52 protein-coding genes (2 of these 52 running past the window's edge) are annotated in these 57671 nt (G+C 47.9%); 33 read left to right on the forward strand and 19 right to left on the reverse strand.

Going from position 1 to position 57671, the window contains the following annotated elements:
- The 3 genes in view from ACLHR0_RS17830 to ACLHR0_RS17840 are tightly spaced (at most 57 nt apart) and all read right to left on the reverse strand, a layout consistent with a single transcriptional unit that may run on beyond the window.
- Positions 1 to 712, reverse strand: the beginning of a protein-coding gene (locus tag ACLHR0_RS17830; RefSeq protein WP_436488350.1) for a TonB-dependent receptor plug domain-containing protein. 1283 nt of this gene lie to the left of the window's left edge; only the first 712 of its 1995 coding nucleotides appear in the window; the start codon lies at positions 710 to 712; its stop codon lies off the left edge, out of view.
- A gap of 57 nt (positions 713 to 769) precedes the next feature.
- A complete protein-coding gene (locus ACLHR0_RS17835; RefSeq protein ID WP_436488352.1) occupies positions 770 to 2032 on the reverse strand; it encodes a sensor histidine kinase in 1263 nt (420 codons plus the stop codon).
- A 22-nt stretch (positions 2033 to 2054) separates the two neighbouring features.
- The gene (locus ACLHR0_RS17840; protein WP_429046160.1) at positions 2055 to 2726 is read right to left on the reverse strand and encodes a response regulator transcription factor; all 672 of its coding nucleotides are present in this window, start codon (positions 2724 to 2726) and stop codon (positions 2055 to 2057) included.
- A 155-nt stretch (positions 2727 to 2881) separates the two neighbouring features.
- On the opposite strand from ACLHR0_RS17840, the gene ACLHR0_RS17845 reads away from it, so the two are divergent.
- Entirely contained in the window at positions 2882 to 3271 is a 390-nt protein-coding gene (locus ACLHR0_RS17845; protein WP_429046162.1) for a hypothetical protein, read from the forward strand.
- Positions 3272 to 3364: 93 nt separating this feature from the next.
- Here ACLHR0_RS17845 and ACLHR0_RS17850 read toward each other — a convergent pair whose 3' ends face one another.
- Positions 3365 to 4630, reverse strand: coding sequence for a glycoside hydrolase family 71/99-like protein (locus ACLHR0_RS17850; RefSeq protein ID WP_429046164.1), 1266 nt, complete (start codon positions 4628 to 4630; stop codon positions 3365 to 3367).
- A 325-nt stretch (positions 4631 to 4955) separates the two neighbouring features.
- On the opposite strand from ACLHR0_RS17850, the gene ACLHR0_RS17855 reads away from it, so the two are divergent.
- Positions 4956 to 5795, forward strand: coding sequence for a ThuA domain-containing protein (locus tag ACLHR0_RS17855; protein WP_436488355.1), 840 nt, complete (start codon positions 4956 to 4958; stop codon positions 5793 to 5795).
- Positions 5796 to 5882: 87 nt separating this feature from the next.
- The gene (locus ACLHR0_RS17860; RefSeq protein ID WP_436488357.1) at positions 5883 to 7001 is read left to right on the forward strand and encodes a redoxin family protein; all 1119 of its coding nucleotides are present in this window, start codon (positions 5883 to 5885) and stop codon (positions 6999 to 7001) included.
- Here ACLHR0_RS17860 and ACLHR0_RS17865 read toward each other — a convergent pair.
- From ACLHR0_RS17865 to ACLHR0_RS17900, 8 genes are all read right to left on the reverse strand, one after another.
- Positions 6960 to 8096, reverse strand: coding sequence for a serine hydrolase domain-containing protein (locus ACLHR0_RS17865; RefSeq protein ID WP_436488359.1), 1137 nt, complete (start codon positions 8094 to 8096; stop codon positions 6960 to 6962). The genes ACLHR0_RS17860 and ACLHR0_RS17865 overlap by 42 nt on opposite strands.
- Positions 8097 to 8100: 4 nt before the next feature.
- The gene (locus ACLHR0_RS17870) at positions 8101 to 8898 is read right to left on the reverse strand and encodes a PhzF family phenazine biosynthesis protein (protein ID WP_436488360.1); all 798 of its coding nucleotides are present in this window, start codon (positions 8896 to 8898) and stop codon (positions 8101 to 8103) included.
- Positions 8899 to 8903: 5 nt separating this feature from the next.
- Positions 8904 to 10112, reverse strand: coding sequence for an MFS transporter (locus tag ACLHR0_RS17875; RefSeq protein ID WP_436488362.1), 1209 nt, complete (start codon positions 10110 to 10112; stop codon positions 8904 to 8906).
- A gap of 70 nt (positions 10113 to 10182) precedes the next feature.
- Positions 10183 to 10767, reverse strand: a complete 585-nt coding sequence (locus ACLHR0_RS17880) for a TetR/AcrR family transcriptional regulator (protein ID WP_370911578.1) — start codon at positions 10765 to 10767, stop codon at positions 10183 to 10185.
- 115 nt (positions 10768 to 10882) lie between these two features.
- Complete coding sequence (locus ACLHR0_RS17885) at positions 10883 to 11095, reverse strand: hypothetical protein (protein WP_079468513.1); 213 nt, start codon at positions 11093 to 11095, stop codon at positions 10883 to 10885.
- Positions 11096 to 11140: 45 nt separating this feature from the next.
- On the reverse strand, positions 11141 to 12904 hold the full coding sequence (locus ACLHR0_RS17890) for an ABC transporter ATP-binding protein (protein ID WP_436488364.1): 1764 nt from the start codon (positions 12902 to 12904) through the stop codon (positions 11141 to 11143).
- Positions 12888 to 14630 (reverse strand): ABC transporter ATP-binding protein, encoded by a 1743-nt coding sequence (locus ACLHR0_RS17895; protein ID WP_436488366.1) that lies wholly within the window; start codon positions 14628 to 14630, stop codon positions 12888 to 12890. Before ACLHR0_RS17895 ends, ACLHR0_RS17890 begins: the two co-directional genes overlap by 17 nt.
- 218 nt (positions 14631 to 14848) lie before the next feature.
- The gene (locus ACLHR0_RS17900; RefSeq protein ID WP_429046177.1) at positions 14849 to 15415 is read right to left on the reverse strand and encodes an NADPH-dependent FMN reductase; all 567 of its coding nucleotides are present in this window, start codon (positions 15413 to 15415) and stop codon (positions 14849 to 14851) included.
- A gap of 278 nt (positions 15416 to 15693) precedes the next feature.
- On the opposite strand from ACLHR0_RS17900, the gene ACLHR0_RS17905 reads away from it, so the two are divergent.
- The 8 genes from ACLHR0_RS17905 (at position 15694) to ACLHR0_RS17940 (ending at position 28540) form a co-directional block, all read left to right on the forward strand.
- Positions 15694 to 16323: a helix-turn-helix transcriptional regulator gene (locus ACLHR0_RS17905; RefSeq protein WP_436488368.1), complete on the forward strand. Its 630-nt coding sequence runs from the start codon at positions 15694 to 15696 to the stop codon at positions 16321 to 16323.
- Positions 16324 to 16418: 95 nt separating this feature from the next.
- Positions 16419 to 17054 (forward strand): RNA polymerase sigma factor, encoded by a 636-nt coding sequence (locus ACLHR0_RS17910; protein ID WP_429046181.1) that lies wholly within the window; start codon positions 16419 to 16421, stop codon positions 17052 to 17054.
- Positions 17055 to 17133: 79 nt separating this feature from the next.
- Positions 17134 to 18321 carry a FecR family protein gene (locus ACLHR0_RS17915; protein WP_436488370.1) on the forward strand — a complete coding sequence of 396 codons (1188 nt, stop codon included), beginning with the start codon at positions 17134 to 17136 and terminating at the stop codon, positions 18319 to 18321.
- Positions 18322 to 18579: 258 nt separating this feature from the next.
- Positions 18580 to 21792, forward strand: a complete 3213-nt coding sequence (locus tag ACLHR0_RS17920; RefSeq protein WP_436488372.1) for a TonB-dependent receptor — start codon at positions 18580 to 18582, stop codon at positions 21790 to 21792.
- A gap of 38 nt (positions 21793 to 21830) precedes the next feature.
- Positions 21831 to 23234 carry a RagB/SusD family nutrient uptake outer membrane protein gene (locus tag ACLHR0_RS17925; protein WP_436488374.1) on the forward strand — a complete coding sequence of 468 codons (1404 nt, stop codon included), beginning with the start codon at positions 21831 to 21833 and terminating at the stop codon, positions 23232 to 23234.
- An 11-nt stretch (positions 23235 to 23245) separates the two neighbouring features.
- A complete protein-coding gene (locus ACLHR0_RS17930; protein WP_436488376.1) occupies positions 23246 to 25042 on the forward strand; it encodes a TlpA family protein disulfide reductase in 1797 nt (598 codons plus the stop codon).
- A gap of 94 nt (positions 25043 to 25136) precedes the next feature.
- Positions 25137 to 25901, forward strand: coding sequence for an SDR family NAD(P)-dependent oxidoreductase (locus ACLHR0_RS17935; RefSeq protein ID WP_436488378.1), 765 nt, complete (start codon positions 25137 to 25139; stop codon positions 25899 to 25901).
- 224 nt (positions 25902 to 26125) lie between these two features.
- Positions 26126 to 28540, forward strand: coding sequence for an ABC transporter permease (locus ACLHR0_RS17940; RefSeq protein ID WP_436488380.1), 2415 nt, complete (start codon positions 26126 to 26128; stop codon positions 28538 to 28540).
- On the opposite strand, the gene ACLHR0_RS17945 is transcribed toward ACLHR0_RS17940, so the two are convergent.
- Positions 28541 to 29851, reverse strand: a complete 1311-nt coding sequence (locus tag ACLHR0_RS17945) for a sensor histidine kinase (protein ID WP_436488382.1) — start codon at positions 29849 to 29851, stop codon at positions 28541 to 28543. It abuts the gene before it with no gap.
- Positions 29852 to 30210: 359 nt separating this feature from the next.
- Here ACLHR0_RS17945 and ACLHR0_RS17950 point away from each other — a divergent pair, with 359 nt between their 5' ends.
- From ACLHR0_RS17950 to ACLHR0_RS17980, 7 genes are all read left to right on the forward strand, one after another.
- Complete coding sequence (locus ACLHR0_RS17950; RefSeq protein ID WP_370911593.1) at positions 30211 to 30801, forward strand: RNA polymerase sigma factor; 591 nt, start codon at positions 30211 to 30213, stop codon at positions 30799 to 30801.
- A 309-nt stretch (positions 30802 to 31110) separates the two neighbouring features.
- Entirely contained in the window at positions 31111 to 32046 is a 936-nt protein-coding gene (locus ACLHR0_RS17955; RefSeq protein ID WP_436488384.1) for a FecR family protein, read from the forward strand.
- Between the two features lie 134 nt (positions 32047 to 32180).
- A complete protein-coding gene (locus ACLHR0_RS17960) occupies positions 32181 to 35513 on the forward strand; it encodes a SusC/RagA family TonB-linked outer membrane protein (protein WP_429046199.1) in 3333 nt (1110 codons plus the stop codon).
- Between the two features lie 18 nt (positions 35514 to 35531).
- Complete coding sequence (locus ACLHR0_RS17965; protein ID WP_436488386.1) at positions 35532 to 37328, forward strand: RagB/SusD family nutrient uptake outer membrane protein; 1797 nt, start codon at positions 35532 to 35534, stop codon at positions 37326 to 37328.
- Positions 37329 to 37391: 63 nt separating this feature from the next.
- Positions 37392 to 38507 (forward strand): glycoside hydrolase family 76 protein, encoded by a 1116-nt coding sequence (locus tag ACLHR0_RS17970; protein WP_436488388.1) that lies wholly within the window; start codon positions 37392 to 37394, stop codon positions 38505 to 38507.
- A 60-nt stretch (positions 38508 to 38567) separates the two neighbouring features.
- Complete coding sequence (locus ACLHR0_RS17975) at positions 38568 to 39446, forward strand: hypothetical protein (protein WP_436488390.1); 879 nt, start codon at positions 38568 to 38570, stop codon at positions 39444 to 39446.
- Between the two features lie 48 nt (positions 39447 to 39494).
- A complete protein-coding gene (locus ACLHR0_RS17980) occupies positions 39495 to 40304 on the forward strand; it encodes an alpha/beta hydrolase (protein WP_436488392.1) in 810 nt (269 codons plus the stop codon).
- A gap of 1 nt (position 40305) precedes the next feature.
- On the opposite strand, the gene ACLHR0_RS17985 is transcribed toward ACLHR0_RS17980, so the two are convergent.
- Positions 40306 to 41052, reverse strand: coding sequence for a DeoR/GlpR family DNA-binding transcription regulator (locus ACLHR0_RS17985; RefSeq protein ID WP_436488394.1), 747 nt, complete (start codon positions 41050 to 41052; stop codon positions 40306 to 40308).
- Positions 41053 to 41109: 57 nt separating this feature from the next.
- Between ACLHR0_RS17985 and ACLHR0_RS17990 the strand changes: the two genes are divergently transcribed.
- Complete coding sequence (locus ACLHR0_RS17990; RefSeq protein ID WP_436488396.1) at positions 41110 to 41430, forward strand: NUDIX domain-containing protein; 321 nt, start codon at positions 41110 to 41112, stop codon at positions 41428 to 41430.
- Between the two features lie 9 nt (positions 41431 to 41439).
- The gene (locus ACLHR0_RS17995; RefSeq protein WP_436488398.1) at positions 41440 to 41688 is read left to right on the forward strand and encodes a hypothetical protein; all 249 of its coding nucleotides are present in this window, start codon (positions 41440 to 41442) and stop codon (positions 41686 to 41688) included.
- A gap of 20 nt (positions 41689 to 41708) precedes the next feature.
- Here the strand turns inward: ACLHR0_RS17995 and ACLHR0_RS18000 are convergent, their stop codons facing one another.
- Entirely contained in the window at positions 41709 to 42077 is a 369-nt protein-coding gene (locus ACLHR0_RS18000) for a winged helix-turn-helix transcriptional regulator (protein WP_436488400.1), read from the reverse strand.
- Between the two features lie 167 nt (positions 42078 to 42244).
- Here ACLHR0_RS18000 and ACLHR0_RS18005 point away from each other — a divergent pair, with 167 nt between their 5' ends.
- The gene (locus ACLHR0_RS18005; RefSeq protein WP_436488402.1) at positions 42245 to 43117 is read left to right on the forward strand and encodes an NAD(P)-dependent oxidoreductase; all 873 of its coding nucleotides are present in this window, start codon (positions 42245 to 42247) and stop codon (positions 43115 to 43117) included.
- 76 nt (positions 43118 to 43193) lie between these two features.
- Positions 43194 to 43967 (forward strand): helix-turn-helix domain-containing protein, encoded by a 774-nt coding sequence (locus ACLHR0_RS18010; RefSeq protein ID WP_436488404.1) that lies wholly within the window; start codon positions 43194 to 43196, stop codon positions 43965 to 43967.
- 2 nt (positions 43968 to 43969) lie between these two features.
- Here ACLHR0_RS18010 and ACLHR0_RS18015 read toward each other — a convergent pair whose 3' ends face one another.
- A complete protein-coding gene (locus ACLHR0_RS18015; protein WP_436488405.1) occupies positions 43970 to 44299 on the reverse strand; it encodes a winged helix-turn-helix transcriptional regulator in 330 nt (109 codons plus the stop codon).
- Positions 44300 to 44493: 194 nt separating this feature from the next.
- Between ACLHR0_RS18015 and ACLHR0_RS18020 the strand changes: the two genes are divergently transcribed.
- The 5 genes from ACLHR0_RS18020 to ACLHR0_RS18040 all read left to right on the forward strand — a co-directional run bounded on the left by ACLHR0_RS18020 (position 44494) and on the right by ACLHR0_RS18040 (position 48638).
- Complete coding sequence (locus ACLHR0_RS18020; RefSeq protein WP_436488407.1) at positions 44494 to 45276, forward strand: SDR family oxidoreductase; 783 nt, start codon at positions 44494 to 44496, stop codon at positions 45274 to 45276.
- 103 nt (positions 45277 to 45379) lie between these two features.
- Positions 45380 to 45970, forward strand: a complete 591-nt coding sequence (locus ACLHR0_RS18025) for a TetR/AcrR family transcriptional regulator (protein ID WP_436488409.1) — start codon at positions 45380 to 45382, stop codon at positions 45968 to 45970.
- A gap of 55 nt (positions 45971 to 46025) precedes the next feature.
- Positions 46026 to 46244 (forward strand): hypothetical protein, encoded by a 219-nt coding sequence (locus tag ACLHR0_RS18030; protein WP_429046221.1) that lies wholly within the window; start codon positions 46026 to 46028, stop codon positions 46242 to 46244.
- Between the two features lie 27 nt (positions 46245 to 46271).
- A complete protein-coding gene (locus ACLHR0_RS18035; RefSeq protein ID WP_436488410.1) occupies positions 46272 to 47540 on the forward strand; it encodes an MFS transporter in 1269 nt (422 codons plus the stop codon).
- 114 nt (positions 47541 to 47654) lie between these two features.
- Positions 47655 to 48638: a GlxA family transcriptional regulator gene (locus tag ACLHR0_RS18040; protein ID WP_436488411.1), complete on the forward strand. Its 984-nt coding sequence runs from the start codon at positions 47655 to 47657 to the stop codon at positions 48636 to 48638.
- A 4-nt stretch (positions 48639 to 48642) separates the two neighbouring features.
- Here the strand turns inward: ACLHR0_RS18040 and ACLHR0_RS18045 are convergent, their stop codons facing one another.
- Positions 48643 to 49062 (reverse strand): response regulator, encoded by a 420-nt coding sequence (locus tag ACLHR0_RS18045; RefSeq protein WP_436488413.1) that lies wholly within the window; start codon positions 49060 to 49062, stop codon positions 48643 to 48645.
- Between the two features lie 186 nt (positions 49063 to 49248).
- Here ACLHR0_RS18045 and ACLHR0_RS18050 point away from each other — a divergent pair, with 186 nt between their 5' ends.
- On the forward strand, positions 49249 to 50517 hold the full coding sequence (locus ACLHR0_RS18050) for a PQQ-dependent sugar dehydrogenase (protein WP_436488414.1): 1269 nt from the start codon (positions 49249 to 49251) through the stop codon (positions 50515 to 50517).
- 22 nt (positions 50518 to 50539) lie between these two features.
- Positions 50540 to 50962: a secondary thiamine-phosphate synthase enzyme YjbQ gene (locus ACLHR0_RS18055; protein WP_370911612.1), complete on the forward strand. Its 423-nt coding sequence runs from the start codon at positions 50540 to 50542 to the stop codon at positions 50960 to 50962.
- A 3-nt stretch (positions 50963 to 50965) separates the two neighbouring features.
- On the opposite strand, the gene ACLHR0_RS18060 is transcribed toward ACLHR0_RS18055, so the two are convergent.
- Positions 50966 to 51679, reverse strand: coding sequence for a 2OG-Fe(II) oxygenase (locus ACLHR0_RS18060; RefSeq protein WP_429046230.1), 714 nt, complete (start codon positions 51677 to 51679; stop codon positions 50966 to 50968).
- A gap of 186 nt (positions 51680 to 51865) precedes the next feature.
- Here ACLHR0_RS18060 and ACLHR0_RS18065 point away from each other — a divergent pair, with 186 nt between their 5' ends.
- Both ACLHR0_RS18065 and ACLHR0_RS18070 read left to right on the forward strand, forming a co-directional pair.
- Entirely contained in the window at positions 51866 to 52597 is a 732-nt protein-coding gene (locus ACLHR0_RS18065; RefSeq protein WP_436488416.1) for a metallophosphoesterase family protein, read from the forward strand.
- Positions 52598 to 52626: 29 nt separating this feature from the next.
- Complete coding sequence (locus ACLHR0_RS18070) at positions 52627 to 53490, forward strand: class I SAM-dependent methyltransferase (protein WP_436488418.1); 864 nt, start codon at positions 52627 to 52629, stop codon at positions 53488 to 53490.
- On the opposite strand, the gene ACLHR0_RS18075 is transcribed toward ACLHR0_RS18070, so the two are convergent.
- Complete coding sequence (locus ACLHR0_RS18075; protein ID WP_436488420.1) at positions 53462 to 55210, reverse strand: ATP-binding response regulator; 1749 nt, start codon at positions 55208 to 55210, stop codon at positions 53462 to 53464. The two genes, ACLHR0_RS18070 and ACLHR0_RS18075, sit on opposite strands and share 29 nt — an antisense overlap.
- Before the next feature lie 210 nt (positions 55211 to 55420).
- Here ACLHR0_RS18075 and ACLHR0_RS18080 point away from each other — a divergent pair, with 210 nt between their 5' ends.
- The gene (locus ACLHR0_RS18080; RefSeq protein ID WP_436488422.1) at positions 55421 to 56773 is read left to right on the forward strand and encodes a TlpA family protein disulfide reductase; all 1353 of its coding nucleotides are present in this window, start codon (positions 55421 to 55423) and stop codon (positions 56771 to 56773) included.
- 318 nt (positions 56774 to 57091) lie between these two features.
- Positions 57092 to 57671: the start of a PepSY-associated TM helix domain-containing protein gene (locus ACLHR0_RS18085; RefSeq protein ID WP_436488424.1), read on the forward strand. 650 nt of this gene lie beyond the right edge of the window; the window shows 580 of its 1230 coding nt (coding positions 1-580); it begins with the start codon at positions 57092 to 57094; its stop codon lies off the right edge, out of view.

The raw sequence follows: 57671 nt of genomic DNA on the forward strand, positions 1-57671 counted from the left end.
ATTGACGCAGGCGCGGCACATCGCTGAAGCCGTCTTTATTTACGTCGCTGGCGTTTTGTGTGGTAACGCCGGCAAAGAGGGTGATACCGGTTTTGCCGTATTTTTCCGCATAGTAAGCGTTCACGTTGGTTTCTTTCAGCGTACTACGATTAACCAGTACCGTTAGTTCGGGTTTACTGCCGGGCGTTTTGGCAATGAAGTTGATGATCCCGGCAATAGCGCCGCCGCCATAGAGAGTGGAAACAGATCCTTTTATAATTTCTACCTGTTTAAGATCTAATGGCGGAATGGACAGTACACCGAAATTGCCGCTCAATCCTTCGTACACCGGCACACCGTCACGCAGCAGCTGGGTGTATTTACCGTCCAGTCCCTGCATGCGGATGGCATTGTTACCACTCACTGCAGAGGTATTCTGAATATGGATTACAGACAGGTCGCCGAGGATACTGGCCACGTTACCCGGTTTTATGCCGCTTTCTTCCATCATATCTTCTCTTCCCAGTACTTCTACTTTCATGGGCAGGTCTTCAATACGGCGGTTATCCCGGGTAGAAGAAATCACTACTTCTTCCAGGTCGGATACTTTGCTGATGGTGGTATCTTTCACCGGTTGCTGTGTGGTGTCTTTAACGGGAACGGGTACACGATTTTGTGCGGTTACAATGCCTGTTGCGCTCAATAAAATGATAGCCAGTATTACATGTTTCATATGCTCCTTTGTACTGCAAAGAAAAACATGGAATCTGGAGCAAATCTGAACGGTGGGTTATAGGCTTACACGGAAAGTATGCTGACCATTTGCATAATAATAGGTAAGATGGAAATGATAGGAGTCTGCCATTTTTTTAACAATGGCAAGTCCCAGTCCGTTGGAATTAGAGTAGCCGTTGTTGTGTTTTTTGAAGCGCTGGAACAACACGTTGGCGGGTATTTCAGGCAGATGGCTGGTGTTGGCAATAGTGAACGCCTCGGGTGTTAACTGAATAGTGATGCTGCCTTGCGGGTAATTATATTTGATGGCATTCCCGAGCAGGTTGCTGACCAGTATATCGGTGAGTGCGGGATGCAGCGGCCATGGTGCGGTAGCGGTTATTTCTTTATGAATGTGCAGATCTTTCTCTTTGATAAGTTCTTCAAAAAGCAGCAGGTATTTTTCAACAACGGTGCAAAGGTCCGGCTGTTCTGTGAGCGGGTATTGCTGGTTTTCTATTTTGGCCAGCAGCAACAGGTTGTGATTGAGGCGCGACAGGCGTTGCAGCTCATCATAGCTGGTGAGGATGCTGTTTAGTTGTATTTCAGAGAGGGTATCGTCCTGCAGCAATAATTCCAGTTTGCTTTGGGCGATAGCAAGGGGTGTTTGCATTTCATGGGCTGCATCTTCCGTTAACTCTTTTATACTGGTGTAATCGTTGTGAATACGGCTGGTCATGGCGCTGAGGGCGGTATTCAGCCGGTTAAATTCATGGGTGGCAGCTGGTTCAAAAACGGTGGCGTCCAGTTTGTTCAGTTGCAGCTTTTGTATTTTGTCGAGCGACCGGTAAAACGGTTTCCAGATGCTTCTACTGATAAGCCAGTTGGAGAGCAATGCAAACAGGAGTAAACCACCAAAAGCCGCCAGCATTACATGAATGATGTTTTTTACCAGGTCATCTTTTTCTATCAGTGATTTACGGAGTACCAGTTCATAATTTTTGTTATGCAAACTGATTACCTGCGATAGTTGCCGGAAGGGCGCGTAGGTATTTTCCGGTTCCTGGTAAATGTTTACGCCTTTCAGGTGATGTGTTGGCTGCGCTGCGTCGTTCGTAGGATGCAGGTTAAATTCCGGTGTTTTGATACTAAAAACCGGGTTGTTCACACTGGCGGTATCAAGATACCGCATCCACTGGAGTTTGTCATTCACCAGTTCCTCATCTGTTTCATATTTTATTTCCTGATTGAATTCTGTGTACAGGTAAAAAGCGCCTGCAGTAAACACCGGGAGCATGATCAGTAAAAAGTATAGGGTTGTTTTTGTCAGCAGTTTCATGTGCGCAATCTTTTAAGGGATGTTATCCGAAGCGGTAACCGGTTCCGTATACTGTTTTGATGTAATCTTCGCCGCCTGCTTCCAGCATTTTTTTCCGGAGATTTTTAATATGGGTATAAATAAAATCATAGGAGCCGGCCTGGTCATATTCATCGCCCCAAAGATGTCCTGCCAGGGCGGATTTGGTGACTACCCGGTGTTGATTGGCAATAAAATACAGCAGTAGCTGGTATTCTTTCCCGGTGAGGGTAAGGGATTTATGATGAACCAGCACTGTTTTGGAGGCGGGTTTTATGGTGATTTCCTGGAAGTTGACGGTGGTATTGCCGTCAAAGTTTTTCCGGCGTAAGATGGCATTTACCCGTGCATTGAGTTCTGAGAGATGAAATGGCTTGGTGAGATAGTCATCTGCACCGAGTTCAAGGCCGTTAAGTTTATCTTCCAAAGAGTCTTTGGCAGAAATGATAATGATGCCGGCTTTGGACTCCAGCAGTTTCAGTTCCTTTACCACGTCCAGGCCGCTGCCTTTTGGCAGGCCGATGTCTGCCACTATGCAGTCGTAGTCAAATTCATTGACCTTATCAATGGCCTGTGGAAAATCTGCTGCCAGTTCACAGATGTATCCCTGGTGTTCCAGGTATTCCTGTATACTGGCCCTGAGAGCCGGTTCATCTTCTATAATCAGCACTTTCATAGGCTAAAAGTAGGTATAATTCCTAAAGGAATTCTGTAGCAGCATTCTGCAATCCCATACGGGTTTTTCATCATTTTTTGGCAGGAATGAAAACTATGTACTCCTGTATTTCGTAAATACAATACCGATATCAAACCATTCATTCAGGCATTCTTATGAGTACTTATTTTAAAATGGTGGCAGATAGGCTATTACTGAAAAAGTTGCCGGAAGCAGCCATCACACAACGAAAGGTTTCAGATGATGACACGAGGGAGTTGTGTGCCCTGATGGACCATATTCCCAATGCGAAATCAGTGGCAGCAATGTACCGTCAGATGATGAGAACGGGCCGGCTCACAGAGCGTTATACCAGCGGGGATCCTGGCAGGAGGTGGCTCGAAGTGGAGCAAATTGTGCTGAACCGGAACGAGAGAAAGAAAGAAAACAAACGCCGGCTCATATGGATGATGGTGGTTTTCATCACGGTGGGTATTGCTTCCTATTTCGGAGGCGTTTATTTGCTCGCAAAAGGAAAGCACCTGGCTGTCCAGGTATGGGGATAAAATATATATTTTATACACTTATAATATGGCTGAATAAAAACGTCCCGGCAGTACATTACTGCCGGGACGTTTTTATTCAGCCCATTTCCGGTATTATTTTCTTTCAGGCATCTTTACACTCAATGGCTTTTCATTGCGCAACATGCTGGCGGCTTCGCCGGTTAGCCAGAGATAATGATCTGAAGGCTTCCCATCTAAGTTGATAAACGGCGTGGTGCTGCTTACGGGAGGCTGATCGCTTCCTTTAAATATGGCAGTGGCTTCATTTACTTCATCAAACATGGCCACATACAGCATGCTGGCGCCGGCAGTTAAGGCGGTAGAAATTTGTTGCCAGTAAAAACGTCCGCCCTGGCGGGGAATAGAGCCTACGGGTTTTATATCGTCCGGGAATTCATAACGACTGAGGTTGTGCCAGCTAAAGCCGGGATATACGCAGGGCACATATTCCAGGTGGTTGGCGCGGCACCAGGCCAGGTCGTCGATGAGGTTATCGCGGTAGCGGTCCATATCATTGTGAAGCAGCGGGGAATACCGTTGTACCGTCCAGGGCAGTACCAGGTCGGCTTGTTTGATGATGGTATGCAGGTAAGGATCAGGGAGGCAGTCGGCGTTCAAAGTGCGCCAGGCGGTGGGTACGCCCAGCATAATGGCACAGCCGCCATACACGGGGTCATTTTTCAGGAAATCGATGAGCCTTTCGAGGCCAATATTACGGAGATTATACGGGCGGTCAGGAAAGCCAATTCCCCAGATGGCTACTACCGGTTTGCCGTTTTGCTGCAAATAAGTTTTGGCGCCGGGCTGGTTGGTTACTTTCAGCTGATCCACCAGGTACTTCCAGTCTTCAATAATAGCGGAACAATCCTCCCCTGTGGCACTTAACCCGGAAAGGTCATACATCACGGCGATAGCCCTTTTATATTTCGAAGCTGCTGCGAAGGCATTTTTCAGGACAACGGAAGAGACGCTGTCGCGGCGTTTGGCATTATTAAAAAAGCGTTGCATGAAAACGCCGTCAACCCCATATTGCTGCATCCACTTGAAGTGAATGTCTACGGTGCTTTTGTCGTAAGAACTGAAGAAACGTGCGGGCTGGCCGTTGGCGAGCTTAAAAGGCGTGGCGTATGTTTTTTCATATTCGCTTACATCCGGCCACATGTCTATTCCGCTGCGGGTTTCATCGCCATAGGAAAAGCGCCGGGCGCCGGAGCCGTCACCTTCGGCCCGGAACCATCCCTGGTAGCCGGCCATCACCAATCCATGATAAGTTGGGTACTGTGATTCCCTGCTGTGTTTCAATTGTGCCTGAGCGGGTATGCTCAGCAGGAGGAGGAAAGCTAGTAAGATACGCTTCATATATATACTGTTTGTTATTAACGTGGAACCTGCTTTTAAAAAGAGGAGAACCCGGCTTGCCCGGATTCTCCAAAGGTTTTGCATTCACCTTAGTTGTGTATCCCGGTGATATTCCCCGGAATAAGATGCAAGTAAAGCGGGAAGGACTAACAGGAGCGTTAACAAAGCATTAATTGCGGGCATTAATGGCCTATTTACCGGATTAATTTCCGGAAACGGCAAATTGACGAAGGGGAATCGCGGTATTTAGCAGTATCTTTTATTTTTCGTACGAACAGCATGGCGGAATAATATTTATCTTTCTGTATACGCAACCCAATGTTTTATGCCCGTAAAAACAAACAGATTACTATTCCGCGCTGTTACTGTATGGCTGTTGATGATTTTTGCAAATGATGCAAGCAATGCCCGGGATATTTGCGGTGGAATGGCCACGCGCGAATGCCGCAGCACTTCAGATACCAACCGCAGCAAGCCTGCCTTTGCAGCGTTGGTGCTGTATGAAGGCGGCGGCCACCATGTGGCGTTTTCAAAAGCGGCCAGGGTATGGCTGGACAGCCTCGCAGCGAAGAAACAATTTACCCTTACCTATATCAACAACACTGATGCGATTAATGATGACTATTTAAAGCAGTTCCGGCTTTTTATCCAGCTAGACTATCCGCCTTATGGATGGAAGCCTGCAGCTGCAGCGGCATTTGAGCGATATATTCAAGAGGGCCGCGGCGGCTGGATCGGGTTACATCACGCCACCCTGCTAGGTGAATTCGACGGCTTTCCTATGTGGGATTGGTTTTCGGCATTTATGGGCGGCATCCGGTTCACGAACTATATTCCTGAGTTTGCCAACGGGAAGGTAATCGTGGAAGATAAAAAGCACCCGGTGATGAAGGGCATTACATCTCCCTTTATTATTAATAAAGAAGAATGGTATACCTACAATAAAAGCCCCCGCCCGCAGGTGCATGTGCTGGCCAGTGTGGATGAAAGCTCCTATGTACCTGCTTCTGACAGGAAGATGGGCGATCATCCGGTGGTATGGACCAATGAACATTATAAAGCCAGGAATATCTATATTTTCATGGGGCATGGCCCCGGGTTGCTGGATAACCCGGCATACCTGCAATTGTTACAGAACGCTATTTTCTGGGCAGCCGGTAAATAACAGGATGTGGAAGTTTTAGTAACTTTAGCTGCTGCGTAGGAAGAGCCTTTCTTTGGGTGAGTTATAAGAAAAAATAAACCATATAAAATGGAGAAAAAATTTCTTATCAGCGGTATGCTGTATTGTTTGCTCCTGCTGCCGTTGCTTTTAAACGCACAGCCACTTCCCATCGGTGCGGCTGCACCGGATTTTACGCTGCCGGCCACAGACGGGAAAAACTATTCATTGTCTTCTTTTTCCAGGGCGAAGGTACTGGCAGTGGTTTTTACCTGTAATCATTGTCCTACTGCGCAGGCGTATGAAGACAGGATAAAACAACTCACCTCCGACTATGCCGGCAAAGGTGTGGAGCTGGTGGCGATTATGCCTAACAACGCGGAGGGGTTGCGGTATGATGAGCTGGGATACACGGATCTTGGGGATTCTTTCGATGATATGAAACAGCGCGCAAAAGACAAGCAGTTCAACTTTCCTTATTTGTATGATGGTGACAGCGAAATAGTTTCACGGGCCTATGGTCCTATTGCTACGCCGCACATTTTCATTTTTGATAAAGACAGGAAGCTGCGTTACCAGGGAAGGATTGATGATATGGAGAATCCTGCAAAGAAGCCAGGGTCGATGGATGCACGGAATGCTATTGATGCCTTGTTGCAGCAGCGGGAGGTGCCGGTAGCGGTCACCAAAGTATTTGGTTGTTCTGTGAAGTGGAAAGATAAAAGTGGCAGCGTGGAAAAAGCAACGCAGGCCTGGGCGAAAGAACCGGTGAACCTGGATACGGTGTCGGTGGACGGTATTAAGGAGCTGCTGAAAAATACTTCTTCCAATCTGCGGCTTATTAATATCTGGGCTACGTGGTGTGTGCCTTGCGTGGCGGAGTTCCCGGAGTTTATTATCCTGGCCAAAACGTTTAGTGAGCGTGATTTTGAGTTTGTAAGTGTTAGTGCAGATGAACCGGAGAAGAAAGATAAGGTATTACAGTTTTTACAGAAGAAGCATTCTTCCGGGAAAAATTATCTTTTCAGCGGGAAAAGTAAATATGAATTGATTGAAGCTGTTGACCCCAAATGGCAGGGCGCATTGCCGTATACTATTTTAGTGGAGCCCGGTGGAAAGATCGTATATGCGCAACAGGGAGAAATTGATCCTGTGGCGCTTCGAAAGTTAATTTTTCATAACCGCATGATCGGCCCCATGTTTAAATAGATCGGTGTCCGGCCATTTTGTGGCGGGATCGTTCACTGCCTTCCACAGCAATCCATCCAGGTCGTTAAAGAAGCTGCTGTCGGTACGCGTGTTGCAAAGCATCACCCAGTTGAATCCTTTTTGTGCGCGTATTACTTCGCTGGCAGTGCCGGGCAGGGAGCCGGAGTGCCACCAGTTGTGATAAGGATTTACAGCCCATCCCAGGGCGTAACCGGGGTTGGCTTCCGAGCCGGTAGTCATAGCAGTGACAGACTTTGCAGTGAGTATGTCCGGAGGTAATGCGAAGCCATCTACATGAACGAGCAGGCGTGCAAGGTCGGCAGCGCTGGCTATCCATCCTCCGTGCGCATCCATGCGGGTAATGTTATAGATGTATGGTTGTTCGCCATGCTGGCCGTAGTATACTACCTCATTTGGTTTCCGCTCTGCCAGGGTATTGCCGCCTGTTTGCATGGCTGTGATGCCACAGGGTAGCAGCACTGCTTTTTTTACATACGCTTCATACGGCATACCGGATACTTTTTCAATTATACGGCCGAGGATACAGTACCCGAAATTGGAATAGGCGTATACTGTTCCGGGAATATTGTCCAGTGGCTGATGATCAATAGTCCACGAAATCAGCTGGGCGGCGCTCATGTCCGGATGGCTGAACATGGGATCGGTACCGTTGTTGGTCCAGCCGCCGGAGGTATGTTCAAGCAACTGCCGTACCGTGATCTTTTTCAGGTCTTCCCGGTAGGGCGGTGTGCCGTAAGCCGTGCCCAATAAAGCATTGGGGCCAAATACATGGTCGTTCAGCGACAGCTTTTTTGCTTCTGCCAATTTTAATATAGCCGTGGCCGTTATACATTTTGATACGCTGGCAATGCGGAACAGGTGTTGGGAATTTACGGGGATATGTTGTGTGGTATCTGCATAACCGTAGTTGCCGGTATATACCAGTTTGCCTTTGTAAGTTACTGCAACCGCCATTCCCGGCACGTGGTAGCGCTCCATGAAAGCATGTACGGTGCTGTCTATCTGCGGGAGGGGTTGTGCGGCAGCGGTATTCACTGCCAGCAGGCATAACAGCAGTATACGGGTATATCTCATAAAATTAAGGTACAAAAATATTTCCTTCCAGGTAAGTCTTGCAGGTACCGCCTATCAATACGCGTTCGCCGGCATCCACGCAGTAGAGCTTTCCTGTTCTGGGGGATACCTGCAGGGCGATCATTTCTTTCTTATCCAGCTGCCGGCTCCAGAAGGGGATGAGCGAGCAATGTGCAGAGCCGGTAACGGGGTCTTCAAAGATACTGGCCTGTGGCGTGAAGAAGCGTGATACAAAGTCCACCTGCTTTCCTTTTGCCGTAACAATAATGCCGCCGGGGTCGAGGTTGATCTGGTCGAGGATGGCCTTATCCGGATGCAGGTTGCGTACAATTTCTTCGTCGTGATACACGAGGATATAATCCCTTGCTTTCAGCACTTCCATGGGGTATGCGCCCATTCCTTTGAGTATTTCCGGAGGAAGGGATGCGGGTACTGCGGGCCTTGACGGGAAGTTGAGGGTGAGCAGATCGTTGTGTTTGGAAACGGTAAGCGGTCCGCTTTGCGTATGAAAAGTGAGTTGGTGCATATCCCATCCGAGGTGATTGAACAGCACATGTGCGCTGGCCAGTGTGGCATGTCCGCAGAGGTCCATTTCTATTTCGGGCGTGAACCACCGGAGCTCGTAGTGGCCCTGTTGACCGGTGGGAATAAAGAATGCGGTTTCGGGCAGAAAATTTTCGGCCGCAATTTTCTGCAAGGTATCTGTTGGCAGCCATGCTTCCAGGAGACATACTGCTGCGGGGTTTCCGCCGAACAGTTCATTGGTGAAAGCATCTACCTGGTAAATGGGTATATGCGGCATGGAAATCAGTTTTGGTGTTGTACCGTAAAGGTATTGCTTTTTTGAGCGTGTATCTTCCGGGGGAGGGTGAATGCCCAGAAGAGCAGTCCTGTGGCGCTGATAGCGGCGCCGAGTATGCATACGGCTATCCATCCGGCGAAGGCATATATAGTAGTGGCGGCAATGCTTCCCACGCCGCTGCCGATGGAATAAAAAAGCATGTAGCCCGCTACCATGCGGTTGCGTGATTCCGGTCTGATGTTGTACAGCATACTTTGGTTGGTAACGTGCACCGCCTGGATGGCCAGGTCCAACAGGATGATACCGGCAATAAGTGCTGTCAGCGAATAGGTGGCAAAGCCGAGCGGGAGCCATGAAACCAGCAGTAACAACAAGGCGGCGCCGGTGGTGCGCTGGCCGTAGCCACGGTCTGCCAGTTTACCTGCACGGGCGGCTCCTAATGCACCTGCCACCCCGATTAAACCAAACATGCCAATCGCGGTAGCCGGAAAGGAATACGGTGGCGCACTAAGTGGTAATACCAGCGACGACCACAACACGCTGAAGGCTGCGAAGATGAAGAAGGCAAGAATAGCGCGTACCCTAAGAATGGGTTCTTCGAGGAATAACCGGAATACAGACAGCAGCAATTGCGGGTAGCTGGTATTGGCTTTCTGCGGGTCGTGAACGGGCAATACGCGGTAAAGGACACCGGCGGTGAGAAGCATTAATGCAGCGGAAAAAAAGTATACCGAGCGCCAGCCGGCGATGTCTGTAAGTGCGCCGGAAACGGTGCGGGTGAGCAGGATACCCAGTACTACGCCGCTGGTCACTAAACCCACCATGCGCCCTCTTTCCGCCGGGGCGGCCAGTGTGGCGGCATAGGCCACCAGCGTTTGCGTAACCACCGCCAGGAATCCTACGGCTGCAATGCCGCCCAGGAAAGGCAGTTTGGCCGGCGACCACGCTACGGTAAGCAATGCAGCCACTGCCAGTAGCAGTTGGGTTACAATCAGTTTGCGGCGGTTAAACAGATCGCCCAACGGTAATAGTAGGAGAAGCCCGAGCGCATACCCTGTTTGCGTAATGGTAACAATGATGCCCAGTGAGCGTGACGGAATATGAAGATCGTTTCCCATTGTGTTCAGCAAGGGCTGTGCATAATAAACATTGGCAACGGCGAGGCCGCAGGCCACCGCAAATAGCAGCGCGGTAAACCGGGTGAATTTTTCCATGAGTGAATTATGTGTTTTGTACTGTAGGGTACAAAATAGATCATAAAAAAGGGGATACGCTGTTCCCTGGTTAACCGAGTATTTTTAATTGTGTTTCTATCAGTTCGGAGAGGGCTTCGTTATCCGGGTAAATCCGCCGGGTAATACCAAGTCCATTCCAGTTATTGAGGAGCAGGCGGGCCAGCAGTGGGGGCGGCAGTTTGGAGTGCAGGGTGCCTTTTTGTTTTCCGCGCAGCAGTGCATCCAGGAATAATGCTTCCAGTCCCTGCAGGTGAGTGGCGGCCCTTTTCATCATAGGGTTTTCCACGTTGGAAAGCTCTGCTACTGCGTTGCCAAAGATGCAACCTTTCTGGTGCCTGGTTTTGGTGCTTTGCGCTACCCTGCGGAAAAACTCCCGGATGTAATCCACCGGATCTACGGCGGCGTCCAGTTCTCTTCTGAACTGTGCAATCGCCTGATCACTATGTTGGGCCAGCGCCTTTTCATACAGCTCTTTTTTACCCCCTTTAAAAGCCAAGTAAAAGCTGCCCTTACCTATGCCCATAGCAGCGAGCAGGTCTTCCGTGGAAGTAGCCTCATATCCCTGGCGCCAGAAGATTTCAGCCGCTTTGCTGAGCACTTCCCCGTCGTCAAATATTTTCGGTCTGCCTGACATATCTCTCTCTTTTACATCTCAAAGATATATTCTTTACCAAATAGTACAAAATTTTTCCGGCATAAAAAAACCTGCGGAATACGCAGGTTAATCTTTTGTGTGGAAAATATACCGGCTAGTGATGCGGAGTTTGTGGGTGAAGCAGTTGAAACAATTCTCTTTGCAGATCATCATTATGAAGATTGTTTAACTGCTCCGTTGAAATTTCGTAAAAGGCAGTTTTCTTGCCTAATACGCCTATCACAAACGTGTGTCCGGCCTGCACCGGTTCTGCGGTCTGGGGGTGTTTTTTTGATAGTGTTACCACTACATCTTTGAATTTTGACATGTAGTGAATATAACAAAAATTCCGGATTTTGGGTAAAATCACGGATCAGCTCACCCTTACCCCGTGCAGTAATTTTTCCATCGCGTTTTGTAAAGACCCTGCCCTGGTGACTTCTCCCGAATTCACAAAAAAGATCTCATCGGCATTTTCAATGGTATTCAACCGGTGCGCAATGATTACCCGCGTGGTATTTTCCGGCAGCTTTTCCAGGATTTCTCCCAGCAACTGTTCGGTAACGGTGTCAATATTGGCGGTGGCCTCATCCAGGATAAGGAGATCGGGTTTACGCAATACTGCCCGCATAAAAGCAATCAGTTGTTTTTGTCCCAGGCTCACACCATCTCCGCCGGAAAGCACTTTTGTTTCCAGCCCGTTTTCAAAAATGGCCAGCAGTTTTTCCAGGTTAGCTTCCCTGATCACTTCTGTAAGCTGTTCGTTGGAAAAATCTTTATATGCCGGGTTGCCGTATAGGATGTTTTCTTTCACGGTGCCGGTAAACAGGAAAGGTTCCTGCAAAATGAAACCTATTTTCCGGGAACGTTCATCGGCATCATAACTGCGGATATCCCTTCCATTCAGTAATACCATCCCCTGCGTAGGATCATACAAACGCGCAATGAGTGATGCCGTGGTGGTTTTGCCGCCGCCGGTTGGTCCTACTAACGCATAGGTTTTCCCTTTCTCCAGCGACAGGCTGATGTTATGTAATATTTCCCTGCCTTCGGGGTAACCAAAATGTACATTCCGGAACTCCAGTAATGCTGACGAGTCGCTGTAATCCTTGCCGGCATTCACTGTAACAAGATCCGTTTCCAGTCCGAGTATTTCGGAGATCCGGTCCCAGCCAGCCATCGCCACCTGGAAGTTGGCCCACAATGTAGCCAGTTGCCGTAATGGGTTATAGAAATAAGTGGCATACGCCAGGTAACTAACGAGCAGGCCTATACTAAATTCTCCCTGGGTGATCAGGTAGATACCACCGGTTAATACCAGCAATTGTGCAATACTGGCGCACATGGCATAAAAAGGGAGGAACACATTGTTGGCAAGCCCGGTGCCAATTGCGCTCTGGTAGTTTTTTTCATTGGCATCCTGGAAGCGTTGGCGGAAATAATCGCGGCGGTTAAAGGCTACAATTACTTTGAAGTTGCTGAGACTTTCCTGAATTTCTGCACTCATATTACCCACCGTTTTCAGGTTGGCTGCATTTTTTCTTTTTACCCAGGGAGATAATACCCTTGTAAAGAGGAGTATCAGCAAACCGGGCGCCAGTGCGGCAATGCCGATCTTGTAATTGATGATCAGCAGGAAGATACCGGCGCCGATCATAGTAGAAATGTTACCAATAAACTGCATCAGCGATTGTGAAAAAAACTGGTTGAGTTTATCCGTATCATTATTTACGCGGGAGATAAGGTCTCCTGCTTTATTCTGGTTAAAGAAGGCTACGGGCAGTTGCTGTATCTTACTAAAAATAGCATTCCGGAGGGTAAATAAGGTACGCTGACCAACACCGCCCATGAGCTTTGTCTGGAAGTAACTGGTGAACAGCGCCATCAGGTAAATGCCCAGCAGGATGCCTGAAAAGATCAGTACGCCGTGGTATTGCTTATGCTGCACATAGTGATCGATGGTATAACCGATTAAGAAGGGCCCGAGCAGGTTGAGTATAGAATTCAGCAGGATGGCGGTTAAAGCCACTGCCAGGTTTCTTCTTTCGTGGGAAATCAGCTTCAGCAAATTCCTGAATGCGGAGTAGTTGGATATCTTCTGCTCTTTCTCCGTAAACTTATTAAGATTGTAATTCATAGTTGCTGGTGCTTTGTTGGGAATTAAAGATCTGCACGTACTCGGGGCTGGTATGGAGAAGTTCTTCATGTCCGCCGGTGGCGATAATTTCACCCTGCATGAGCAGGATGATCTGATCGTAATGCGTTACTGAAGAAATTTTCTGTGTTACAGACAGGAGTGTGATACCCGGGTATTCCACCTGTACGTTTGCCAGGATCTTTTTTTCTGTATTGGTATCTACACGGGCGGTGAAATCATCCAGCAGCAGGATCTTCGGGTTAATGGCCAGCGCGCGCGCCAGCATGATACGTTGTTTTTGTCCGCCGGAAAGACTGGCACCTCTTTCTGAAACAATGGTATCCAGTTTTTCGGGGAGCGCTTCGGTAAATTCCTTCAGTTCGGCGGTGTGCAATGCCTTTTCCATGGCTGCTTCCGTAACGGTTTCGTTGAATGCAATATTTTCCCGGACGCTCATATTAAAAATGATACTGTCCTGGAATACAAAGCCCACCTGGCTGTGAAAGGATTCGCTGTTATAATCTGCTACCGGGCGCCCATCTACCAGCACCGTGCCGGAGGTAGGTTTGATTAACCCTGTGAGCAGGTAAAGCAGCTGCGTTTTACCTGCAGCAGTAGGCCCGATGATGGCTACTTTTGATCCGGCTTTTATGGAGAAGGAAATATCTTTGAGCACTGGTTTCTGACCGTAGTTAACGTTCACCTGCTGAAATTCAATATCTCCCTTAACAGGCGCCGTCAGAGAACCTGCGGGCATAATGTCGGGCATATTGATCACGGCGCTGATCCTTTGATAGGAGGCAGTGGCCTGTGCAATAATATTGCTCATAAAACCGATGACCAGTATCGGAAAGATCAGAAGGGCGAGATAACTGCTGAACGCCGCAAAATCGCCCAGGCTCATACTGCCGGTGATAACGAAATGCCCGCCCAGCGCCAGGATGATCAGGTTGGCAATGCCGGCGGTAAACGTAATCACCGGGATCAGTCCTGCGAAAAGTTTTATGATGGATAACCCGAAGTCCATCGCTTTACCGTTGGCGTCCAGGAATTTCTGGTATTCCAGTTGCTGCGAGTTGATCACGCGGATCAGCGCTGCGCCGAGTATACTTTCGTTGATCACTTTATTCAGCCAGTCCATTACTTCCCGGCTCTTGATGAACAGGGATCTCACTTTACGCAGTACCAGGAAAAAGGTAATGCCTATTACCGGCAGCGTGGCAATCACAGCCAATGCCAGTTCCCAGTTGATGGTCAGCAGCAGGATGCTGGCGCCTATAATAATAAATAAGGAAGATACCAGTGAAACGATGGCCTGGGAAACAAACAGCTTGATGGAATCCACATCGGCAATCAGGTTGGTGAGAAGCCGCGAGGGGTTGGCTTGTTCCACCCATGCGTAACTCTGACCGGATATTTTATCCGATATTTTAGTGCGCAGGTTACGCGCCACTTTTTCAGATACATAGGTTTGTATGATGTTCTGCAGATAGGTAAACACCAGGATGATGATGACCGCCACCATAAATTTTATGACCAGCGTATTCAGCTGGAAGGTGCCATGTTCGTAGCTGTCGATGCCGTTTCCGATAATTTTGGGCAACCACAGGTTGAGGCCATTGCTCACCAGTGTAAACAGGATCAGCAGGCTAACCATACCCATATATGGTTGCAGGAGACTGAATACACCGGCTTCTTTCTTTTTACTACCCTCTTCTTGTTTCATTTTTAACTGGTATGTTTAGCAGGACGCGGCTTTTAAAGGTTTCCACATGAGGACGGATCCGCTCCGCAAATATTGTATAAATATCTCAACAAGATATTGTTTTTTTAGCGGTTTAGGGAACGCATTCCGGTGAGATATCCGGAGAAGGAGTAGAGGTGGAGAAGGAAAGAAGAACCAGCGCAGGTCCCTGCCCGTTGGGAGATGCGCTGGCTTTTGATTTAAATAGTGACAGCCGCCTTCTTTTTTTCGTAGATGGCGCTGGCCAGCCAATAAAATTCATCCATAAACCTGGCTGCTGATTTGAGCGTATGCTCGCTGGTAAGGTCGTGTGTATCATTGAATGCGCCGTACACTTCCGGCACCAGCAGTTTTACCGGTAGTGCGTAAGCGCCTACGCTGAGGATCACCTGTTGCAGTTGTGTAGCTGCGTTGATGCCGCCCAGTTTTCCTGCACTCACTGTAACAATACCGATGGCTTTCCTGGAAAATTCGCTGTAAAAATAATCCAGGGCGTTTTTGAGTACGCCGGAAAAGCTGCCGTGGTATTCCGGTGTAACAAATATCAGGGCGTCTGCGGCGTGCAGGCGCTGGCTCAGTTCTTTTACTACCTGCGGCAGCTGGGGATGTACGCCTACCCGTTCTTCCAGCATGGGCAGCGGGTTTTCGGCCAGGTCTATGAGATCGGTTTCCAATCCCTTGCCCTCTAATTGCTTTTGCAGGTAATGGGCAATTTTCTGTGATTGCCTGCCCTGCCGGATGCTTCCGATTAATATGGCTATTCTCATTGTTTTTTATTTTTTGTGAAGACATGCAGCTACCTGTACTGAAAGTGATGTTTCAGCAGTAACCGGTTATTGCATTGTTTGGTTGTTACCAGCCGGAGGGCCCAGCCGGCTGGTATATGGGAGCGCAGTATGCCGCTTTTTCATACCTGTGTTTGCGCACCGCACAGGTATAAAACCCGCGGAAGTCTATGCCCGCGTTGCGTATCCAACTAGTCGTTTTCTTTATGGAACAAAGATAGTATCTTTGCTTAATAAACCAAATAAACACTTTGTTTATTATGAATAATAACTTTGCCGATAATGAGCGGGCGGTATGGATACTGAAAACACAAGGGCCACAACCCCTGTGTAAGTTGGCAGAGGAGCTGAAAGTAACGATGGAGGGCGCGCGGTTTCAGTTGCTCAAACTGGCAAATGAGGGATTGGTGCAGGCCACCACGGAAGCCAAAGGCAGGGGCAGACCTAAACAGATCTGGTCGCTCACGGAGGCGGGCAATGCGCGTTTCCCCGACCGGCACCAGGACCTGGCATTGCGGCTCCTGTGTAATATGAATAAAACACTCCCCACCAGTATGATGGACGAAGTGCTCGACGCCACAGCCCAAAGCACCCTCGAAAAATACCAGGAAGAGCTGAAAGGCATCACCAGCCTGGAAAGCCGTGTAAGCATATTAGCGGATATCCGTAACCGTGAAGGATACATGGCCGAATATATCAACGAAGGAAACAGTTATCTCCTCGTGGAAAATCATTGTCCCATTCAGGCCGCGGCCAGCTGCTGCAGCCGCTTCTGCCAGTCGGAACACGAGATGTTTACACGGATACTGGGAAAGCATGCGAAAGTGGAGCGGCTGGAACATATACTGGGAGGGCAGCGGAGATGTGTATACAGGATCACGGGGAAATGATGCTGATCTTTACTATATTTTCCCCCTATCTATAAATAAATCAGCTTTTATCGGTATTTTTATACCGATAAATCATCGTTTATATTGCCAGGAGGGTGTTTCCAGGGATGATAGAGGAGTATTCAAACAAGGAGCATATTTTACTGCAAAAGTTCGCTGGTGGAGAACAATCCGCTTTCCAATTCATTTTTAACCAGCATTACAAAGCATTATGTTATTTTGCCTTTACCATTGTTGCGGACGCACAGGAGGCGGAAGACCTCGTGCAGGAAACCTTTTCGAAGCTCTGGGATAAACGCGGCGATTTCAAATCTGCCGCCAATATAAAAGCCTTTCTTTTTATTGCCACCAAAAATGCCTGCCTCAATTTTTTGAAAAGCAGGGAGCGGCTTAATGTAAAGGAAAAGGAATTTTCTTATTTACAGGAAGAACAGGTCACCACAGAAATAGCCGGATTTGATCCGGTACTTACGGAAACGGAAATCATTCAGCAGTTGTACCGGGAAATAGAACATCTGCCCACCCAATGCCGGCGGATTTTTAAGATGAGCTATCTCGAAGGAAGAAAGAATGAAGAAATAGCTACCTCCCTGCAAATCTCCTACAATACGGTGAGGGCGCAGAAGCTCCGGGCGCTTAAACTTATCAGGAGCAGTCTCATTAAAAAGAACATACTGCCCTTACTGGGCATCTATATTACCCTTCTCAAATATTATTATAATTATTACTGATCCTGTTAGCCCGTAAAATTTTTTCAGATTTATTTAATCGAAAGTAGTTTTTTATTGTTTCTATAGTAAAAGAGGTGAGTTGGAAATAGATCAAAACAGTGAAACAAATCCATTATTGCAGCGGATAGCCTGGCTGATAGGCCGTTATCAGCAGGGTATACTGACAGCCGCCGAAGCCGAAGAGCTGCGGACCTGGTGTGATGCCTCCGCGGAGAACCGTCTTTTTTTTGAACAGATGACCGACCCGGATATACTCCGTGATAAATTGTTGCAATACGAGAAATTTGATGTTACTGCCGGCTGGAACACTTTCAGTGCAAAGCATTTCCCGGTAAAAGATAATGTGCCGGTACGCCCGTTGTATCGCTGGTGGACCGCTGCTGCGGCTGTTTTGCTGTTATTGGGTGCAGGCTTATATTTTCTTCGCCCTTCTGCCCCGCCTGCCCCGGTAACGGCCCTTTCCACCACGTCTATTATGCCGGGTACCAGCAAAGCCACGTTAACACTGGCAGATGGTTCGGTAATACCGCTGGATAGCAACGGTAACCGCGTGATCACACAACAGGGCGCCCTTATTCACCTGAATAATGGTCAGCTGCAATACAACGCGCAGGATTATTCTGCACAAACTACGCTGAACACACTGGCTACGCCAAGAGGCGGACAATTCCGCCTCACGCTGCCGGATGGTACCAGGGTATGGCTGAATGCAGCTTCCTCAATTACTTTCCCCACTGCATTCCAGCAGGGGAAAAGGGAAGTGGAGATAAAAGGAGAAGTTTATTTTGAAGTGGCTGCCATGGCGAAAATGCCTTTTCAGGTAAAAGTGGGCCACCAAACCAACATAGAAGTATTAGGCACCAGTTTTAATATCAACGCCTATACAGATGAACCAGGCATCAAAACGACCCTTATACAAGGAGCCGTAAAAGTAAATGCAGGCAACAATTCCAGGGTATTATTACCCGGTCAGCAGGCATTGGTAAAAAGTCCTGGAAATATCGATATCGTAGCGCATGCAGATATGGCTGCGATACTGGCCTGGAAAAAGGAAGAATTTAATTTCCGCGATGCAGACATCCCCACCGTGATGCGTCAGCTGGCCAGATGGTATGATGTAACAATTGTTTATGCAGGTAATATCCCTGCCCGCCGGTTCCAAGGGGAAATTCAACGTAATCTGCCACTGTCGGATGTTTTGGAAGGACTGCAAAGTACCGGTATCCATTTCCGCCTGCAGGGACGCAGCATTATCGTGGAACCGTAATGGGTTTATTTTTTAGCTATTGTCAACTGAACATTTATGCACCACCAACTTCAGAGATTGTAATGCCGCTATACGGATAAAAAAACCGGAGGTGATTGGACCCACCCCCGGCGAATATGTCCGGATGATAGTAGCACTAAGCTTGTACATACTTGAATACTGATTATCCATCCTAACAAATGCAAATCTATGCAATTGAATTATTATGGTAAAGTCCTTTCTATGCCTGGACTTTCCCCAACCAAAATTGCACTTACTATGAGATTAACGATTGTTCTCATGATTGTGGCGACATTGAAAGTATCTGCGGGTGCCTTTGGTCAAACAGTGTCTGTATCGGTGAAAAACGCGCCGATGGAAGAGGTGTTTACCTCCGTAAAACAGCAAACCGGCTACCTGTTCTTTTACGACCGGGACTTGCTGCGCACCGTGAAACCGGTTACCATCAAGGCGGAAAACACCAGGCTGGCAGACTTCCTTACCGAAATCTTTAAAGGCCAGCCACTGGATTACACAATCAAAGACAAAACAATTTTCATCAAAAAGAAAGCGCTGCCCGCAGGCAGCAACAACATCAGCACCGCACCGGAAGCCACTCAGCAACCGGTGACGGGTGTGGTGAAAGATGCCGCAGGTAACCTGCTTATCGGGGTAACCATCAAGGTGAAAGGCTCTAATATTGGTACCATCACGGATGAAAACGGACATTTCTCTCTCGCAGCAGGTCCCGGCGATGAACTGGTGCTAACCTACGTCGGCTACGAACCATATACTGTTCGTATCGGGAACTATGGCCCATTACAGCTGTTCCTTCGCCAACGCGCCAGCAGCCTGGACGAAACTGTAGTGATTGGCTACGGCACCACCAGCAAACGCAATAACACCGGATCGGTATCCAGCCTAAAGGCGGAAGACATTGCCTCACAGCCGGTAATGGACCCGCTGGCCGCCATGCAGGGCCGGATGGCCGGTATGTTGATATCATCTTCTAATGGGTTACCCGGATCCAGCTTTAAAGTAGTGATAAGAGGACAAAGTTCTGTTGGCCGCCCAAACGATCCGCTGTACATCATTGATGGTGTACCCTTTTATTCTGATCCGCTGAACCAGTTTACTTCTGCCAACGGTAATCAAAGCCCGCTGGCTACCATCAATCCTTCAGATATTGAACGTATCGACGTGTTGAAAGATGCAGATGCTACCGCTATCTACGGTTCCAGGGGTGCCAACGGTGTAGTGCTCATCACCACCAAAAGAGGTAAATCAGGTAAAACACAGGCTAACTTCAACGTATACACGGGCGCAAATAAAGTAGTGAATACCGTGAAAATGCTTAATACGCCCGAATACATTGCCATGCGTAAGGAAGCCTTCAAAAACGATAATAAACCATACGACGAAGATGTTGCACCAGACCTGACCCTTTGGGATCAGCAACATACCACCGACTGGCAAAAGTTCATGATCGGGGGCACTGGTCATACTACGGAAGCACAGGGTTCAGTGTCAGGGGGCAATGAACAAACACAGTTTATATTAAGCGGTACGTATCACAAGGAATCAACGGTAATGCCTGGAAGCCTCGGCTACCAGCGCGGTGCAGGCCACTTCAATTTAAATCACAGCAGCGCCGATGGTAAGTTTAACATCAGCACTTCTGTGAACTATTCCGCCAATAAAGATAATTCGCTGGCAAGTGATCTTACCACTTTCTTTAACATGTCGCCAAATTACCCGCTGTATGACTCCGCCGGTAAATATTATTGGTTTTCAACAGCTCAAAATCCACAGGCATACCTGTTGCGCCGTTCTGAAGTAAATACTAATAACCTCGTGGCCAACAGCACCATCAGGTATACTATCCTGCCTGGACTGAATCTGAAAACCAGCCTCGGATATAATAAATCCAATATGAAGCAGGTGCAGGTATATCCGGATGCTACCTTTAATCCGCTTACTTCCACCGGGAGTATGTCGTACTTCGGTAATGCCGATGTCGGATCTTACATCATAGAACCACAGATAGATTATAACAAAACCATCGCAAAAGGCGATCTGCAGGTAATGGTGGGCGGTACCTGGCAACAAACCATTAAACAGGGACAGTCCGTAAAAGCAACCGGCTTTTCCAGTGATGCACTGCTGGAAGACCAGCAGGCGGCCGGTCTCGTCCTCCCTAATCCATCGCAATACTCCTTTTACCGCTACACATCCGTTTTCGGAAGGATCAATTATAACTGGGACGGAAAATACCTGGTGAATGCCACTTATCGCCGTGATGGCTCCACCCGCTTCGGCCCCGGCAACCGTTTTGGTAATTTCGGCGCTATAGGCGCTGCCTGGATATTTACCAAAGAAGGTTTTATGAAAGATGTGAGCTTCCTCAGCTTTGGTAAACTTCGTGCAAGCATCGGCCTTACAGGTAATGATAACATAGGTGACTACAAGTATCTCGACAGCTGGACTTCCAATCCCTATCCTTATGATGGCGTACCCGGACTCGCACCTTCCCGGTTACCTAATCCATTATATAAATGGGAGGAAAACCGTAAAAAAGAAATAGGACTGGAGCTGGGATTCCTGAAAGACAGGATACTGTTTAACACCAACTATTATCATAACATTTCCGGTAATCAACTGGTGGAGAATCAGCTTACCCCGCAGGTGGGATTCCCCTCTATCACTGCCAACTTTCCAGCAACTGTGCTTAACAGCGGATGGGAATTTGAAGTGAATACTATTAATATTCAGCGACCTGGCTTTACCTGGAAATCATCGTTAAACCTGACGGTAAGTAAAAACGAATTGAAATCGTTCCCGGGCATTGAAGGCTCTGCTTACAAAGACTTGTACGTAGTTGGACAGTCACTGACCATTGTAAGAGGATACAAGTTTGTGGGTATTGATCCCGAAACAGGCCTGGCACAGTTCTTCAGTAATAGCGGCACCACCACCGATCCGGCGGAATTTGACGACTACGTAACACTGGGTAAAACGATGCCTGCATATTACGGTGGGTTACAAAACAGCTTTACTTATAAAGGCATTAGTCTTGATTTCCTGCTGCAGTTTGTAAAACAGGAAGGCCCGCAAATTGGCTATGGATACAGTAGTCCGGCCATCGGCACATTTGCCAACCAGGACCTGCGCGCACTCGACCGGTGGAAAAATAAAGGCGACAACGCAAATGTGCCCGGCGCTACTACCTCCGCAGGAACGGCTAACTACAGGAACTACAGCCTCTCTACCGCCAGTTGGGGCGATGCTTCTTATATCCGCCTGAAAAATGTTTCGGTGAGATATGACCTGTCGAAATATACCAAACGTTGGAAAGTTAATAATATCAGTGTTTATGCACTGGCGCAAAACCTGCTCACCTTTACCAACTATAAAGGTCTTGACCCTGAAACACAGGGTATGGTAATGCCGCCATTGAAAGCATATACCATCGGCTTTCAGTTTGCTTTATAAAGAATATTCCTGTTTTGCAGATCATAAAAAGATTTACCATGAAACGAATTCATATATTTTTAATCGGCGTCCTCCTTTTCAGCAGCAGCTCCTGCAGCAAGTATGTGGATACGCCGTTACCAAAGAATGAGCTGGTATCCGGACTGGTGTTTACAGATGATAAAACTGCTACGGCCGCTGTTACCGGTTTATATGGCACCATGTACTCGTTCAACTACCAGTTTGCAAATGTGCTCATCAACTACCTGACTGCTATGCAGGCAGATGATATGGCTTATTTTTCCAGCTTCGCCAACTACGATGTTTTTAAAGAAAACAGGTTACTGCCCAGCAGCCAGTATGTACAAAGTATGTTTGCGGATCTTTACAGTTATATCTACCAGACAAATGCCTGCGTGGAAGGGCTTTCCACAGCAACCGCATTAACGCCTTCTGTGAAGAGCCAATTAATGGGAGAGTCCCTGTTCATGCGTGCATTCTGTTATTTTTACCTGGTAAATATGTATGGAGATGTACCCCTGATCACCGGCACCGATTACAAAGCAAATGGTGTGAAACCACGCGCACCACGTGCAGACGTGTATAATGCTATCATCACGGATCTTAAAGCGGCAGTGGAATTAATGGGAGATGATTATCCTACGGGGCAGCATATACGCCCGGATAAATCTGTAGCCAACGCTTTACTGGCAAGGGTTTACCTGTATAATCAAAATTGGGCGCTGGCAGAAACCACCGCATCACTGGTTATCGGCAATGGCCATTATTCACTGGTAACAGATCTGAATAAAGTATTCCTGGCTAACAGCGATGAAGCTATCTGGCAGCTGCAGCCCCTCAATGTACTGGGTGGCCGCAATACCTGGGAAGGATTTACTTCCACACCAGCTATTAACCCTACCACGGGCGCCTTTGGTACCGCGGTATTCAGGTTGGATACTACCAACCTGATTAAAAAATACGAACCGAATGATCTGCGGCTTACGAAATGGATTGCCTCTAACAAGACCACTGCAGGCGTTACTGTTTACTTTCCCTATAAATACAAAGTAAGAACCAGCACCAGCGGCATTACCGAATACTCCATGGTAATGCGTCTTGCAGAACAATACCTCATCCGTGCGGAAGCCCGCATCCAGCAAGGAAAACTGGATGATGGCCGCGCCGACCTGGATGCTATCCGTCAACGCGCCGGTTTGCCCGGTTTGTCCGCTTCCCTCACACAACCCGCCCTGCTGCTGGCAGTGGAGCAGGAACGAAAAGTGGAATTGTTTGCAGAGTGGGGTCACCGTTGGTTTGACCTGAAACGTACCAAAAGGTCGGATGCGGTGCTGGGACCGATTAAAGGCGCCAACTGGCAGTCTACCGATACCCTGTACCCGATTCCTTCTGATGCCATCAGAACCAATGTTAACCTTACCCAGAACGAAGGGTACAAATAACCATTGCCGATATGAAGAAATTAACCATCCTACTTTTACTGGCTGCCATGGCAGCCGGTAAAATATATGCACAACAACGGGTAGTGATCACCCCGGAATATCCGGAACGTGGTCAGACCGTTACGGTCACTTACGATCCCGCTGCGCCGGGAGCTGGCATTCCGGTTACCGCTGCGCCGGTCACCCTCGTGTTTTCCTATTCCAACTTTTACAACCTTGCATGGCGCATGAATATGCAGCGTACCGGGAATAAATGGACCACCTCTTTTGTACTGGCCGACTACACCACCTTCGCTACCTTTTACCTGGAAAGCGGCGATGCTGTGGATAAGCCGGCAAAAGACCGGCACTACGAAGTAGCGGTGTATAAAAACAAAGTGCCCGTAAAAGACATGGCGCTGTACAAAGCTTACAGTCTTAGTGCGCAAATGGGCAAGTCTCCTCTACTGGCCGATAAACAGGCCGCGCTTTATAAAGAAGAACTGAAACGTTACCCGGACAACTACGAAGCAAAACTGCGCCTGCTTACCTACGAAATGAACAAGGCCACCAACGCCAAAGAAAAAGAAAAGTTCAAGGCACAGGCACACCAGGTGATTGCAGACAAATTTAACAGCGCGCCCACAACTCCCGGCAACATGAATAAGGTAACCATGGGCTACCTGATCATCGGCGAAAACTCCCGGCTGGACTCTATCCGGCGCGTAGTGATGGAACGCTACCCGGAATCCGCACTGGGCCGGGATATCATGACCGGCATCGTGGCGAAAGGAAAAGACACAGCCCGGCAGATCACCTTCTTTGAAAACGAACTGAAAAAGGAAACCCCGGAAAACAGGGAATCTTTCACAGAAATGCACGATGTCCTGTTTCAATATTATGCTGTAAGAAAAGACAGTAACAAAGCATTATATCATGCCCGTTTTATGACCACCGAAAAGGAAAATCCTTACAAGGTGATCACCTGGCAACAGATTGCGCAAACACTGCTGGATAATAACCTCTCGCTGGATACCGCACGCCGGTATGCACAACTGGCGTTAGACAGCGTACGCAGCTACCCGGTAGGCGTGATCCGTCATTTCCCGGAAACGGGATACATCTATCCGTATGCAGACGATAGTACGCGTAATGCGGTGTATAATAAAGCCAGCCGGCATCTGGCATCTGTACTGGGTCTCATCGATATGAAACAGGGACGCCTGGCAGCAGCAGACAAACACATGGAACAAGCCGTGGATTATTATGCAGATAAAGAAACACTCGACAACGCGGAAACATATTACCAGCAAACCAATAATACCGCTCAACTGAACCAGCTGCAGGAGTTCCGGAAAAAAATACTGATAGAAAAAGTAAAGAAACAACGGATCAACCGTCCCGCCCCGCCACTCAGCTCCTTTGTGGATATGAAAGGTCAGCCGGTATCAGCCGCTTCACTGAAAGGCAAGATCATACTGATCGACTTTTGGGCCACCTGGTGTGTACCCTGCATGCAGGAAATGCCCTACCTGCAGAAATTGTACGATCAATATAAACAACACCCCGATGTGGTTTTTATGATTGCCAACAGCGGCGCCCGCAACACCCTGGGCGACGCGCAGGGCTGGAGCGGTAATAAAAAATATTCCTTCCCGGTGTATTATAATACCGACCCGGCCACAGGAGATAAGTTCAAGTTTAACATCATTCCTGCTTCCTATCTCATCAACAAAGAAGGAAACATCATTTTCGCCAACATCGGCTTTGAAGGACCGGAAGTGGAAGAAAAACTGAAACAGCAGCTGGAGATCCTGTTAAACGACTAAATACTTAAACGGGTACCATTAAATACTTAAGTAGTCACCATAACCAGCCGGAAAGATTCCCGGAAATTTGTCTTATCAAAAAAAATAAAACAAAATGGCAACAAAAAACAAAATAGCCCTGGTTACTGGTGGCAGTCGCGGATTAGGTAAGAATATGTCTTTACAACTCGCTAAAAGCGGGCACGATATCATCCTTACTTACAGAAGCAACCAGGCGGAGGCCGACAAGGTAGTAGCAGAAATCCAGGCTATCGGGCAAAAAGCCATCGCCTACCAGCTGGATACCGGCGACACAAAATCGTTCGATGGATTCCTGGCAACAGTTGCGGCGCACCTGCAGGAAAACACCGGCGAAGGCAAATTCGATTTCCTGGTAAACAATGCGGGCATCGACAGAAGCTCCCTCATCCCCGATACTACGGAAGAAGATTTTGATGAGCTGTATCAGGTGCACTTAAAGGGCGTATACTTCCTCACACAGAAAGCATTGCCTTTTATTAATAACAATGGTCGTATCATTAATTTGTCGACCGGCCTGGCGCGGTTTGCCACACCCGGATATGCCGCCTACGCTTCCATGAAAGGCGCCATAGAAGTGTTTACCAGGTACCTGGCTAAAGAAGTGGGTGCGCGCGGCATTACTGCCAATGTAGTAGCTCCCGGCATTATTGAAACAGATTTTACAAAATCCGTTTTTGAACATGCACCACAGGCAATTAAACATATTGCTGCCCAAACAGCCCTTGGACGCACCGGCGTACCGGACGATATTGGCGGCGTGGTAGCGTTCCTGTGTACCGAAGAAGCCCGCTGGATCACGGCGCAACGTATTGAAGCTTCGGGAGGCATGTTCCTGTAATAGAGTAAAACAAATTATGCAGCACGGCGGGTTTCCTGCCGTGCTTTTTTTATATCGGGCGATTAAAATAGGTTTATTTTTGGCTGTTGCCACTTAATAAACCATGACCGTAATCGGACACCTGCTGTATTGAAACCGGGCATCCGGTAGTCGTGTATTGATGTTAAAGTGCTGATTATCATGTCTCCTGATTTCCGGCATCCAATTAGAACGCCCTGCATATTATGTTTAAGAATTACTTCAGCATTGCACTCAGGAACCTTTGGAGAAACAAAGGTTTTTCAGCCATCACTATATTCGGGCTGGCTATTGGCATGACCACCTGTTTACTTATCACTTTGTTCGTAACAGATGAGCTGAGCTACGACCGGTTCAATAAAAAAGCCGACAGGATCTATCGTATCAATGCTGATTTCTTTGTAAACGGCAATGCCTTTAAAGAAAGATTCAGCCCCAGCCAGCTGGGCCCGGTGCTGCTGCAGGAATATCCCAACGTGGAAAACTATGTACGATTTATCCGCCAGGGAAGTATCCTGGTAAAAAAAGGGAACACCACCCTGGTAGAAAAAAATGCCTGCTTTGCAGATTCCACCCTGTTCGATGTATTCAGCTTGCAGATAATCAGCGGCGACCCTAAAACCGCGCTCACCCAACCTAATACCATGGTCATCTCCGAACGGATGGCACTCAAATACTTTAATAGCACCGATGTAGTGGGTAAAACACTGCAAACAGATAATGTGGCCACTTACCAGATCAGCGGTGTAATAAAAGATGTGCCGGATCAGTCGCACCTGCACTTCGATTTTGTGCGCGCCATGTCCGAATTACCCGAAAGCCGGGAAAACGGCGGATGGATGTCAGACAACTACGCCACCTATGTATTAATGCGGGAAGGCGCCACCGGCGCGCAACTGCAAAGCTATGTGGATGCCGTTACCAAAAAATATATGGAGGGGCCGCTGAAGAAAATGACCGGCAGTACCTTTGCAGATCTCCAAAAATCAGGGGGGCATTTTGGATATAACCTGCTGCCGCTCGCAAGCATTCATTTATATTCCCCGCTGGCCGATGAAGCAGAACCTTCCGGCAATATTCAATATGTGTACATCTTCATTGCGGTGGCGATCATCATTCTGCTGATTGCCTGCGTTAACTTCATGAACCTCTCCACCGCCCGCTCAGCCGGGCGCGCCAAAGAAGTAGGGGTGCGGAAGGTGCTGGGTTCCCAACGGTCTTCCCTGATTTTCCAGTTCCTTACGGAGTCTACGCTGACCAGCTTCTTTGCCCTGATACTGGCAGTGGCATTCGCCATTTTACTGCTCCCGTATCTCAACCAGCTGTCAGGAAAAAACATTACGCTGGAGGCGGGGTATTTTTTATGGCTGCTGCCTTTCCTGCTGGTAACTGCTGGTGTGATCGGGTTGCTGGCTGGCAGTTATCCCGCCTTTTTCCTGTCGGGCTTTGAGCCTATCAAAGTGCTGAAAGGCCGGTTGAACAGCGGTTTCAGGAACGGATGGTTGCGGAACAGCCTCGTGGTTTTCCAGTTTGCTTCTGCTATCCTGTTGATTGTAGGCACGCTGGTGATCAACAGTCAGCTGAATTATATACGGAATAAAAAGCTTGGTTATGACCGCGAACAGGTGCTCATCCTGGGCAATACCCAGTCGTTGTGGACACATGCCCGCAACTTTAAAAATGAAGTGCTGAACATACCAGGTGTGGAATCGGGTACCATGACCGGCTCTTTGCCTACCGATATAAGACAGAACACCAATATCTATTCAAAAGATGCCGCCCGCAGCACCGGGCAGGTAACCGGCGTACCGGAATGGTATGTGGATGCGGATTACATCCACACAATGGGCATGCAAATGGCCAGTGGCCGGAATTTCTCGCCAGACATGCCTTCCGATACTTTTGCTGTATTGCTCAATGAAACGGCAGCCCGGTTATTTGATTTCAGGGATCTGAATGAAAAGTATCTCTATGCCGATGGAGACAGGCCGCTGAAAGTAATAGGAGTGGTAAAAGATTTCAATGCCGGTAGCTTAAGGAATAAAATACCGCCAATGGTGTTCCGGCTACGGGAAAATTTCCAGTCAATGGCATTCCGCATCCAGACCAGTAATATCCAGGGACTCATTGCAAAGATAAAAACCGCTTACGAAGCGCAGCCGGGTATGGGTGGGCAGCCATTCGTCTATTCTTTTCTTGATGACGATTTTAACCGCCTCTATATTGCAGAACAGCGTACAGGCAGGATCTTCATTTCCTTTGCCATATTGGCCGTATTAATTGCGTCCCTGGGAGTATTCGGGCTGATCACTTATGCAGCGGAACAACGTACCCGGGAAATAGGCATCCGCAAGGTGCTGGGCGCGTCAGTAACGGGTATTGTGGCCATGCTGTCGAAAGACTTCCTGAAACTGGTATTGGTGGCTGTTGTTATTGCCAGTCCGCTTGCCTGGTATGTGATGAGCCGGTGGCTGCAGAATTTTGCCTACCAGGTAAAAATGAGCTGGACAACCTTTGTATTGGCCGCGTTTATTGCGATCGCCATCACCATTTTAACTGTTAGCTACCGGGCTATCAGGGCTGCTACGGCCAACCCGGTGAACAGCCTCAAAGCAGAATAATCAGTTGGCCAGCGGAAGTTCCAGGTAAAAGGAGCTTCCGCCTTCGCGGTTGTTTTCAAACCAGATCTGTCCCTCCTGCGCGGTGGTATATTCCTTACAGAGGAATAACCCCAGTCCAATCCCTTTTTCATTATCTGTTCCGAAAGTGGAACGTACTTTCAGGGAGAAAATATCCGGTTGCCTGGACAGGTCAATACCCACACCGCTGTCTCTCACTTCAATTAAGCATTTATTGCCGGCCCTGCTGGTTTTGATGAAGATGGTTCCACCGGAAGGGGTGAACTTGGCGGCATTGCCAAGCAGGTTACGCACAATCAGCTGCAGCATATTGATGTCGGCCATCACTTTTATAGACGCGTCTATATTGGTATCCAGGCTGATCTTTTTTTTGGATACCGCCATTTTGTTGATTTTAAGAATGGGATGTATGGCCGATGCCACGTCTACAGGAGTAAGATTTACATTGAGCCCGTCCATTTGCGTTTTAGACCATACAAGGATATTATATAGCATCTCCTGTGTGCTGTTGACCACGTACAGCAGTTCCGTTTCTATCTGGGTTTTATTTTCGGGGTCCAGTTCTATTTCCCGCATCAGCTGGAGGTACGATTGTATCGCTGCCAATGGGTTACGAAGGTCGTGCGAGATCAGCGAAAAGAGTTTGCTCTTTTCCGTGTTCATGATTTCAAGTGCGCGCGTTTTTTCTTCTCCCTGCTGCTTTTCTTTGTTATACGCATTTTTCAGGTAAACCGTTCCTACGAAAATTACGCACACGCAGATAATATAGGTAGGGGTCATATCTGCAAAAATGTCTTTCCTCGTTTTATAAACCGCATCTACCACCGCCGGGTGATAATATTCCCACATGATCAGCCCGAGTACGGTGAGCAGGTTCAGCGCCAGCCACCAGTAATATTGTTTCCGGGAGGAAATCAGCATGACCAGGAAGAACGCCAGGGTAAAGGACAACAGGGAGGCGCCCTGTATTCCCCCGCTGTAGAAATAGTTAATAGCGAAGCTCACGTTAATAACGATCGCGGCAATGGCTATACTGATATTTACCTTCTTCCGGTATCTCGACAAAAAATAAATAAAGGAGAATGCAGGCACCAGTAAAGCAAAGATGAGCGAGGTAACCGTAAGGCCGGTAATATAATTATATGGTACGTTAATGGCAATAATAAAGAGGGAAATAGCACATATCGCATTGAATATGCGGTTTTCCAGCGAGAACCGTCTGGGGTCTCCTATCAGGAAGTGTGAGAATTGTTTCAATCGTTGGGATATCGTTATGGTTCCGGGTGTTGACATGTTACTAATTTAAGCAAAAACAACTGCTGTTGGCAGTGAAAATGCCGGGCTCAGGATAATCATATTATTGTAATGTCACAATTTTTTCGCGGTTTTCTTTATACTACCTGATTAATTTTAAAAAAAATGCAGCGTGGCCAAAGAAAATCTGACCGCCATCAAAAGCAATATCCGCGCCATTATCTGTAAGCGAAGATAATATTGTCCCAAACGCGAAGGGGTATACGTAAAGACCATCCGTTTCCGTTACATTTTGCTAAATGCATTTTACAAAAGCGGGAAAGCTAAAATAATTATCATTAATTTTCGGCCGCGGGAGAGATGATGAGGTATTCACCCACTTTTAATATGCGCGAAAAATGATGAGTGATGGAGACTTATTACAGCTTATAAAAAGAGATGATACAGCTGCTTTTGAATCTATCTATGATAAATATTGGCAGGCCCTTTATTTAAAGGCTTGTCAGCGTGTGGATAAAGATGAGGCGAAAGACATGGTGCAGGAGGTGATGATTACGTTATGGAGAAGAAGGAACGATATCCGGGTAACGCAGGAGGGAGACCTGGGCCGGTACCTGTTCACCGCCATCCGGTACCGCGTGATCAGCCATTATGCCTTTAGTGCCGCAGAAATTAAAAAGGCGGATTTTTTTGATACTTTCGACGATTACATTGCGACCGATACATTAGAAACCAAAGAACTAAAAGCCAAAATCGAAACCGAGATCGGCAGGTTGCCTGCCCGCATGCAGCAGATCTTCCGCCTGAGCAGGGAGGATGATTACACCATCGCCGATATTGCAAAAACACTTAATATTTCAGAACAAACCGTAAAGAATCAGCTGACAGATGCCTTAAAACGCCTCCGTACTTCATTGAAAGCCTCTTCCACCGGCGACTGGACACTGGTATTAATCTACCTCTTCTCCCAGTTACATCAGCAACAGTAGTCCGCCGGATAAAGTTTTTCCCGGCGTGCAGGATTGGCCCGATGATCTAACCTTTTCCCTTTGTTACCGGCAGGCTCCCCGCAGGGGAGAGGCGGTACTGTGTCATCCATTGCCCGGGGCGCATCATTCATGCAGACGACGGGGCGTTCCCGGAATGGCTGTCCCCGGGAAGGCCATATCATTGGTGGTAAAGGGCTATCTCCCGGAGATGATCCGCTGCCAGGCATCCTTTTCCCGGAGGGAAAATATTTTTTAAACCGGACTAGTACCGGATATTATTTTTTCAGATAAGTAATAAAATCGCGCGCTTTGGAAGTCAGTAAAATCAGACAGCTTTTTAAAAAGTATATGCTGGGGCATAGCTCCGGACCGGAAAACCAACTCATAGAACAATGGTACCAGTCGTTCGATGCAGCAGCTTTACCAGAAATGGATGAGGCGGAGCAACAGCATATAAAACGCGAAATGTGGCTAAATATCCAGCCGCAAATTGAAGTCGCTAAAACGTTTTATCTTACCCGTGGCTGGAAAAGAGCTGCAGCGGCTGTATTGCTGCTGGCAGGCGCCGGGGCGGCCTGGTACCTGCTGCATCCACACCCGCGGGCTACCTGGACCACCTACGCTACCCGCACCGGTGAAAGAAAAACCATTCACCTCAACGACGGATCAATAGTGATGTTAAACGCCGGCTCCACGATCCGGATACCCGACAACCTCTCCAAAGAAAGAAAACTCGACCTGGTTGACGGGGAAGCCTTCTTTGATGTGAAAACAAATCCCGGCGTACCGTTCATTGTAGAAAGCGGTCCGCTCCAGACCACCGTACTGGGAACGTCTTTCAACATCGCCGCCTATAAAGAAATACACACCCTCAGCATAGGAGTGGTATCCGGCAAAGTAAGCATCTCTGGAAAAGCCTCACCCGCACACATCCTCGGGCAAAACCAGGAACTGGTGTACAACCGGAACAACGGGCAGATAAAAGTTTCACCGGTAGACGAACAACTGCCCGGATGGAAGGATGGCAAACTCGTTTTCAATGATGTTACTTTCCACGACATGGTGATACTGATGGAAAAAAATTTCGGCATCACCATCACCACCACACAGGAACATGTAAGAACCACCAGATATACCACGGAATTGCCAACAGATATGGCGCCCGAAAAAGCAGCACAGGTGCTGGCGGCGATCCATCATCTGAAAGTACGCACGATCAATCAGCACACCGTTATTTACGAATAATAAACAATGTATCACCAAAGCTAATCGCTTAAAACAACTACGTATTAATGCCACGTAAATGGAACCTTTTGTTAATGCTAACAATTAATGCCTAACCACGTATGAAGAAAATTGTAAAAAATTTCAGAAAACGAATGCTTGCAGTCGTTTTGGCCCTGACGTGTGTCCCAGCCATACTGCCGGTATACGCCGGCCAGGGACAAATCCTGCAGGAAACCAGCGTCACCATTGCATTGAAAGGAGGTAGCCTGGAATCTGCCATCAGGGACCTGCACCGCCATACAAAAATTAATTTTGCCTACGACAGGCAACTGCTCAGCGGCTACAAAGTAGAAGGGTACTCGTTTTCCAACGAGCGACTGGACTACGTTCTCGAAAAATTACTGCAACACAAATCCCTCGGATATGCAGAAGTAAATGATATTGTAGTCATCAGTAAACTCACTGCCCCCAAAGCGGCCATGACCCGCCAGGAAGTAGTGGTGTCCGGTGTGATCAAAGATGAAAACGGTAAACCACTTCCCGGCGTAAGCGTAGCTGTAAGGGGCGTAAGCACCATGACCACCACCGACGCCAACGGACGTTACAAGATCATCGTAAACGCTGCTACCGATGTACTGGCATTCAGCTTCATTGGTTATGAAACGGCAGAAATAGTAGCCGGCAGTCAAACTACCATCAACGTACAACTGAAAGTAGCCAGCAAATCACTCGGCGAAGTAGCCGTAGTGGGTTTCGGTACCCAGCGTAAAGTAAGCCTGGTAGGCGCCCAGTCCACTATCCGCCCGGCGGAATTTAAACAGCCGGCATCAGACATCTCTTCCATGCTGGCAGGCCGCATCGCCGGCGTAATAGGCGTGCAGCGTACCGGCGAACCCGGTAAAGGCAGCGCCGATATCTGGATCCGCGGTATCTCCACCTTCGGAGGCGGTAATAAAGCAACGCCCCTCATCCTCGTGGATGGTGTGGAAAGATCGATTAACAACATTTCACCGGAAGACATTGAGTCCTTTACCATCCTTAAAGATGCCGCCGGTACCGCCGTATATGGCGTGCGCGGCGCCAATGGTGTTATTCTCCTGAAAACAAAAACAGGGAAAGTAGGTAAACCACAGATCTACTTCGATTATAATGAAGGCGTAAACTCCTTTACCAAACGACCGGAAATGCTCGATGGTGTTACTTATATGAACCTCGCCAACGAAGCCTCTACCACCCGCAACCACAACCCGGTGTTCTCCGAAGAAACTATCGAAAAAACAAAAAGTAACGTGGACCCGCTGTTATACCCGAACGTAAACTGGATGGATGCTGTATTCAATAAATACGGTCATACCCGCAGCGCTAACCTCAACGCCAGCGGCGGTGTGGAAAATGCACAGTACTACGTATCACTCGGCTACTATAACGAAAGCGGCTTCCTGAAAACAGACGACCTGGAGAAGTACAATTCTTCCTTAAAATATAACCGCTATAACTTTACGTCTAACCTGAACCTGAAAGTTACAAAGTCCACCAAGCTCGATGTAGGCCTGCAGGGATACTTCTCCAACGGTAACTACCCCGGCATTAACACCCACGATATTTTCCAGAGCGCGATGGACGCCTCTCCGGTGGTGTATCCTGTAATGTACCCTGGTGGCTTCGTTCCCGGTCGCTCGGCCAACGGCGGCTTCAGGAATCCTTATGCCGACCTTACCCGCAGAGGCTATCGCAACGAATTCAGGAACCAGCTGTACTCTAATATCCGGGCTACGCAAGACCTGAAATCCATTACGGAAGGGTTGTCGGCCACCGCGATGTTTGCCTTCGATGTATTTAACCAGAACTATATTACCCGCTCCAAACGCGAGGACACCTGGTTCCCGGATATGAACAATCCGTACAAGCCGGATGGTACGCTTAACCTGTTGAAAACATTCACCGGTAATCAATACCTCGGCTTCGATAAAAACGATGGCGACCGGCAGACCACCCGCCAGTTTTATACAGAGGCCGCCATCAACTACGACCGTGGTTTTGGTAAACACCGCGTAACCGGTTTGGGGCTGTTTTATACCAGCGATAAAACCAATACCCTCGCCGGCGACTTTATCAACTCCATCCCGGAAAGATACCTCGGCCTGGCAGGTAAAGCAGCCTATTCTTACGACGACCGTTACTTTATGGAATTCAATTTCGGCTACAACGGCTCGGAATTGTTTGCACCGGAAAACCGCTACGGATTTTTCCCCGCCATCGGCTTAGCCTGGGTACCTTCCAATGAACGTTTTTTTGAACCATTTAAAAACGCCATCTCCTTCCTGAAGTTCCGCTACTCCAACGGTAATACCGGTCTCGGTAGCGCAGAAGAACGTTTCCTGTATATCACCAAACTGAATGATAACGATCACGGCTATACGTTTGGAAAAGGTTTTAACGGCGGCAGTGGTATCAGCATCACCCGTTATGCATCGGATGTGCGCTGGTCTGTTTCCAACAAACAGGACCTGGGTATAGAACTGCGTACACTGAACGACCGTCTCCTTGTAAATGTGGATGTGTTCAAGGAACACCGTACCGGTATCTTCCTGCAACGCGCTTCCAACGTGGATTTCATGGGATTGGACAATCAGCAGTACGGTAACCTCGGCGCCGTGGAAAACAAAGGCTTGGACGCCAACCTGGAATACAATGCGCGTATCGGGAATGTAGAAGTATCGGTGCGAGGTAACATTACCTGGAACCAGGATAAAGTATTGGAAGATGACCGCCCGCCGCAGCTGTACCCATGGATGGAACACCGCGGCAATAATATCCTGGCGCGGTATGGTTATATCGCAGAAGGCTTGTTCATTGACCAGGCAGACATCGACAAAAGCGCCGTTCCGGGTTCCCGCTCACAGGTGAAACCGGGCGACATCAAATACAAGGATCTTAACGGAGACGGTAAGATCAACTCCTCCGATGAAACAAAGATCGGCCGCGGCGACGTACCCGCAATGGTGTATGGCTTCGGGTTAAATCTTGCCTACAAAGGATTTAATATTGGTTTCCTGTTCCAGGGAATCTCCGATGCCGATCGTATGCTGCAGGGCAGCGCCATCATTCCGTTCAATGGCGGTGGTGGAGAAAGCAACGCCTATAGCATTGCTACCGACAGGTGGACCCCTGAAAACCCACGACAGGATGCGTTTTATCCACGCCTTGCCTATGGCGAAGCAGAGAATGTAAACAACACACAGCCAAGCAGCTGGTGGGTAAAAGATGTGAGCTTCATCCGCCTGAAATCTGCGCAGATCGCCTACAACCTGCCCGCCAGTTTGCTGCAGCGCATAGGCGTCCGGAATTCATCTGTTTACTTACAGGGTATCAACCTGCTTACTTTCAGCAAGTTCAAATTGTGGGATCCTGAATTAAATACCGACAACGGTTCTACTTATCCAAATGTGAGAACCATTTCGCTGGGAGTAAACCTGAAATTTTAATCACGTAAGCAACTGATCATGAAAAAGCTATTATATATTTTACTGGGCATCGTGTTATTGACGTCGTGCAAAAAATACCTGGACCAGGTGCCGGACGACCGGCTAACCATCGAGGAAACTTTCCGTACCTGGGCTACCGCACAGAAATTCCTGAACAACGTGTATGTCCGCATACCGGATGAATTCGGACAACGCAACCCCGGCGATTACAACAACCGCGGCTTATGGACCGGTGGGTGCGATGAAGCAGATTATGTGTGGGGATTTGTACAATCCAACAGCGTAAACATCGGCAGCTGGGACGCCAAATCCGGTTTTGTGGGCGACTACTGGACCAATTTTTACCGGGGTATCCGCGCAGCCAGCGTATTTATTGATAACGCCGACAAAATAACAGATCTCTCACCGGATCTCATCACCCAATACAAAGCAGAGGCCCGGGCACTGCGCGCCATGTACTATTTTTACCTGATGCGTATATACGGTCCCGTTGTACTCATGGGTGAAAAGCCGGTAGAAGTGGATGCCAGTCTCCAGATGCCGCGCAACTCCTTTGATGAGTGCGTAGCCTATGTAACCTCCGAACTGGAAACAGCTGCGGCCAACTTACCGGTAATACCCAACAACGATCAGGACTACGGCCGGATCAGTAAAGGCATTGCACTGGCCTTCCGCGCCAATGCACTGATGTACAGCGCCAGCCCGTTGTTTAATGGCAACACCGATATGGCGGCCCTGAAAAACACGGATGGCAAACAGCTGATCAGCCAGTCGTACGATGCCAATAAATGGAAACTGGCAGCAGACGCCTATAAATCTTTCCTCGATCAGTTTGTGCCTTCTACCTACAGTTTATTTAGGAAGAATAATGCAAAGGGAGAATTTGATCCTTATCTTTCCTGCAGGGATGTATTCCTGACCGACTGGAACCCGGAAGTGATTTTTGCCCGTCCTGCCAATTCGCTGAATTCCCGTCAGTACGAAATGACGCCGTTCCACAGCGGCGCGCCTTCCAGCGATGTACGGGGAAGCGGCGGCTTAGGCGCTACCCAGAATATGGTAGACGCATTTTTTATGAAGAATGGCAGAAGCATTGATGACCCGTTATCGCAGTATGTAAAAACAGGCTATTCAGATTTTACCGGTCCTAACGAAACGGCGCCCAGTAATATCTATAACCAATGGGTAAACCGCGAGCCCCGTTTTTATGTAAACATCACTTATGATGGAAGCACCTGGCTCAATAAATCTTTTGGGAATATCGTCACCCGCATCTACAATCACGGTAACTCCGGTAAAGCCACAGGCAATAACGATTACAGTCCTACCGGCTATATTGTACGCAAGGCGCAGGGCCTCGGCAAATGGGATGTAGGTGGCCGTACGCTGATGCTCATCCGCCTGGCGGAGATCTATCTCAGCTACGCAGAATGTGTGAATGAAGCCAATCCCGCCAGCCCGGAAGCACTGAAATATGTGAACCTCATCAGGGAAAGGGCAGGGATTCCGCAATACGGATCGGCAGAATTGCCGGCACCCGCCGGGCAAGCCGCCATCCGTGAAGCGATCCGCAAAGAACGCCGCGTGGAACTGGCTTTTGAAAATAACCGTTTCTTTGATGTACGCCGCTGGAAAATAGCAGAACAAACAGAAAACGGTCCTGTCTATGGTTTGAACATCGGATCTGATATGCCCGACTTCCTGCAGGTAGTGCCTTTTGAAACCCGCGTATTTGAAAGAAAACATTACCTGTTCCCACTGCCGGCAGATGATGTGGATAATGATAAACAACTGGTGCAAAATCCAGGCTGGTAAGTATATTTAAAGAACCACCGGAAGCCGGACTGTAGTACCGGCTCCCGGTTTTAACCCGATCATATGTATAAAATAACCTGTTTACTTTTTGCAGTATTGCTGCTGCACAGCAACTGCTCCAAAAGCAACGCAAAAGAAGATCCTGTTACGCCGGGACCAACGCCCACGGTATCTTTTACTACCAAAGATGCGGCTACTGCCTACGCCAGTTTTAACCAGTATTTCTACAGTACGGCCGACAAGCTCTATTACAGCAATACCGAAAAGAAAGGCATCGGCGCCATCTGGGTCCAGGCCATTTACTGGGACATGGCCATGAACGTATACACACGCACAAAAGATCCGGCCGATCTTCAACGCATCACCGATATCTTCCAGGGTGGTTATAACCGCTATGATAAATACAACTGGAACAATACCAAGGAATGGTTTATTTATGATGATATCATGTGGTGGGTTATTTCACTCGCCCGTGCCAGCCAGGTTACCAGCAACAAGGCATATCTCGACCTCTCCGTTTCGGGTTTCAAAAGGGTATGGGATGGATCTTATGATCCGGATAAAGGTGGCATGTTCTGGGACTTTAACCATAGCGGTAAAAACGCCTGTATTAACTTCCCCACGGTGATCGCCGCCATGACCCTGTATAAGATCACCGGCGAAGCCGCTTATCTTCAAAAAGCAAAAGACGTGTACAACTGGGGCATAAATAATCTCTATGATCCCGCTACCGGCAGGGTGGCAGATAATAATGTAAATGGTAACAAAGGCTGGTCCGATTACACCTACAACCAGGGCACGTTCATTGGAGCAGCCGTGATGTTGTACAAAGAAACCGGTACCGCGACTTATCTTGATCAGGCGAAGCTCGCCGCTACCTATACGCAGAAAACCATGAGCGATGTAAATGGTATTATGCCCGCCGAAGGCGACTGGAACGAACAGGGCATATTAAAGGCCATCTTCGGACAATATGTGATGACGCTGATCAACGATGCCGGTCAAACGCAGTTCCTGCCCTGGATCCAGAAAAATATCAACGCCGCCTGGGGGAACCGCGACGTTACCCGTGGGTTAACCTACCGCAACTATAAAGTGCCTTGTGTAACCGGCGTGCTGCAATCCTATGAGGCCAGCAGCGCAGTATACATGATGCAGATATGCCCTCCGGCAAATTAATGGCAACGCATCGTTTTCAGGAGGTAAAACGCTATTTTTGCGCTTTAATCAATATACCTCATGAAAACGATGTTGTTTTTTACGCTGACTTGTTTGTTCGCCTGTTTTGCTACCCCTCTTTTTGCCCAGGAACAGGAATTTATCTTCAATACCTGGTCGTTAAACAAAGATGATAGCCGGTATATTTTTGCAGATACGGCACTGGTACGTATGAGCCCGGATACCAAACAAGCCGCCATCGACACGCTGCTGGCCGGCGATGATATTACTACGGTGGAGGTATTGCCCGGCAAAATGCTCACACTCAAAGGTCTCACCCTTCCCTGGGTACAGATTAAATACAAAAAAGATGGTGTGGAAAAACAAGGCTACGTGTGGGAGGGGCTGATCTCTTTTCCTCCTATGCGCAGAGGCGACATGAAATTTGTATTTGCCTACGACCGCCGAGTGGATACACTGATCGGCAATGAAAAACATCCGCAGTATATTGTGAAATTAAAAGCCGTACAAGCCCGTAAAATCCTTGCTGCCACCACATTCCGGATAATGGATGATGAATCCGCCGGTTTTTCCTACGCGAAGGTAATGGCCGGTCTCGGTCTTACCAACGTGCAAAATATCGTATCTGTTGGCTTTGGTGGAGCAGCCTGTGGTGTCTCCACAAACTATTATTATTTCGCCTGGATGAAGGATGGACGGATCGCCGCACTGCCGGAAAGAATGGATGTGGGTGATGCCGGTGTATATTATCATGAGGAGTCTTTCATTTTCCCCGGCGAGAAAAACGGTCTACCAGATATCATCATCCTGAAAATGCATGAAGAAGAAGAAACAGATAAGCTGGATAAGAACGGGGAACCGGTTATGTCAGTAAAAGAAGAGCTTACCAAATACAGCTGGGATGGCGTAAACGGCACCTTCAAAAAACTGGGGAAGTAGAAGACCGCCGGTGATAACATGATTTGTGTTTCTTTGTATCTTACATAGATGTTAGCTGTAATGGTAAAATGGGTACTGAAAACAACAGGCGTACTGCTCCTCCTGTATGCAGCGGTTTGTGTCCTTGTGTATTTCATCCAGGAGCGCTTGCTTTTTTTCCCGGAGAGATTACCGCCTGCGTATGTTTTCCAGTTCCCTGAGCCCTTCGAAGAACGCACTATTACCACTGCTGATGGCACACAGTTAAACGGGCTGCTATTTAAATCCCGTGGCGACAAAGGCCTTATCTTTTATCTCCATGGTAACGCCGGCTCCCTTAGGTCGTGGGGAGAAGCCGCCAGGGTATATACACACCTCGGTTATGATGTATTTATGTTTGATTACCGCGGTTACGGGAAAAGTAGCGGTAAGATCCACAGTGAACAGCAGTTTTATGCTGATGCGCAAACTGCCTATGACAGCGTAAAAACAGTTTACCCGGAAAGTACGATTGTTATTCTCGGTTATTCCATGGGCACAGGTACCGCCGCACGCCTCGCAGCAGACAATCATCCCAGGCAACTCATCCTGCAGGCGCCCTACTTCAGCATGAAAGATATGGCCAGGTACTATTATCCCATGTTGCCTTCATTTTTATTGAAGTATACATTTCCTACTTACAGGAATATACAACGTGTTACCGTTCCCGTTACCATCTTTCATGGTGATAACGACGAAGTGATTTACTACGGCTCTTCCGAAAAACTGAAAGCATATTTTAAACCGGGAGATACACTGATCACACTGAAAGGGCAGCGGCATAATGGTATGACGGATAACCCCGAATACCAGGAGCGGCTGAAGGGGATATTGGAATAACTCATGCGCTTATCACCTTTACTCCCTTCTTCTTACAATACTTCAATGCGGCCGGATCGCCATCCGTAATAATTGCATCTACCAACTCCAGTCCTGCAAAATTCAGGTAGGAGGTTTTCCCTATTTTTCCTGCATCGCATAACAGGTACGTATAGTCACTTTGTGTAGCCAGTGCAGTGGCAATGGCTGCTTCTTTTTCGCTGTGTGCAAACAATCCCTGTGCCGAGAGGCCATCTACACCAATAAATGCCTTGCCTGCTTTATACCGTTGAATATGCTCTGTGGCCATTGTACCATGTATAGCCTGCCGGGCCGCATCGTATTCACCGCCGATAATGTTGAGGGATACTGCGGAATGTTGCAACTCAAATATCACCGGGAGGGAGTTGGTGATTACTTTAATCTTTTTGTTTTTTATAAACTGGCATAAGCGGAAAACAGTGCTGCCGCAATCCATGAAAATAATATCGCCGTCGTTGATTTCCGCTGCTGCTTTTCTGCAGATCTTATCTTTTGCTGCTTGGTTGGCTGCTGCTTTGTTCACAAATTCAAAGGGGGAATCCTGCCCGGTCACCGGGATAGCGCCGCCGTGGGTACGGTACAGCAGCCCGTCGTCCGACAACTGATTGAGATCCCGCCGGATGGTGATTTCTGAAATACCCAATGTCTGCGCCAGTTCGCCGGTGGCTACTTCTCCTTTCGCATGCAGCAGCGCCAGTATTTTTTGTTTTCTTAGCTGGAAATTCATTTTAAATAATTAACTTGATCAAAAATAATCAAAAACGATCATAATCGATCATTTAATATGAAAACAATTAATATTCTGGAAACAGCCATCCTGTCGGACAACTGGTACACGCTCAAGAAAATCACCTATGAAATGACCGGCAGCGATGGGGCAGTAGTGAAGCAAGAACGGGAGGCGTATGATCGCGGCAACGGAGCTACTATATTGCTGTATAATAAGGAACATGGCACCGTAGTACTAACGCGGCAATTCCGCATGCCTACCTATATCAATGGCAATGAAACGGGGTTGCTGATAGAATGCTGTGCCGGTTTGCTGGATGAAGATAATGCGGAAGAATGCATCCGCCGGGAAACGATGGAGGAAACCGGTTACTAGGTAACCGCGGTGGAGAAGGTATTTGAAGCGTATATGTCGCCGGGCTCTGTTACCGAGATCCTGTATTTTTTTGTGGCCGCATACACGAAAGAGCTGAAAGTTCACGAAGGCGGAGGACTGGAAGCCGAACAGGAAAATATAGAAGTGCTGGAACTGCCATTTACGCAGGCAATGGACATGATCCGCACCGGGGAAATCAGGGATGGGAAAACAATCATGCTGCTGCAATATGCGGCGCTTCATCACCTGTGTGGCTAAACGAAAAAGCAATGCAGGTATCAGTTATCCGCCAATACCACTTTGTTTTCATCTTTCATCAGTAAGGCCTGGTTCTTTTTGCCCCATTGATCCATGGCCTTTATCAATGGTAAAGTGCTTAGTCCTACTTCTGTCAGGTAATATTCTACTTTCAACGGGATACCGGCATATACTTTCTTGTACAGTATGCCAAGATCTTCCAGCTCCTTCAGGTGCATGGTGATTACGCGCATACTGGCGCCATCTACTTCCATCTCGCGGTGAATTTCACTTGGCCGCCTGATATCATCATGAATACACTCAATGATCCAGGCTTTCCATTTACCGCCCAATACCTTCATGAAAATGCTGATGCCACAGTGCAGCTCCGGGATTTTTTTCTCGTACATGGTGATTCATTTGCAGGAAAGATAAACATTTTACACTATTTCATAAAAGCGCATCGTCGTAATGCAACAGGGGAGTATACCGAAAAATTTTTCCATGGGTGAAACTTTTTTCGGTTATTGTCCGTCACCGCCATAGTCAAGACATTTGAGGTCTAAAAAATGAGACGATGACAACAAATAAAAGTGTTGCTGTAATTGGATTAGGCCCTATGGGATTTGTATTGGCGCGCACCCTGCTGGATAATGGTTACCGCGTAACCGTATGGAACCGCAGCACAGAAAAAGCATCGCCGCTGGTAACGGATGGCGCTGTATTGGCAGCAGATCCTGCCGCAGCGGTATTGGCAAGCCCGGTGATCATTACCTGCCTCAATAATTACGAAACCACCCGCAGCATTCTTTCCACGCCGGAAGCAGCAGCGGCGCTGAATGGCCGTCTTCTGCTGGAACTCACTACCGGCACCCCGCAGGATGCAAGAACAGCAGCAACCTGGGCGCAGTCCCTTGGTGCGCACTACCTGGATGGCGCACTGCTGGCCACACCCCGGCAGATAGGAAAACCGGATACGCCTATTTTTTTATCCGGGCAACAGGCCGCTTTTGAAAAAGGAGAAGCCGTGTTAAAAGTACTGGGTGGCAACCTGATGTATATGGGAGCCGCCACCGGCGCCGCCGCTGCGTGGGATCTTGCCATTCTTTCCAGCCTGTTCGGTTTGATCACCGGCTTTCTGCAAGGCGCCAGGATTTTTGAATCAGAAAAGCTGGATGTAAACGCATTAGGCGATATGATCAATAACATAGCACCGGTACTCGGGGAAATGGTGCGGCACGAAGGCGCTGTGATCAGCACCAACAATTTTTCCCAACCGGAAAGCAGCCTCAAAACCTGCGCGGTATCTATGACTTTAATGATGAAACAGGCCGCTGAATCCGGCATTCCCGGCGATGTGCCCGCCTTCATCCTCAACCTTATGAATAAAGGCATCAAGGCCGGTTATGGAGAAGAGCAGGTGGGAGCATTGATAAAAGCCATGCGGTAAGGAGGAGGTTAGTGTTTAGTCCGCCGGACTAAACACTAATTATCCGTATCTTTATAAGCACTCAAATTGTTACCGCATGAACATGGAAAGTTATCTCCCCTCAGCTATTCTCTCTCCATATGTCAGCGCTTATCTGATCATCGAAAGCAAAGACGGCATGGAGAACCGCGTAATGCCGGATACTGCTGTGGTGATGTCTTTCCGGTTTGGTGGTAAAGTAATAACCGGGGAATCCGGTGAGGCAACCGACCTGCCGGCAACAGCGCTGGCAGGTTTGCGCAGAACTTCCCGGTTGTTACACTATGCGCCCGGCACCGGCAATGTGCTGGTGAAGTTTAGAGAAGGTGGCGCCGCGGCCTTTTTCAAAACACCCCTGCATGAATTGTTCGATACCCATGAATCGCTCGATCAACTGGTACAGCGCCATAAAATAAGGGAAGTGGAAGAACGGTTGTACGAGGCAAAAAACAACCTGCAGCGGATCGCGATTGTGGAGCAATTCCTGATGGCGGCACTCAGCAGCCGGCAACCGGATTTACTCATCCGCCATGCCGTACAACAAATTAAAACAGCCGCCGGCGATGTGAAGATCAAATCACTGGCAGCAGACCTGTACATCAGTCAGGATGCATTTGAAAAACGATTCAGGCGAAGCGTAGGAACTACGCCCAAGCAATTCTCCGCCATCGTAAGATTACGGCACCTGCTCGATCACTTTCCGGAAGCCGGCAGCCTCACAGAAGCAGCCTATGATGCCGGCTATTACGACCAGGCGCATTTTATAAAAGACTTCCGGGCTTTCACCGGTCAAACACCACAGGCATTTTTGCAGCAAACCTCCTGGTGGTAATCTTATACGGCCATTGGTTCTGTTTTCTTTTTCATTAATGCCTCAAATTCACCCTGGTAGTCTTCTCCCCATTTATCCATCGCATCCACCACCGGCAATAACGACTCGCCGAAATTGGTGAGATAGTACTCTACTTTCGGCGGCAGCTCATGATAAATAACCCTTTTGATGATGCCATGGAATTCCAGTTCCCGCAACTGCAGATCCAACACCCGCCGGCTGGCGGAAGGCATCGCTCTTTGCAGTTCACTGGGTCTTCTTACCCCTTTGTTGATCAGGTATACCATATAGGATTTCCATTTACCACCTATGATTTCCATGATGATCGCCATCCCGCACGCAAAACTTTTTGGAATCTTTTTTTCATACATAACCGGTCACTTTTCTGATACGGACAAATTTATCCCTAATAGCCGGACTCCAGGCATACGGATAAAATTTTCCGTATAGGAACATAATGTCCGTTATTGTTCTGTTCACCCGATCTGCGTCACTTTGCAGCATTGATCATCAAAATAAAAATAACATGACCAGCACAATGAATAATTACAATGGAAAGACAGCGGTAGTCACCGGCGGTACACATGGTATGGGATTGGCAGTGGTTAAAATGCTGATCGCAGGCGGTGCAGAAGTATTGCTCACCGGGAAAAATCCAAAGAACCTGGAAGCCGCCAAAGAAGAGTTGGGTAACAGCGTACACATCATAGCTTCCGATACATCATCCATGAGCGACATTGAAACCCTGCGCAACACCGTGGCTGCCACCCTGGGGCAAATCGATTTCCTGTTTATAAATGCCGGCTTCTCGTTGCTGGAACCCTTCGACAAAGTAAAGGAGGCCACTTACGATAAAACCTTTGCCATCAATACCAAAGGAGCCTATTTCACCGTACAGCAGCTATCGCCGTTAATAAAAGATTATGGCGCCATTGTATTCACTACGTCCATCGCCAACAACTCCGGCTATGCATGCATGAGCGTGTACGCCGGTGCAAAAGCGGCGCTGGCCTCCTTTGTAAAAGGTTTTGCGGCTGAACTGCTGCCCAGGAGCATCCGCGTAAATGCCGTGAGTCCGGGTTTTATTCATACACCCACAATGGGCGTGTCCGGCGCATCGAAGGAAGAATTGCTGGCCTTCGAAAAAATCGGGGAGGAGGTAACGCCGTTGAAACGCAATGGTAATACGGATGAAGTGGCGAAGGCCGTATTGTTCCTGGCCTTCGATGCTACATTTACTACTGGTGAGGAACTAACCGTGGATGGAGGTCTTTCTAAAAATCTCACCCCACCCGATCTTTCACACTAATTCAAAAGGGTTGACTATAAAATTTATAGTCAGCCTTTCTCAAAATCTCCTGTCTCAAAAAAATATTTTAAAATGAGCAATCGCTCACTTATCTTTGTGCGGCATGAGATACAGAGACGAAAATAAAATACAGGCCATCCGCGAGTCCGCTATTGAGATGGTGGTGAAAGATGGACTCGAGAATTTTGGCATCAACCGGCTGGCAAAAGCAGCGGGTGTATCTCCGGCAACTATTTATATTTATTATAAAGATAAAGAAGACCTGCTGACCAGTATCAGTACAGAAGAAGCACTGAAAATGACGCGGGCTACCCTGAAAGATTTTAACCCGGAAATGGGCTTTGAGGAAGGGCTGTGGATCCAATGGAAAAACAGGGCCGCTTTTTCACTGGATAACCACCAATCTGTCAATTTCTTTGAACAGCTGCGGAATTCTATGTATAAAGAAAAAATGCTGGAAACGATCTCACATGAATTCCATAGCGCAATGGGGAGCTATGTACATAATGCTGTAAAGCGTGGAGAGATCAAAGAAATGCCCCTCGAAGTATACTGGTCTGTTGCTTTTGCGCCCTTATACTCACTGATAAAATTCCATAACGAAGGACGAAGTCTCGATGGCCGCAAGTTTAAGTTTTCAGAGAAGATCATGAAAGAAACATTCGACTGTGTGATAAAAGGAATAATGAAATAGCCTTTTTTTTTATCAAATTAATAAATGAACGCTCGCTCACAAAAACAAATTAGTCATGCAACACGTTCTCATTTTCAAAACAAACATTGCCACTGTGCAAGCCCGCTCCAAAGTAGCGTCGTTACTGGATCAGCAGTCCTTTATTGAAAAATGGACAGTAGACATGGAAGACGTAGATTGCGTGCTGAGAGTAGTAACTGCCGAACCGGTGCCGGATCGCATTATTGCATTAATCAATGCCAGCGAGTACGAATGTGCAGAGCTGGAAGACTAACAAATACATAAGCTCAAAATCTCCCTGATGAAACAAGCATCCACCGCATTTTCGGGTCACCAGAAAATGATAGTAGCCCTGTTGGCACTCACACAATTCACGGTCATCCTCGATTTTATGGTTATGTCGCCACTCGGTGATATGCTTATGAAATCGATGAACATAAAGCCTAACCAGTTCGGACTCATCGTATCGGCCTATGCTTTCAGCGCCGGTATCTCCGGCCTGCTCACCGCCGGCTTTGCCGATCGCTTCGACCGTAAAAAACTGCTGATATTTTTTTATGCGGGCTTTATCCTCGGCACATTATGCTGCGGCCTGGCCAACACGTATTACACGATGGTGGCGGCCCGTATCGTAACCGGTTTATTTGGCGGCGTAATAGGGTCTATTTCCCTGGCAATCGTCACCGATCTTTTTGATATCTCACAACGCGGCCGCGTGATGGGGTTTGTGCAAATGGCATTTGGCGCCAGCCAGGTACTCGGTATCCCTATCGGGTTATACCTCGCCAACGCATGGGGATGGGAAGCGCCCTTTTTCCTCGTGGCCGGTGTAGCCGCTATCGTGATGCTGCTGATCATCTTTCAGCTGCAACCGGTCATTGCACACCTGGCCGTGCAACGCGATAAAAGCGCATTCACGCACCTGTGGCATACCGTGAGAAGCCGCGATTACCGCATCGGTTTTACCGCCACCGCACTCATGTCTGTAGGCGGATTTATGATGATGCCCTTCGGTAGTGCATTTGCCGTGAATAACCTGCACGTTACGCATGAACAGTTACCGTTGTTGTTCATGGTGACCGGTGTTGGTTCCCTGTTCATCATGCCGGTGCTGGGAAAGTTAAGTGATAAAAAAGACAGGTTTACGCTCTTTACCATTGCTTCCATTTATGCACTGGTGATCATCATTATTTATACGCACTTAACACCGCATCCGCTCTGGATCATCATGTGCCTGAACGTACTGATGATGGCAGGTATCATGGGCCGTATGATCCCATTCACCGCCTTAACTACCGGTATCCCCGACCTGTCGGACCGTGGAGCCTTTATGAGCGTAAACTCGTCCCTGCAACAAATTGCCGGCGGAATAGCGGCGGTCATTGCAGGTATGATCGTATCCCAGAAAGATAAATTCAGTCCGCTGGAACACTACGATACACTCGGATGGGTCATTGTAGGCTTAACGCTGCCCTGTATTTACCTGGTACACCGCGTAAGCGTAATTGTAAAAAGAAAACTGGCCAAAGGCGCGGTGGTGAATACCACCAGTGTAGCGGCGGAAGTGTAATATTTTTTTGGGGAGCCGGGCTAACCGGCTCCCCAAAAAAATATTTAGTAAGATAAGGTACGCGCACTGCCTGTTTGGGTTGATTCAGCGAAACTTTTATCTTAGATTTGAATTATGAAACAAATATCCATTCTCGTTCCCAAAGGCGCCGTTGCGCTCAGTAGTATTGAAGGTCCCTTTGTACTGTTTACCAAAGCCAACGACTTCCTCGAAAGCGTTGGAAAGGATCCGTTGTTTAACGTGCAGCTGGTGGGACTCTCCAAAGAAGCACACGAATACGACCGGTTTTTTAAAGTGACACCGGACGTAATGATCACAGAAAAACATAAAGCAGACCTGATCATTATTCCCGCAGTAAACGGGGAGCGTGAAGTGGTCATAGATCAGAATAAGGATTTCTATCCCTGGATTGTACAGCAGCATCAGCATGGATCAGAAGTGGCGAGCCTTTGTGTAGGCGCCTTTTTACTGGCATCCACAGGCTTGCTCAATGGAAAGCGTTGCTCCACGCACTGGCTGGCAGCCAATGAATTCAGGAACATGTTCCCCGATGTGGAACTGGTGTCTGAAAAGATCATTACAGATGAAAAGGGTATTTATTCCAGCGGTGGCGCCAACTCCTTCTGGAACCTGCTGATTTACCTGATAGAAAAGTATACAGACAGGGACATGGCCATTCTTGCGTCCAAGTATTTTGAAATTGAAATAGACCGCACCAACCAGGCGACCTTTACTATTTTTAAAGGTCAGCGTGAACACCAGGATGAATCAGTAAAACAGGCGCAGGAATTTATTGAGCAGAACTGGCAGGAAAAAATCACGGTAGAACAGTTGTCATCCATGTTTGCCGTAGGCCGCAGAAGCCTGGAAAGAAGATTTAAGAAAGCAACCAGCAACACCGTATCAGAATATATTCAACGGGTGAAGGTAGAAGTGGCCAAAAAAAGCTTTGAAAGCAGCCGTAAAAATATCAATGAAATTATGTGGGAAGTGGGTTATTCGGATACAAAGGCGTTTAGAACAATCTTTAAGAAAACAACCGGCTTATCGCCACTCGAGTATAGAAACAAATACAATAAAGGTGCAACTGCTAAGTAACCCTTTATTTTTCCGGGGAGAAGAACTTATGCCATCTGCCTTCCAATACCCGTTTCAGCATGGTGCATAATTCCTGGAAAGTATTGGGCTTGGTCAGGAATAATTTTGCACCCAGCCGCATGGCATCTTCCATATCTTCCTTCATATCAGAAGTACTCAGTATGATGATATTCGTTAACTGATGCTGAAGGATCTTTTTCAGTTCTACCAGGCATTCGCGCCCGTTCATCAGCGGCATGTTGAAATCAAGGAAAATGTAATCAGGAGCCGGAATTTTATTTTCCTGGAACATCGCTATTGCCTGTATTCCACTATCGCATACATGTGTTTCTATGACCGGAGAGATATTGTGAATGGCTTCCTGGAAAAAAATTCTATCATCGGCATCATCATCAATAATCATTATTTGTTGTGGTCTCGTCATGGCTAAAATTTTAAGCATTAAGGTCTTCACGTTCGTTTGGATCTTCGGCGGGAAATATGAAGATAAACAAAAATGCAAAAGCGTTCAAATTTAAGATTTTACCATACATACGGTCGCGCTCCTTTTGTGGCATCCGGTGGCGCAAATATTGTAAGAGAGATGGTATCACCCTAAAAGCACCTTCTCATGAAAAAATATTTGTTGTCACTTTTAATGTTGCCCGCAACTTATCAGCTGTGTGCACAAGACAGTGCCCGCCTGCCGCCACCCCATGCCACAAAATCATATATGAATTATAGCCAGGTAGTTGGCTGGGGTCCTGGTGAAACACCCGTTGCACCAGCGGGTTTTCATGTGTCTTTATATGCGGATGACCTGGTAAATCCACGCTGGATGTATGCGCTCCCAAACGGCGATGTGCTGGTGGCGGAATCAAACAGTAATTTCCCGCTGGTGATTAAAATAGGGGCGGTGTTTGTAGGCGCCCAGAAGTCAAAGAGTATGCGGCACAGTGCAGATCGCATTACCCTGCTGCGGGATGCTAACCACGACGGTATACCGGAGTTCCGCAGCACCTTTCTTTCCAATCTGAATCAGCCCTTTGGCATGCTGCTGATAGGCAACCATTTTTATGTGGCCAATACCAATGCGTTAGTCCGCTATCCTTACAAAACCGGCGATACGGTGATCACCGCGGCGCCGGAGAAAATAACAGACCTGCCTGTCGGCAAAAAAAATCAGCACTGGACGCGAAATATCATTGCTAATAAAGATCAATCCAAAATTTATATCGCTATTGGCTCAGCCACCGATCATGCGGAGAAAGGTATTGAAAATGAACAATCGAGGGCAGCCATCGTGGAAATCAATCCCGATGGTACCGGTCGCCGCATTTACGCCGCAGGTTTAAGAAACCCCGTTGGCATGGACTGGGCCCCCGGTACTTCTACCTTATGGGTGGCTGTTAATGAAAGGGATAAATTAGGCAACGACCTGGTACCCGATTACATGACAGGCGTAAAAGAAGGCGGCTTCTACGGATGGCCCTGGAAGTATTACGGTCAGCATACCGATACACGCGTGAAAGATCCCGCGCCACCGGAAGCAAACAATACCATTATCCCCGATGTACAATTAGGCCCTCATACCGCCTCCCTGGGTCTGGTATTTTACCGGGGAGATGAATTTCCGGAAAGATACCACCAGGGTGCATTCATCGCCCAGCATGGCTCCTGGAACCGCAAGCCTATTTCTGGTTACAAAGTATTGTTTATCCCTTTTGCTAATGGGAAACCCGCCGGTAAACCAACAGATTTTCTCACCGGATTTGTGAAAGATTCCACCACGGCAGATGTAAGAGGCCGGCCGGTAGGACTCCTTGTATTGAAAAACGGCGCAATGCTGGTAACAGACGATAAAACCAACCGCATCTGGAAGGTGGTATACGGACAATAATGAAATGTTTAACTTGCACGGCATGAAAATATTCCAACAGGCATTACAGCTACAGCAAAGAAGAAGGGGATTTCACATTATCACCACGGAAATCGTACAGGCATTTCCGCAACTCTCCGAAATAAAAACGGGAATGCTGCAGGTATTCATCCAGCATACCTCGGCGTCGCTTACGCTGAATGAAAATGCAGATCCCACCGTGCGGAAAGATTTCGAAATGTATTTCAATAAAACCGTCCCTGAAAACGATCCGGAATACCTGCACGATGATGAAGGATCCGACGATATGCCGGCGCACCTGAAAGCCGCGTTGTTAGGCAGTTCTGTTATGATCCCCATCCGCAACGGCCGGCTTGCAGTAGGTACCTGGCAGGGCATATACCTGTGTGAACACCGCAATCACGGTGGTCCGCGGAACCTGCTGCTTACCGCATGGGGAGAATAACAATCAGCTCAACGCATCGTGAAAAATAATACCCAGCGTGTGCCGGTTCCCGTTATGCACCGGGCTTACGCCATGTTTCATGTTCACACGGTAATATCCCTTGCTGCCTTTTACAGGCCGGAAATTAGTGGTAAAAATCAGCATATCCCCCCGCTGCGGCCGCAGCACATTGGCTTTGGATTGCGCCCTGGGGATCTGTTCCGTTAATACAAACTCGCCCCCGGTATAATCCTCTTCCGGCTCATTCAGGAATACTACCAGCTGCATTGGAAAATAAATATCGCCGTACAGGTCCTGGTGCAGGGTGTTAAATCCATCCTGCCCATATTTAAGGATCAGGATGGTGGGTTTCGTTTGTCCGTTAACGTGACAATGCGCTTTTAATGCAGCATGTGTATCGGGATACCGCTGCGCAATGTGCAATACTTCCATCCATTTGTTGGCTACCGGCGCAATAAACGGGTACACTGTTTCCCGGATAGTGGTGACCAGCTCCGGCAGGGGATACTGAAAATATTTATATTCCCCTTTCCCAAAACGGTAACGCTCCATCACAATTGTTTTCCGGTAGGTGTCGTCGGCCTGGTAATCATTGATCAGCGCATCACATTCCGCTTTGCCCAGTACACCTTTCAGTAACGTATAGCCGCGGTCGTTCAATTGGGTGGCTGCCTGTTGCCAGTCGTGCGCCAGCAGCCGCTGTTTAATATCTTTCATCTGGTATTTTTTTTATGGAGATACAAAAATAACTGCCCGGGCCACCACGGAAAACCCGGTTCTTGCGGTGTTGGGGTAATGGTATTATTCAACGGAATAATAGTATTTTCATAGTTTATTATTGCCTGAAATATGCAGTGCATGAATTAAATAGTAACGTTGCAAATATCAAAATGAACAAATGAAATGTTGAAGCTGGCCATCATCAGCGATATTCACGCAAACCTGCCTGCGTTGATATCCGTATTGGAAGACATAGAACAGTTTGGTGCCCACCAGGTATACTGCCTGGGTGATCTCACGGATGCGGCGCCGTGGCACAATGAAGTAATAGACCTGATCCGGCAAAAGAACATCCCGGTAATTATGGGCAATCATGATGAACGCATCGCCTTTGACCACCCTGTATACCCGCTTAGTAAACACACGCCGGAAGAGCAAACAGCCAGGCTACAGGCCATCGACTATACAAAAGATACCATTAGGCCGCAACACGCAGCCTTCCTCGCAGAACTGCCACCCCATATACAGATGGATGTTGCCGGCGTAAAAGTATTACTGGTACATGGCAGCACCCGGAGCAACGATGAGTACCTCTACCAGGATCATGATGAAAATGACCTGTTGGGAATGATGGAAGAATATCATGCAGATATAATGGTGACCGGGCATACGCATCTCTCTTATATACGCCCGCTGAAAGCGGCGGGAAAAATGGTGATCAACACCGGATCAGTAGGCAGGTCGAAAGAAAAAGACCGCCTGGCGGCCTATCTGCAACTAACGGTTACCGGCAGTAAAATTACACCGGCCATCCGGAAGATACCTTACCCGGTGGAAGAAACCATAGCCGGCATCCGGAACAGTCCCATTCCCGATTTTTACGCACATTTTTTAGCAGGTAACGATAACGCTTAGTGCGTATCTTTATCCGTAAATTAACGGGTATGGAAACTGCTCACCGGGATTACAGCACCATCAGTCCTACTGCCAAATCATTGTTGCTGCTGAAAGGCGTTACCGCTATTCCTTACGCAAAGGAAGCTGCACAACTCATGCTGGCGCCGCTGCCCTATCAAATGAATACGGATAGTAAGGATCTTTCATTCTGGCTAAGAGTGGTGCATTTCGAAGACCGTTACTGGAGTATCAATCAATTACTGGATGAATTGCCGGTGAAAAATGTCCTTGAATTATCTTCCGGGTTTTCTTTCCGTGGACTGGAAACTGTGAAACAACCGGGGTATCACTATATTGATACGGACCTGCCGGAAGTAATAGCACTAAAGAAGAAATTTGTTGCGGCGTTGGAGAAACAACCACCGGCCGGTGTGCTGGAAGTATTACCGTTAAACGCATTGGATGAAGCGCAGTTTATGGAAACAGTGAACCGTTTCCCGGAGGGTCCGCTGGTAATAGTGAACGAAGGATTGCTGATGTACCTTGATGATACTGAAAAGGAAAAACTATGTAATATTATCCGCCGCGTGTTGCAACAACGTGGAGGATACTGGATCACCGCAGATATTTATGTGAAGCGGGATGCCGCCACCAACGAAATAAAACGGGATGAACAGTGGAAAGCATTTTATGCCCAGCATCAGATTCATGAAAAAATGTTCGACAGCTTTGAAGCCGCTGAAATATTTTTCCGGAAGATGGGATTCGAAATAGAGAAGGTGGCTGCCCGTGATCATGCGCGCCTTACCGGGCTGCCACACGTGATGGAAAACGCTACAGAAGAGCAGCTGCATAAAATGAGGGCGGCGGGAAGGATCAGGGCTACCTGGCGACTGAAACCGGTGGAGTAGCATCTGCCATTACTACCAGGTCTTTCAATATCGTATACAGTTGTTCAATATTTACCGGTTTACTCAAGAATCCATCTGCGCCGGAAGCAATTATTTCTTCCTTTACTTCACTGTAGGCATTGCCGGATACCAGTATGAAAGGGATCTGCCGCAACTGGCGGTCGGCCCTGAACTGCGACAACATTTCCACACCGCTGATATGCGGCATGATCATGTCCATTAGTATAGCATCCGGTTGATGCAGCCGGGCTTTGGCAAGGCCCTGCGGACCGGAGTCGGCCACTATTACTTCTATGCCCATGCGTTTGAGCGCCAGTGAAAATGCGAGGTGGTTCAGGTGGTCATCGTCTACCACCAACACTTTTAAGCCTTTTAAAATAGAATAGTCCATCATTTGATGGATAGCAGCAGGTGGAGTGGTAATTTCCACCGGCATGCGCAGGGTGAAAATGCTGCCCCCGCCATCAGGATTATCTGTTACCGTAAGATCACCTCCCATCATGCGGGCCATATGCCGGGCAATGGGTAGTCCCAGCCCGCTGGATTCTGTATGCTGCCCTGGTTCAGTCACATACGGATCAAAAATGTGCTCCTTCCGGTCGGCGCTAATGCCCACCCCCTGATCAGTTACGGAAACTACCAGCTGGTTGTTTTTCATGCCGGCCCTTACTGTAATGATTGACCGGAAAGTAGTGAACTTGATAGCGTTGCTGAGAAGGTTTACAATAATGGTGCGAAGCTTCGACTTATCTGCCAGGATATACTCCGGCAGGTTGTCGTTCAGTGAAATATTGATATGCACGGATCTTCTTTTGGCCAGGTATTCATACGTATCACATAAGTGCTGCACCCAGTCGCTGAAGTGAAACGGTGATTTGCTGATCTCATCTTTTCCTTCCTCAATTTTCGACCATCCCAGTGCATTGCTCATTACCAGCTGCATATCCTGGCAGGCAAAATGTACGGCTTCCAGGTGGGCAATGCCTACCTGTACCGTCCTTTTCCCCTGGTCGGCCGTTTCAATATAATTTTGCAGGATGCTGTTTACCACATTCAATGGCGACCGGATTTCGTGGGTGGTTTCACGCACGTAGATGCGCATGGCCTGATTGGCTTTGTCCAGCTGGTTTACCAACGATTTCAGCTGTTTATTCTGGAACCTGCTTTCCTTGGCAAAATAATACAGGGCGGTGCCGTTCAGAAAAGTAGCAGAAATGATCACCAGCCAGTGTAAGTATAATTCGGTGTCCTTATTAAGCGGAAGCGAAGCAATCACGGGGTACCTGAAATTAAGCAGTACCAGTATCATTACCACTGCACTGGCAACAAGAGCTATTATCTGGGACCAGGGCTTTTCGAATACCAGGAATACACAAAAAGCAAGGAAGGGGGCAAACAGGTAAATCTGGGAAGCAGGTCCCAGCAACACGCCAAAAAACCAGATGGAAACACTGTGTAACAAGAACATCAACTGTTTCCCGTAAACCGGTTTGCTGTAACGGGTAATCAGCAGCGTGGAAAGAAAAAGGGCGCTTTCCAGCAGGGCAGGGTAAAAAATAATGCCGTAGCCCGTCATATAATATAACAGGCATCCAAGCGTAAATGCCAGCAGGCTGGCGCTTACCGCCAGGGAATTGACAATCTTTATAATCCGTTCCTTTGCTTCATTTTCCTCCGCATTGCGGCCATTTATCCTGGTCAGGGTAAGGTTGTTTTTCATAAAATCCAGGTTTTCATGTTAAGGGGTTGCAGGTCTTTCTTTTCCCAATGCATTCAAGGTAGAAGAATGCAGATTATCAAGTGTAAATTCTTTGTTAACAACATATATTTTTTGGTAGCGGTTTAAAGTTACCGTGTGAAGATTTGAACAATTAACGCACATTTTTTTGTCAGTTATAAACACTACTTTCATATTGAAATTATCATGTACATGAGTATACGTTTGTTTTACCTGGTCATCTGGCTGTTTATCATACCGGTGGCGGGCAAAGGCGCTATCATCATTGAAGGGCAGCTGTCCGGAAATCCGCACAGCCTCATTACCCTGTATGGCTATGCCGATTATATCAGTAAGGCGCCCGTGGAAATACTGAAGGTACATACAAATGGTGCCGGAAATTTCCGGGTAACCGTATCGGATTCCTGCGGACCATTGGTAAAACTGCTCGTGGAAAACAGGTCACTGTCCTTTTTCACGCTGCCGGGCGGCGCCTATATTATTCAGGATACGATGGGCCAACTCACCGTAACCGATGCTGCCGGCACTCCCGTGAACCAACTCCTGCATAGCATGGAACAAGAGCTCCTGAAAAACTGGTATCCCTTATTTGTAGATACCACCGGCCGTTTCCGGCTAACCCTACCGGCAGATACTGTTTTTCAACGCTTCCACGAAATAGTATCAAAATATACGAACGATACCACATCAACAGCTTACCCGCTGCTGCGCTATGATGCGGCGATCTATTACCTGGCATTTGTGCAACAGCTGCGGGATACCACAGGCTTGATGGATCATTTTGAGAATGATTATTTCAATAACGCGCCCATTCAGGAAAAAAATCCCTTTTATACGAAGCTGTTGGAAGATGATTTGTTTGTAAGAATGATGTTTTTTGCCCAACAACGATATAAAGGAAGTGCAGGTAACCTCATCGACAAGGTAACCCACGAAGCCGCTTATTTTAAATCGCCACAGCTGCAGCAACTGGCGCTGGCAGCAGGGTGTAACCAGGCCTACCGGGTCAATCGTGAGCCGGGGCAGAAAGATGAACTGTCCCGCCGCATCCGCGCCACCATCCTGGATAGCCTTACCCATCCAGGGATCAGGACGATGATTGCCCACGTCATTACAGAAAATACCCGCGCCCGCGTCGGGAATAAATTTCCGCTGCTGACACTGAAAAATGGAAAAAATGAAACCGTAAATTTTGCAGATATAAAATCTGATCTTATCCTGGTCGACTTCTGGGCCACCTGGTGCTGGGGCTGCGTGGAAGGAATGAAAAACTTTCCCTCCTGGATCAGTCAGTGCAACGGCCAGCTAACCATCGTTTCCATTTCCGTTGACGATAACCTCCAGCAAATGAAAGCATTCCTGGATAAACGCGAAAAGCTCCCCGGCGTATTATCGCTGTACAACGGCCGTACCGGTGGCTATCTTGATAAATTGCAGATCAGCGGCTACCCCACCTATATTCTTCTTAATAAAAACCGCGAAATAATTGCCATGCCAGGCTACACCTCTGCGGTGGCTGAGCAGCTAAAAAGCATCATGAAATAAAAATCAAAAAAAATCGAATCAAAAAAATCAGCATCATCAGTGTAATCCTGAGAAAGACAACCTCCCCCGCAATCCGGAAAAATAAATCTCCCGAAAAATTCCCGATATCGAAAATCCTTTGAAAGATATACACCTACTTTTACAGCAGATTTAAATACCTATAAGTACGCTGTATGCTGAATACCTGGATACCATGCTGCAGGATTCGCTACGGAATAACCTTGCCTTATGTCGTTTCAATAAAGCTGTTTAAAATGTGATGGCGGAAGAATTACGGCACCAAAGCAGCATATTGATATCACTTTTATGCAGAAAAATATGAATGCAAATTCAAAGAAAACGGCCGGGAAAAAAGCAAAGTCCCGGTCGCTGTTCTATCGCATCTCCGCCTGGCTGCATCTGTGGCTGGGCATTGCTTCGGGTATCGTGGTAGTCATCGTGTGCGTAACCGGATGCATCTACGTGTTCAACGAGGAAATCACCGGCTGGATGGAACCGGAAGCAAATGTTCCGGTACAATCGCAGCCACTCATCGCTCCTTCAAAGATCCTGGAAGTAGCCGCGAAAGAATATCCCGGCAAAACTGTAGGCTACGTGCTGTATAAAGAAGGCAAAGCCGTAGAAGCCAATATCGGCGCAAGGAGAGGCGGTTCCACCCTGAAGCTGAACCCCTATACCGGCGCGGTAATCAATAAAGTAAACCGTAAAGAAGGGGAACTGAACTTTTTCAGATGGGTACTCAACGGACACCGTTTCCTCTGGCTGCCGGTTAAGATCGGCCGCCCTATCGTCAACTACAGCACTTTGATCTGCGTAATCACCCTGATCAGCGGCCTGGTGTTATGGTGGCCGAAAAGATGGAATAAAAGTACCCGTAACCAGAGCTTTAAAATAAAAT

The organism is Chitinophaga sp. ARDCPP14 (assembly GCF_051362515.1).
Taxonomy (GTDB): domain Bacteria; phylum Bacteroidota; class Bacteroidia; order Chitinophagales; family Chitinophagaceae; genus Chitinophaga.

Coding starts and splice junctions, on each gene's coding strand:
- ACLHR0_RS17835 (WP_436488352.1), bottom strand. CDS start 2,032: ATGAAACTGCTGACAAAAACAACCCTATACTTTTTACTGATCATGCTC.
- ACLHR0_RS17840 (WP_429046160.1), bottom strand. CDS start 2,726: ATGAAAGTGCTGATTATAGAAGATGAACCGGCTCTCAGGGCCAGTATA.
- ACLHR0_RS17845 (WP_429046162.1), top strand. CDS start 2,882: ATGAGTACTTATTTTAAAATGGTGGCAGATAGGCTATTACTGAAAAAG.
- ACLHR0_RS17850 (WP_429046164.1), bottom strand. CDS start 4,630: ATGAAGCGTATCTTACTAGCTTTCCTCCTCCTGCTGAGCATACCCGCT.
- ACLHR0_RS17855 (WP_436488355.1), top strand. CDS start 4,956: ATGCCCGTAAAAACAAACAGATTACTATTCCGCGCTGTTACTGTATGG.
- ACLHR0_RS17860 (WP_436488357.1), top strand. CDS start 5,883: ATGGAGAAAAAATTTCTTATCAGCGGTATGCTGTATTGTTTGCTCCTG.
- ACLHR0_RS17865 (WP_436488359.1), bottom strand. CDS start 8,096: ATGAGATATACCCGTATACTGCTGTTATGCCTGCTGGCAGTGAATACC.
- ACLHR0_RS17870 (WP_436488360.1), bottom strand. CDS start 8,898: ATGCCGCATATACCCATTTACCAGGTAGATGCTTTCACCAATGAACTG.
- ACLHR0_RS17875 (WP_436488362.1), bottom strand. CDS start 10,112: ATGGAAAAATTCACCCGGTTTACCGCGCTGCTATTTGCGGTGGCCTGC.
- ACLHR0_RS17880 (WP_370911578.1), bottom strand. CDS start 10,767: ATGTCAGGCAGACCGAAAATATTTGACGACGGGGAAGTGCTCAGCAAA.
- ACLHR0_RS17885 (WP_079468513.1), bottom strand. CDS start 11,095: ATGTCAAAATTCAAAGATGTAGTGGTAACACTATCAAAAAAACACCCC.
- ACLHR0_RS17890 (WP_436488364.1), bottom strand. CDS start 12,904: ATGAATTACAATCTTAATAAGTTTACGGAGAAAGAGCAGAAGATATCC.
- ACLHR0_RS17895 (WP_436488366.1), bottom strand. CDS start 14,630: ATGAAACAAGAAGAGGGTAGTAAAAAGAAAGAAGCCGGTGTATTCAGT.
- ACLHR0_RS17900 (WP_429046177.1), bottom strand. CDS start 15,415: ATGAGAATAGCCATATTAATCGGAAGCATCCGGCAGGGCAGGCAATCA.
- ACLHR0_RS17905 (WP_436488368.1), top strand. CDS start 15,694: ATGAATAATAACTTTGCCGATAATGAGCGGGCGGTATGGATACTGAAA.
- ACLHR0_RS17920 (WP_436488372.1), top strand. CDS start 18,580: ATGAGATTAACGATTGTTCTCATGATTGTGGCGACATTGAAAGTATCT.
- ACLHR0_RS17925 (WP_436488374.1), top strand. CDS start 21,831: ATGAAACGAATTCATATATTTTTAATCGGCGTCCTCCTTTTCAGCAGC.
- ACLHR0_RS17930 (WP_436488376.1), top strand. CDS start 23,246: ATGAAGAAATTAACCATCCTACTTTTACTGGCTGCCATGGCAGCCGGT.
- ACLHR0_RS17935 (WP_436488378.1), top strand. CDS start 25,137: ATGGCAACAAAAAACAAAATAGCCCTGGTTACTGGTGGCAGTCGCGGA.
- ACLHR0_RS17940 (WP_436488380.1), top strand. CDS start 26,126: ATGTTTAAGAATTACTTCAGCATTGCACTCAGGAACCTTTGGAGAAAC.
- ACLHR0_RS17945 (WP_436488382.1), bottom strand. CDS start 29,851: ATGTCAACACCCGGAACCATAACGATATCCCAACGATTGAAACAATTC.
- ACLHR0_RS17950 (WP_370911593.1), top strand. CDS start 30,211: ATGATGAGTGATGGAGACTTATTACAGCTTATAAAAAGAGATGATACA.
- ACLHR0_RS17960 (WP_429046199.1), top strand. CDS start 32,181: ATGCTTGCAGTCGTTTTGGCCCTGACGTGTGTCCCAGCCATACTGCCG.
- ACLHR0_RS17965 (WP_436488386.1), top strand. CDS start 35,532: ATGAAAAAGCTATTATATATTTTACTGGGCATCGTGTTATTGACGTCG.
- ACLHR0_RS17970 (WP_436488388.1), top strand. CDS start 37,392: ATGTATAAAATAACCTGTTTACTTTTTGCAGTATTGCTGCTGCACAGC.
- ACLHR0_RS17975 (WP_436488390.1), top strand. CDS start 38,568: ATGAAAACGATGTTGTTTTTTACGCTGACTTGTTTGTTCGCCTGTTTT.
- ACLHR0_RS17980 (WP_436488392.1), top strand. CDS start 39,495: ATGTTAGCTGTAATGGTAAAATGGGTACTGAAAACAACAGGCGTACTG.
- ACLHR0_RS17985 (WP_436488394.1), bottom strand. CDS start 41,052: ATGAATTTCCAGCTAAGAAAACAAAAAATACTGGCGCTGCTGCATGCG.
- ACLHR0_RS17990 (WP_436488396.1), top strand. CDS start 41,110: ATGAAAACAATTAATATTCTGGAAACAGCCATCCTGTCGGACAACTGG.
- ACLHR0_RS18000 (WP_436488400.1), bottom strand. CDS start 42,077: ATGTACGAGAAAAAAATCCCGGAGCTGCACTGTGGCATCAGCATTTTC.
- ACLHR0_RS18005 (WP_436488402.1), top strand. CDS start 42,245: ATGACAACAAATAAAAGTGTTGCTGTAATTGGATTAGGCCCTATGGGA.
- ACLHR0_RS18010 (WP_436488404.1), top strand. CDS start 43,194: ATGAACATGGAAAGTTATCTCCCCTCAGCTATTCTCTCTCCATATGTC.
- ACLHR0_RS18015 (WP_436488405.1), bottom strand. CDS start 44,299: ATGGCGATCATCATGGAAATCATAGGTGGTAAATGGAAATCCTATATG.
- ACLHR0_RS18020 (WP_436488407.1), top strand. CDS start 44,494: ATGACCAGCACAATGAATAATTACAATGGAAAGACAGCGGTAGTCACC.
- ACLHR0_RS18025 (WP_436488409.1), top strand. CDS start 45,380: ATGAGATACAGAGACGAAAATAAAATACAGGCCATCCGCGAGTCCGCT.
- ACLHR0_RS18030 (WP_429046221.1), top strand. CDS start 46,026: ATGCAACACGTTCTCATTTTCAAAACAAACATTGCCACTGTGCAAGCC.
- ACLHR0_RS18035 (WP_436488410.1), top strand. CDS start 46,272: ATGAAACAAGCATCCACCGCATTTTCGGGTCACCAGAAAATGATAGTA.
- ACLHR0_RS18040 (WP_436488411.1), top strand. CDS start 47,655: ATGAAACAAATATCCATTCTCGTTCCCAAAGGCGCCGTTGCGCTCAGT.
- ACLHR0_RS18045 (WP_436488413.1), bottom strand. CDS start 49,062: ATGACGAGACCACAACAAATAATGATTATTGATGATGATGCCGATGAT.
- ACLHR0_RS18050 (WP_436488414.1), top strand. CDS start 49,249: ATGAAAAAATATTTGTTGTCACTTTTAATGTTGCCCGCAACTTATCAG.
- ACLHR0_RS18055 (WP_370911612.1), top strand. CDS start 50,540: ATGAAAATATTCCAACAGGCATTACAGCTACAGCAAAGAAGAAGGGGA.
- ACLHR0_RS18060 (WP_429046230.1), bottom strand. CDS start 51,679: ATGAAAGATATTAAACAGCGGCTGCTGGCGCACGACTGGCAACAGGCA.
- ACLHR0_RS18065 (WP_436488416.1), top strand. CDS start 51,866: ATGTTGAAGCTGGCCATCATCAGCGATATTCACGCAAACCTGCCTGCG.
- ACLHR0_RS18070 (WP_436488418.1), top strand. CDS start 52,627: ATGGAAACTGCTCACCGGGATTACAGCACCATCAGTCCTACTGCCAAA.
- ACLHR0_RS18075 (WP_436488420.1), bottom strand. CDS start 55,210: ATGAAAAACAACCTTACCCTGACCAGGATAAATGGCCGCAATGCGGAG.
- ACLHR0_RS18080 (WP_436488422.1), top strand. CDS start 55,421: ATGAGTATACGTTTGTTTTACCTGGTCATCTGGCTGTTTATCATACCG.